This is a genomic window from Adlercreutzia murintestinalis (assembly GCF_943192905.1).
Taxonomy (GTDB): Bacteria; Actinomycetota; Coriobacteriia; order Coriobacteriales; family Eggerthellaceae; genus Adlercreutzia_A; species Adlercreutzia_A murintestinalis.
Window position 1 is genome coordinate 1 of the sequence record NZ_CALPCC010000010.1, and the last position, 55,947, is coordinate 55,947.

General features: G+C 59.4%; 57 protein-coding genes, 1 tRNA gene and 1 pseudogene (1 of these 59 only partly in view). 27 read left to right on the forward strand and 32 right to left on the reverse strand.

Annotation, left to right across the window (positions count from 1 at the left end; translation table 11 throughout):
• Nucleotides 1–179: 179 nt before the first annotated feature.
• The 5 genes from NFR19_RS04410 to NFR19_RS04430 all read right to left on the reverse strand — a co-directional run bounded on the left by NFR19_RS04410 (nt 180) and on the right by NFR19_RS04430 (nt 1,621).
• Nucleotides 180–253 (reverse strand) — tRNA-Gly (locus tag NFR19_RS04410).
• A 70-nt stretch (nt 254–323) separates the two neighbouring features.
• Nucleotides 324–827, reverse strand: coding sequence for a tyrosine-type recombinase/integrase (locus NFR19_RS04415; protein WP_251212580.1), 504 nt, complete (start codon nt 825–827; stop codon nt 324–326).
• Entirely contained in the window at nt 754–1,029 is a 276-nt protein-coding gene (locus NFR19_RS04420) for a hypothetical protein (RefSeq protein WP_251212581.1), read from the reverse strand. Before NFR19_RS04420 ends, NFR19_RS04415 begins: the two co-directional genes overlap by 74 nt.
• A 39-nt stretch (nt 1,030–1,068) precedes the next feature.
• Complete coding sequence (locus NFR19_RS04425) at nt 1,069–1,341, reverse strand: hypothetical protein (RefSeq protein WP_251212582.1); 273 nt, start codon at nt 1,339–1,341, stop codon at nt 1,069–1,071.
• Nucleotides 1,310–1,621 (reverse strand): helix-turn-helix domain-containing protein, encoded by a 312-nt coding sequence (locus NFR19_RS04430; RefSeq protein ID WP_251212583.1) that lies wholly within the window; start codon nt 1,619–1,621, stop codon nt 1,310–1,312. Before NFR19_RS04430 ends, NFR19_RS04425 begins: the two co-directional genes overlap by 32 nt.
• A 390-nt stretch (nt 1,622–2,011) precedes the next feature.
• Here NFR19_RS04430 and NFR19_RS04435 point away from each other — a divergent pair, with 390 nt between their 5' ends.
• The 3 genes from NFR19_RS04435 to NFR19_RS09005 all read left to right on the forward strand — a co-directional run bounded on the left by NFR19_RS04435 (nt 2,012) and on the right by NFR19_RS09005 (nt 4,616).
• Nucleotides 2,012–2,581, forward strand: a complete 570-nt coding sequence (locus NFR19_RS04435) for a TetR/AcrR family transcriptional regulator (protein WP_285813452.1) — start codon at nt 2,012–2,014, stop codon at nt 2,579–2,581.
• A 20-nt stretch (nt 2,582–2,601) separates the two neighbouring features.
• Nucleotides 2,602–4,068, forward strand: coding sequence for a phytoene desaturase family protein (locus NFR19_RS04440; protein WP_251212585.1), 1,467 nt, complete (start codon nt 2,602–2,604; stop codon nt 4,066–4,068).
• A 287-nt stretch (nt 4,069–4,355) separates the two neighbouring features.
• Nucleotides 4,356–4,616 (forward strand): hypothetical protein, encoded by a 261-nt coding sequence (locus NFR19_RS09005; protein ID WP_490393089.1) that lies wholly within the window; start codon nt 4,356–4,358, stop codon nt 4,614–4,616.
• A 101-nt stretch (nt 4,617–4,717) separates the two neighbouring features.
• Here the strand turns inward: NFR19_RS09005 and NFR19_RS04450 are convergent, their stop codons facing one another.
• Nucleotides 4,718–6,205, reverse strand: coding sequence for an ATP-binding cassette domain-containing protein (locus tag NFR19_RS04450; RefSeq protein WP_251212587.1), 1,488 nt, complete (start codon nt 6,203–6,205; stop codon nt 4,718–4,720).
• 420 nt (nt 6,206–6,625) lie between these two features.
• Between NFR19_RS04450 and NFR19_RS04455 the strand changes: the two genes are divergently transcribed.
• On the forward strand, nt 6,626–6,904 hold the full coding sequence (locus NFR19_RS04455) for a hypothetical protein (protein WP_251212588.1): 279 nt from the start codon (nt 6,626–6,628) through the stop codon (nt 6,902–6,904).
• Between the two features lie 27 nt (nt 6,905–6,931).
• On the opposite strand, the gene NFR19_RS04460 is transcribed toward NFR19_RS04455, so the two are convergent.
• Nucleotides 6,932–8,308 (reverse strand): MATE family efflux transporter, encoded by a 1,377-nt coding sequence (locus NFR19_RS04460; RefSeq protein WP_251212589.1) that lies wholly within the window; start codon nt 8,306–8,308, stop codon nt 6,932–6,934.
• A gap of 181 nt (nt 8,309–8,489) precedes the next feature.
• Between NFR19_RS04460 and NFR19_RS04465 the strand changes: the two genes are divergently transcribed.
• A complete protein-coding gene (locus NFR19_RS04465; RefSeq protein ID WP_251212590.1) occupies nt 8,490–8,636 on the forward strand; it encodes a hypothetical protein in 147 nt (48 codons plus the stop codon).
• 132 nt (nt 8,637–8,768) lie between these two features.
• On the opposite strand, the gene NFR19_RS04470 is transcribed toward NFR19_RS04465, so the two are convergent.
• Nucleotides 8,769–9,464 (reverse strand): flavodoxin, encoded by a 696-nt coding sequence (locus NFR19_RS04470; RefSeq protein ID WP_251212591.1) that lies wholly within the window; start codon nt 9,462–9,464, stop codon nt 8,769–8,771.
• A gap of 38 nt (nt 9,465–9,502) precedes the next feature.
• The gene (locus NFR19_RS04475) at nt 9,503–9,952 is read right to left on the reverse strand and encodes a flavodoxin family protein (protein WP_251212592.1); all 450 of its coding nucleotides are present in this window, start codon (nt 9,950–9,952) and stop codon (nt 9,503–9,505) included.
• Nucleotides 9,953–10,164: 212 nt separating this feature from the next.
• Here NFR19_RS04475 and NFR19_RS04480 point away from each other — a divergent pair, with 212 nt between their 5' ends.
• The 6 genes from NFR19_RS04480 to NFR19_RS04505 all read left to right on the forward strand — a co-directional run bounded on the left by NFR19_RS04480 (nt 10,165) and on the right by NFR19_RS04505 (nt 14,389).
• On the forward strand, nt 10,165–11,046 hold the full coding sequence (locus NFR19_RS04480) for a LysR family transcriptional regulator (protein WP_251212593.1): 882 nt from the start codon (nt 10,165–10,167) through the stop codon (nt 11,044–11,046).
• 138 nt (nt 11,047–11,184) lie between these two features.
• Nucleotides 11,185–12,027, forward strand: coding sequence for an aldo/keto reductase (locus NFR19_RS04485; protein WP_251212594.1), 843 nt, complete (start codon nt 11,185–11,187; stop codon nt 12,025–12,027).
• 48 nt (nt 12,028–12,075) lie between these two features.
• Nucleotides 12,076–13,098, forward strand: coding sequence for an alpha/beta hydrolase (locus NFR19_RS04490; protein ID WP_251212595.1), 1,023 nt, complete (start codon nt 12,076–12,078; stop codon nt 13,096–13,098).
• A 45-nt stretch (nt 13,099–13,143) separates the two neighbouring features.
• A complete protein-coding gene (locus tag NFR19_RS08965) occupies nt 13,144–13,464 on the forward strand; it encodes an iron-containing alcohol dehydrogenase (protein ID WP_251212596.1) in 321 nt (106 codons plus the stop codon).
• Between the two features lie 18 nt (nt 13,465–13,482).
• Nucleotides 13,483–13,767 carry a dehydroquinate synthase/iron-containing alcohol dehydrogenase family protein gene (locus NFR19_RS08970; RefSeq protein ID WP_251212597.1) on the forward strand — a complete coding sequence of 95 codons (285 nt, stop codon included), beginning with the start codon at nt 13,483–13,485 and terminating at the stop codon, nt 13,765–13,767.
• On the forward strand, nt 13,745–14,389 hold the full coding sequence (locus NFR19_RS04505; RefSeq protein WP_285813453.1) for an aldo/keto reductase: 645 nt from the start codon (nt 13,745–13,747) through the stop codon (nt 14,387–14,389). Before NFR19_RS08970 ends, NFR19_RS04505 begins: the two co-directional genes overlap by 23 nt.
• 55 nt (nt 14,390–14,444) lie before the next feature.
• On the opposite strand, the gene NFR19_RS04510 is transcribed toward NFR19_RS04505, so the two are convergent.
• Entirely contained in the window at nt 14,445–16,541 is a 2,097-nt protein-coding gene (locus NFR19_RS04510; RefSeq protein ID WP_251212599.1) for a YhgE/Pip domain-containing protein, read from the reverse strand.
• Nucleotides 16,542–16,649: 108 nt separating this feature from the next.
• On the opposite strand from NFR19_RS04510, the gene NFR19_RS04515 reads away from it, so the two are divergent.
• Nucleotides 16,650–17,222 carry a TetR/AcrR family transcriptional regulator gene (locus NFR19_RS04515; RefSeq protein ID WP_251212600.1) on the forward strand — a complete coding sequence of 191 codons (573 nt, stop codon included), beginning with the start codon at nt 16,650–16,652 and terminating at the stop codon, nt 17,220–17,222.
• On the opposite strand, the gene NFR19_RS04520 is transcribed toward NFR19_RS04515, so the two are convergent.
• Nucleotides 17,152–17,484, reverse strand: coding sequence for a hypothetical protein (locus tag NFR19_RS04520; protein WP_251212601.1), 333 nt, complete (start codon nt 17,482–17,484; stop codon nt 17,152–17,154). The genes NFR19_RS04515 and NFR19_RS04520 overlap by 71 nt on opposite strands.
• 355 nt (nt 17,485–17,839) lie before the next feature.
• Here NFR19_RS04520 and NFR19_RS04525 point away from each other — a divergent pair, with 355 nt between their 5' ends.
• From NFR19_RS04525 to NFR19_RS04545, 5 genes are all read left to right on the forward strand, one after another.
• Entirely contained in the window at nt 17,840–19,366 is a 1,527-nt protein-coding gene (locus NFR19_RS04525) for an RNA/DNA-binding domain-containing protein (protein WP_251212602.1), read from the forward strand.
• A gap of 42 nt (nt 19,367–19,408) precedes the next feature.
• Nucleotides 19,409–22,015, forward strand: a complete 2,607-nt coding sequence (locus NFR19_RS04530) for an AAA family ATPase (protein ID WP_251212603.1) — start codon at nt 19,409–19,411, stop codon at nt 22,013–22,015.
• 344 nt (nt 22,016–22,359) lie between these two features.
• Entirely contained in the window at nt 22,360–23,016 is a 657-nt protein-coding gene (locus NFR19_RS04535) for a TetR/AcrR family transcriptional regulator (protein WP_251212604.1), read from the forward strand.
• A 13-nt stretch (nt 23,017–23,029) separates the two neighbouring features.
• Nucleotides 23,030–24,097: an Acg family FMN-binding oxidoreductase gene (locus NFR19_RS04540; RefSeq protein WP_251212605.1), complete on the forward strand. Its 1,068-nt coding sequence runs from the start codon at nt 23,030–23,032 to the stop codon at nt 24,095–24,097.
• 36 nt (nt 24,098–24,133) lie between these two features.
• Nucleotides 24,134–24,826 (forward strand): GNAT family N-acetyltransferase, encoded by a 693-nt coding sequence (locus NFR19_RS04545; protein ID WP_251212606.1) that lies wholly within the window; start codon nt 24,134–24,136, stop codon nt 24,824–24,826.
• Between the two features lie 22 nt (nt 24,827–24,848).
• On the opposite strand, the pseudogene NFR19_RS08975 reads toward NFR19_RS04545, so the two are convergent.
• Nucleotides 24,849–24,971, reverse strand: a pseudogene (locus NFR19_RS08975) (DUF1093 domain-containing protein); the annotation flags it as partial.
• A 53-nt stretch (nt 24,972–25,024) separates the two neighbouring features.
• Complete coding sequence (locus NFR19_RS04550) at nt 25,025–25,237, reverse strand: hypothetical protein (protein ID WP_251212607.1); 213 nt, start codon at nt 25,235–25,237, stop codon at nt 25,025–25,027.
• 607 nt (nt 25,238–25,844) lie between these two features.
• Here NFR19_RS04550 and NFR19_RS04555 point away from each other — a divergent pair.
• Nucleotides 25,845–26,255, forward strand: a complete 411-nt coding sequence (locus NFR19_RS04555; protein ID WP_251212608.1) for a YbaN family protein — start codon at nt 25,845–25,847, stop codon at nt 26,253–26,255.
• 604 nt (nt 26,256–26,859) lie between these two features.
• Here NFR19_RS04555 and NFR19_RS04560 read toward each other — a convergent pair.
• A complete protein-coding gene (locus NFR19_RS04560; protein ID WP_251212609.1) occupies nt 26,860–27,279 on the reverse strand; it encodes a TOBE domain-containing protein in 420 nt (139 codons plus the stop codon).
• Nucleotides 27,280–27,519: 240 nt separating this feature from the next.
• Between NFR19_RS04560 and modA the strand changes: the two genes are divergently transcribed.
• From modA to modD, 4 genes are read left to right on the forward strand one after another with little or no spacing between them, the layout of a single operon-like run.
• On the forward strand, nt 27,520–28,314 hold the full coding sequence (gene modA, locus NFR19_RS04565) for a molybdate ABC transporter substrate-binding protein (protein ID WP_251212610.1): 795 nt from the start codon (nt 27,520–27,522) through the stop codon (nt 28,312–28,314).
• A gap of 53 nt (nt 28,315–28,367) precedes the next feature.
• On the forward strand, nt 28,368–29,297 hold the full coding sequence (locus NFR19_RS04570) for an ABC transporter permease (protein WP_251212611.1): 930 nt from the start codon (nt 28,368–28,370) through the stop codon (nt 29,295–29,297).
• On the forward strand, nt 29,287–30,042 hold the full coding sequence (locus tag NFR19_RS04575; protein WP_251212612.1) for an ABC transporter ATP-binding protein: 756 nt from the start codon (nt 29,287–29,289) through the stop codon (nt 30,040–30,042). The genes NFR19_RS04570 and NFR19_RS04575 overlap by 11 nt, the downstream gene beginning before the upstream one ends.
• Before the next feature lie 29 nt (nt 30,043–30,071).
• The gene (gene modD / locus NFR19_RS04580) at nt 30,072–30,929 is read left to right on the forward strand and encodes a ModD protein (RefSeq protein WP_251212613.1); all 858 of its coding nucleotides are present in this window, start codon (nt 30,072–30,074) and stop codon (nt 30,927–30,929) included.
• A gap of 55 nt (nt 30,930–30,984) precedes the next feature.
• Here the strand turns inward: modD and NFR19_RS04585 are convergent, their stop codons facing one another.
• The 4 genes from NFR19_RS04585 to NFR19_RS04600 all read right to left on the reverse strand — a co-directional run bounded on the left by NFR19_RS04585 (nt 30,985) and on the right by NFR19_RS04600 (nt 35,469).
• On the reverse strand, nt 30,985–31,548 hold the full coding sequence (locus NFR19_RS04585; RefSeq protein ID WP_251212614.1) for a hypothetical protein: 564 nt from the start codon (nt 31,546–31,548) through the stop codon (nt 30,985–30,987).
• 3 nt (nt 31,549–31,551) lie between these two features.
• Entirely contained in the window at nt 31,552–31,758 is a 207-nt protein-coding gene (locus tag NFR19_RS04590; protein ID WP_251212615.1) for a helix-turn-helix transcriptional regulator, read from the reverse strand.
• Nucleotides 31,759–32,047: 289 nt separating this feature from the next.
• A complete protein-coding gene (locus NFR19_RS04595; protein ID WP_251212616.1) occupies nt 32,048–33,970 on the reverse strand; it encodes an MFS transporter in 1,923 nt (640 codons plus the stop codon).
• A gap of 311 nt (nt 33,971–34,281) precedes the next feature.
• Nucleotides 34,282–35,469, reverse strand: coding sequence for an aldo/keto reductase (locus NFR19_RS04600; RefSeq protein ID WP_251212617.1), 1,188 nt, complete (start codon nt 35,467–35,469; stop codon nt 34,282–34,284).
• 90 nt (nt 35,470–35,559) lie between these two features.
• Here NFR19_RS04600 and NFR19_RS04605 point away from each other — a divergent pair, with 90 nt between their 5' ends.
• Entirely contained in the window at nt 35,560–36,243 is a 684-nt protein-coding gene (locus NFR19_RS04605; RefSeq protein ID WP_251212618.1) for a TetR/AcrR family transcriptional regulator, read from the forward strand.
• A 106-nt stretch (nt 36,244–36,349) separates the two neighbouring features.
• Nucleotides 36,350–36,919 (forward strand): GNAT family N-acetyltransferase, encoded by a 570-nt coding sequence (locus tag NFR19_RS04610; RefSeq protein ID WP_251212619.1) that lies wholly within the window; start codon nt 36,350–36,352, stop codon nt 36,917–36,919.
• 201 nt (nt 36,920–37,120) lie between these two features.
• Here NFR19_RS04610 and NFR19_RS04615 read toward each other — a convergent pair whose 3' ends face one another.
• From NFR19_RS04615 to NFR19_RS04625, 3 genes are read right to left on the reverse strand one after another with little or no spacing between them, the layout of a single operon-like run.
• Nucleotides 37,121–37,354: a hypothetical protein gene (locus NFR19_RS04615; RefSeq protein WP_251212620.1), complete on the reverse strand. Its 234-nt coding sequence runs from the start codon at nt 37,352–37,354 to the stop codon at nt 37,121–37,123.
• 1 nt (nt 37,355) lies between these two features.
• Nucleotides 37,356–39,125 carry an ABC transporter ATP-binding protein gene (locus NFR19_RS04620; RefSeq protein WP_251212621.1) on the reverse strand — a complete coding sequence of 590 codons (1,770 nt, stop codon included), beginning with the start codon at nt 39,123–39,125 and terminating at the stop codon, nt 37,356–37,358.
• Complete coding sequence (locus NFR19_RS04625; protein WP_251212622.1) at nt 39,125–41,053, reverse strand: ABC transporter ATP-binding protein; 1,929 nt, start codon at nt 41,051–41,053, stop codon at nt 39,125–39,127. The genes NFR19_RS04620 and NFR19_RS04625 overlap by 1 nt, the downstream gene beginning before the upstream one ends.
• A 319-nt stretch (nt 41,054–41,372) precedes the next feature.
• Here NFR19_RS04625 and NFR19_RS04630 point away from each other — a divergent pair, with 319 nt between their 5' ends.
• A complete protein-coding gene (locus tag NFR19_RS04630) occupies nt 41,373–42,335 on the forward strand; it encodes a helix-turn-helix transcriptional regulator (RefSeq protein WP_251212623.1) in 963 nt (320 codons plus the stop codon).
• A gap of 195 nt (nt 42,336–42,530) precedes the next feature.
• Nucleotides 42,531–43,517 carry a ferrochelatase gene (hemH, locus tag NFR19_RS04635; RefSeq protein ID WP_251212624.1) on the forward strand — a complete coding sequence of 329 codons (987 nt, stop codon included), beginning with the start codon at nt 42,531–42,533 and terminating at the stop codon, nt 43,515–43,517.
• Nucleotides 43,518–43,522: 5 nt separating this feature from the next.
• On the opposite strand, the gene NFR19_RS04640 is transcribed toward hemH, so the two are convergent.
• The 8 genes from NFR19_RS04640 to NFR19_RS04675 form a co-directional block, all read right to left on the reverse strand.
• Nucleotides 43,523–44,275, reverse strand: a complete 753-nt coding sequence (locus NFR19_RS04640; RefSeq protein ID WP_251212625.1) for a transposase — start codon at nt 44,273–44,275, stop codon at nt 43,523–43,525.
• Nucleotides 44,276–44,351: 76 nt separating this feature from the next.
• Nucleotides 44,352–46,247: a hypothetical protein gene (locus NFR19_RS04645; protein WP_251212626.1), complete on the reverse strand. Its 1,896-nt coding sequence runs from the start codon at nt 46,245–46,247 to the stop codon at nt 44,352–44,354.
• A complete protein-coding gene (locus NFR19_RS04650; protein ID WP_251212627.1) occupies nt 46,244–47,461 on the reverse strand; it encodes a hypothetical protein in 1,218 nt (405 codons plus the stop codon). The genes NFR19_RS04645 and NFR19_RS04650 overlap by 4 nt, the downstream gene beginning before the upstream one ends.
• Nucleotides 47,452–48,330: an ABC transporter ATP-binding protein gene (locus tag NFR19_RS04655; RefSeq protein WP_251212628.1), complete on the reverse strand. Its 879-nt coding sequence runs from the start codon at nt 48,328–48,330 to the stop codon at nt 47,452–47,454. The genes NFR19_RS04650 and NFR19_RS04655 overlap by 10 nt, the downstream gene beginning before the upstream one ends.
• 1 nt (nt 48,331) lies before the next feature.
• Nucleotides 48,332–49,498 carry a WD40 repeat domain-containing protein gene (locus NFR19_RS04660; RefSeq protein ID WP_251212629.1) on the reverse strand — a complete coding sequence of 389 codons (1,167 nt, stop codon included), beginning with the start codon at nt 49,496–49,498 and terminating at the stop codon, nt 48,332–48,334.
• A 3-nt stretch (nt 49,499–49,501) separates the two neighbouring features.
• On the reverse strand, nt 49,502–50,545 hold the full coding sequence (locus NFR19_RS04665) for a hypothetical protein (protein ID WP_251212630.1): 1,044 nt from the start codon (nt 50,543–50,545) through the stop codon (nt 49,502–49,504).
• A gap of 121 nt (nt 50,546–50,666) precedes the next feature.
• Nucleotides 50,667–51,956 (reverse strand): HAMP domain-containing sensor histidine kinase, encoded by a 1,290-nt coding sequence (locus tag NFR19_RS04670; protein ID WP_251212664.1) that lies wholly within the window; start codon nt 51,954–51,956, stop codon nt 50,667–50,669.
• Nucleotides 51,953–52,627: a response regulator transcription factor gene (locus NFR19_RS04675; protein ID WP_251212631.1), complete on the reverse strand. Its 675-nt coding sequence runs from the start codon at nt 52,625–52,627 to the stop codon at nt 51,953–51,955. The genes NFR19_RS04670 and NFR19_RS04675 overlap by 4 nt, the downstream gene beginning before the upstream one ends.
• Before the next feature lie 258 nt (nt 52,628–52,885).
• Between NFR19_RS04675 and NFR19_RS04680 the strand changes: the two genes are divergently transcribed.
• Nucleotides 52,886–54,250 carry an FtsX-like permease family protein gene (locus NFR19_RS04680; protein ID WP_251212632.1) on the forward strand — a complete coding sequence of 455 codons (1,365 nt, stop codon included), beginning with the start codon at nt 52,886–52,888 and terminating at the stop codon, nt 54,248–54,250.
• A gap of 126 nt (nt 54,251–54,376) precedes the next feature.
• On the opposite strand, the gene NFR19_RS04685 is transcribed toward NFR19_RS04680, so the two are convergent.
• From NFR19_RS04685 to NFR19_RS04695, 3 genes are all read right to left on the reverse strand, one after another.
• On the reverse strand, nt 54,377–54,994 hold the full coding sequence (locus tag NFR19_RS04685) for a helix-turn-helix transcriptional regulator (RefSeq protein ID WP_251212633.1): 618 nt from the start codon (nt 54,992–54,994) through the stop codon (nt 54,377–54,379).
• Between the two features lie 236 nt (nt 54,995–55,230).
• Entirely contained in the window at nt 55,231–55,689 is a 459-nt protein-coding gene (locus NFR19_RS04690) for a DUF1648 domain-containing protein (RefSeq protein ID WP_251212634.1), read from the reverse strand.
• Between the two features lie 84 nt (nt 55,690–55,773).
• Nucleotides 55,774–55,947: the 3' portion of a GNAT family N-acetyltransferase gene (locus NFR19_RS04695; protein WP_251212635.1), read on the reverse strand. Its footprint extends 348 nt past the window's final position; 174 of the gene's 522 nt are visible here — the last part of the coding sequence; its start codon lies beyond the right edge, outside the window — the gene reads right to left on this strand; its stop codon occupies nt 55,774–55,776.

Below are 55,947 nucleotides of genomic sequence, written 5' to 3' on the forward strand. Positions count from 1 at the left end.
GCGGCCCCAGAATGGAGAGAGCTTCATATGAGCGGATCGAACGCAACAGGCTGGTTCTAGGATCGTGTGAATAATTGCCCCAGACACACTTTTTGAGACCTAAGCCGCCTTCGTGCCGATATCGGGCGCGAAAAAAACGAGCGCTGCCCGTAGGGGACAGCGCTCGTTTTTTTTTTCTCTGGAGCGGGCGACGGGAATCGAACCCGCGTGGTCAGCTTGGGAAGCTGAAATTCTACCATTGAATCACGCCCGCAGTGGGGAAACATTATACTCTAACCTCCTTAAAACCCTTAGGTATTTCAGCAAATCATCACGAGCGACGCCTAGGCGGCAACTCGAAGGAAGTTCATGTAGCGCGTGCCGATCCCTATGCCCGTGTTGGGCACGTACGCGGCGTAGAGGTCGAGCGTATAGGCGGAGCTCGCATGCCCCATGAGAACGGCCACCGTCTTGATGTTCTCCCCGTTGGCGAGGTTCAAGGTGGCGAAGGTGTGGCGCAGGGCATAGGGGCGCACGCCCTCAAATCCGGCGTCGCTTGCGAACCTTGCCCAGTCGCGGTGCCACGACTGATAGGTCTGGGGAATCATCTCGGGGCCGCAGACGAGCATGCTCATGGAGGGCTTCAGGCCCTGCTCCTTCGCTGCCTCCGACTTGAATTCGATCCATGCCCGCGCGGTATCGGCTGTGTAGTCGTCCACGGGAACCGACCGGCGACCGGCATCTGACTTGGGGTAGTCCTTGATGGTCTTCCCGTCACGGTCGAGCGCGCCCGTGATGCTGATATCGGGCGGTCTTGCGGTTCTCCTCCCAGGCAGCCTGGCGCTCAAGGGCCCACTTCTCGGAGAGCTCAGGCACTTTCAGCAGGCATTCCTCCACGTCCTCCGCCGTCACCTTGCAGATGGGAACCTCACCAATTGAGGCATCGACGTACTGCAGGTAGCGTAGCTCGTTTCCGATGGTGTCTTTGCTGACCGACCCGTTGCTGTGGATCTCTATGTAGCACTCGGCGTAGCTTCCGAGCGGGGTCATGCAGCGCCCGGGCTCGCTTTTCCCGCCGCCTTGGCGCACCTACCCGCGCTCTTCGAGCCTGCGCTCAAGTTCCGCGTTCTTCTCGTTCTCGAAGGCATCGACCTGCGATTTGAGATCGTCCTTCTTGTTGAGCGCGAACACGGTCCTCGTGAGCTTCTTCTTGCCGTCGAAGTACACGCGGTACTCGTCCGGCACGCGGATGGTCAGCTCGTAGGCCGTGGTGCGCGAGTCCTTGCGCCTGCAGCGCGGGAGCCCCTTCTTCTTGCGGGCCTCGTCGATGTCATAGGGCTTGTCGCAGCGGAGCTTCTTCATGGGCATCGCCTTCCTCCTTGCGGCGATCCTTGTAGAGGTAGTTCAAGAGTCCCAGCTTCGGCACGAGCCAGCGGATGCCGATTCGGCATCCCTGCATCTCCCCGCGGCCGAGGAGCTTTCGTATCTCCTGGCTCGTGGTGCCGGTGAAGGCGGCCACGTGGTCGGGCGTCATCATGTAGGGGTAGTTCTCCAACATGAACAGGTACAGCCCGTCCGGGTCGGCCGCCTTCAGCCTTTGCTCGTCTACCTCAAGTCCGCCGATCTGTCCTTCCATTTCCATATTCCCTCCCTTCGCTTCTCTTCGCGCAGCGCGGGAGCGTTGAGCGCATGGTGCGCCGCAACACCCCGCAAGCCAACGATGCGAACGTCCCGGACGCATGGTTGACTTCCGTGCTGCTCGGTGCGTCTTGATGTATGAGCGCATTCGTCTGTCAATGTTCGCGCCGCCTGATGCTATCCCTGCTTCGTTGATTTCGGGGATGGCACCCATTTCGACCCCCTCACGTTAGGTCTGTGAACCAACTGGTTCAACGAAAGTCACCGCAGCTCGACAGATGTTCCCGTAACGAGAAGAGGGCACGCGTTTTATATTCATCTTTCATTCGGTCATGTACTTGAAATTGAATATATATTCAATGAAAATATGTTCAATATTTGAGAAAGGGTAGAGATGGGAATACGACAAGAACAGCGTGAGCGAAGGCGCTGGCTGATACTAAAGTGCGCTCTCGACCTCTTCGTGAGGCACGGATACCAGGAGACGACAATCGGACAGATTGCCGAAGCGGCGTCCATGAGCACAGGGCTCATGTTCCACTACTTCCCATCCAAAGAAGACCTATATCTAGCCTTAGCGTCTATCGGAGAGGAAGGGGCCAACGCGCCGAAGGGTCAGCAGGCGAATGATCCGATAGCTTACTTTCGGAATTTTTTGGAAGAGCTCTTCGCGCTCACCGAAGAGGAGCCTTGGATCCCTCAGATGTTCGTGCTCATGGCTCGTGCGCAGCGCGAAGGGACGCCCGAGACGGTGAGGGAAGTGGCGCTCCGCGTCGACCAGGCCGAATACTCGGCCAAGATAATCGAGTGCGGGCAAGAGGCGGGCGTCATGCGAAGCGGCGACCCGTTGGCTCTGTCCCGGACATTCTGGGCTGCGGTTCAGGGCGTCATGGAGCAGTGGGCTTCCAATCCGGAGGAGAAGCGCCCTGACCCCGAATGGCTTTTGGGGATATTGACGAAGTAGCAGACGAGCAAGGAGGAACCATGGCCGGGAGAATCGTTGTCGTAGGAGCGGGCATCGCCGGGCTTGCCGCAGCCATATACGGACGGCTTGCCGGGTATGATGTTGAGGTGTTCGAGAAGAACGCGGTGCCCGGAGGCGAATGCACGGGATGGGATCGCAGGGGCCACCATATCGACAACTGCATCCACTGGCTCACGGGGAGCAAGCCTGGAAGCGCTTTGAACGACGTCTGGCGCACCGTGGGCGCGCTGGGTGCCGACACGGTGTTTGTGCCGGGCGATAAGTTCTTCACGGCTCGACTTGGCGGTCGCGAGGCCACGCTATGGCACGACCTGGACCGCACCGAACGCGAGTTGTCAGCGCTCTCACCTGCAGATAAGGTCGAGATCAAGCGGCTCATACAGGCGGTGCGTTTGGCGAGATGCTGTGAGATTCCCGCCGACAAGCCTTTGGATCTGATGGGGCCGATCGACTATCTGAAGATGGGCATACGCATGAAGGATATGCCGAAGGTCATGAAGGCGTACGGCGATGTGAGTTTGGGCGAGCTGGCAGAGCGATTCACAGATCCGCTTCTGCGAATGCTCGTCAACTCATACATGCCCGCGGACTACGCCGCCTACGCATTCATCGTCTCTTACGCCACCATGGCCTCTGGCAACGGGAAGGTGCCGCGAGGCGGCTCCCGCGCTCTGACGCTGCGCATGGCTGCGAGATTGGAGGAACTGGGCGGGCGGATTCACCTGTCAGAGCCGATAAAGAGAATATGGCAACACGAAGGCCGCGCGGCGGGCGTCATCCTCCAAGACGGCACGAAAGTGGCATCTGACTATGTGGTGTATGCCGCTGATATGAGTCTTCTGTTCGGAGGCCTTATCAAAAGGGAACTCATGCCTGAGGGGTGGGCCAAAGCATATGAGGATCGAAGCAGCTATCCAGTGATGAGCGGACTCCAGGCGGCCTTCTCCGTCCTTGAGGGGTCGGTGCCGTCGGGCACTACCTTGTTCGCATGCGCCCCGTTCAGAGTGGGACCGAGAGAGGCGTCCTGCCTGAGCGTGCACTGCTATGACTATGAACCCGCATGGGCTCCCGAGGGCAGAGCCGTGGCGCAGATCAATCTCACCCAAAGCGATGCCGACTGGGAGTGGTGGAAGTCCCTCGACAAGGACGATTACCGGGCATCCAAGGAGAAAGCCGCCGCCATCTTCGCCGAACGACTGGTTGACGAGTTTCCAGAGGCGGCGAACGGACTCGAGTTGCTGGACGCGTGGACGCCGCTGACCTACGAGCGCTTCTGCGGTGCCTACCGGGGAAGCTACATGGGGTTCAAGGCTATGCCCAAAGCAAAGTCACCGTCCTGCAAAGGCGTCATTGAGGGCCTTCCGGGGCTCTACCTTGCTGGCCAATGGATGACAAGCCCGGGAGGTCTTCCTATAGCGGTCACGTCAGGGAAGTTCGCCATTCAACGAATCCAAAGATCGGAATAGCTGATAAGCGACGGCTTCTTCCGGTAAAGCTTTTTCGTATAAAGCTTCCGCAACGCGTCAAGACCTCAGATTTTGCGATTGTCCCTGAAAACGGGACAGCCATTCCGTTATTGAGACGGAGCTATAGGCAGCACACCCGCGCACTGATAGGTTAGTAGCCGTTATGTCGGAAGCGTCCGGCAGTCGCTTGGCTGCCGGACATGTCAGATAAATCGCAGGCGCAATATCGTTTGAACCACGCAAAGCTGATAGCCATACGAATCGAGGAGGCCCGCTTCGAGCGGGGCATGAGCGTCGCCGAGCTCGGGCGACGAGCCTCCATCGACCGCAAGCGGCTCTGGTACATCCTTGACGGGCAGCGCCAGATGAGGGCGGACCAGTTCGTCCGCCTTTGCGTCGTCCTCGACATGGGCCTGCGCAGCTTCCTCACCGCCGAACTGGTGGAGGAGATAAGCCGAAAGAAGCAAGCTCCCAGTATCCCCGCGCGTTGTGCGCAGCCATCCTCGCTCCCACAGCCATATCAGATTGAGAGCAGTTTGATTCGGTAGGAGCGCGGCGACGCTCATACCGCGCTCATTCCTCGCAACCTCAAATTGCGATGCGATATATCCATCCATATCCCGCAATGGGCAACCCCGCTAGGAGTTTCTTAGATAGCAGTCAGCATCGAGGCATTTCCGGCCCTCTTCGTTTTCCATCGTCGGTCGGCCACTGCGTCTCTCAGCGTTGCATCATGGGTCACGAGGACAATAGCACCGGGAAAAGAATCGAGCATATCCTGGAGGGCTTTTATGGACCCCATATCGAGATGATTCGTCGGCTCATCGAGGACAAGCAATTCTGGCTCTTCCAGAAGCTGCTCTGCGAGGAGAAGCTTGCGCAGTTCTCCTGGACTGATGTCATCGCCATCGAGCAGTCGCTCAGGCGCGGAGTTGAGACGCCCCACAATGGAGAGGATTTTTCCGATGAGGGCTCTATCGAGCGTTCCTAGCAACTTTAGGGCAGCGTCTCGTTGTGCTGCGTTGATATCTTGGGGTAGATAGGCGGATCTCACCGTATCGGGAACGTGATTCAAAAGGTGTCGCACGAAAACGCTCTTGCCGCTGCCATTGTCGCCGACGATAGCGATATGGTCTTCGGGGGAGACCCAAAGCTCGGGGATGGTCAGCTCGAAGTCGCCAGCATGTATGATGGCGGCTTCGACGTGAGCGACGCATCGGGAGCGCGAGAGGGCTCCGTAATCGCCCAAACGTCCGTCGTAGCGCTTCGACACGATGACATTCGAAAGCTTGTCTTGTGCTCGGGCGAGCCTCTTTTCCATGTTCGCTGATTGCTTTGCAGCCACGCCGTCCTTTCCGCTCACGATGGCACGGCCGATTTTCTCGCGTCCGTCGCTATCGCCTTTGGCGAGCCTTTTCCCGCTGCGGCGGCTGCCCGTTTTCGCGGCTTCGTTCCTCCTCCGGTTCGATTCCCCTTGCAAGCGTTCAACCTCGCGCTTCGCATCAACGCGAGCCCTCTGCGCTGCCATCCGCTCAATTCCAGCAGCATGTTCTGCTGCGGTGTAGCTGCCGGGGCGCATGACAGGTCTGCCTTCCTCGAATATAAGACACTGAGAAGCAAGGCAATCGAGAAGCGCTCGGTCATGCGAAACGAGGATGCCGACCCCATTGAAAGCCGCGAGCGCTTCCGCGACCGATCTTCGTGTCCGCTCATCGAGATCGTTGGTGGGCTCATCGACTACGAGCACGTCAGGTGCGCTCGAAAGGGCGCAGGCTATCTGCACGCGTTTGCGCTGGCCACCTGAAAGCGTGTCGTATTCGTAGAGCCAACCCTCCTCAATGCCGAGGACGCTTCTAAGGTTTCGCGCATCACGGCTCCAGTCGGCAGCAAAGTCGTAGAGGGACTCGGGTGCAATGGAGGAATCCTGGGCGCAGTAGGCGCAGAAGAGCCTCGGCGATACGGTTCCAGAGTTCGGGATGAGCTCTCGGGCGGCGATCTTCGCGATGGTTGTCTTTCCACAACCATTATCGCCGACAACGCCGCTCCAGCCTTGAGGGAAGGTAACGGTGATATCGTCAATGACGGCGAGAGAAGCGCCGGGATAAGCGTAAGAGATATGAGTGAGATTCAGTTGCATGGCGGCATCCTTTTCGGAAAGCCGCGCTGTTCAAGACGAGCGGTTGAATGGATACATTGAATGACACAGCAACGCAGCACCTCGACAGCGCGACGGGAAAGTCGGTTCTGTAGGGTGCCCAAAGGGCGTCGCTATTCCTTCATTCACCAATCCTCTCTCGGGGCGTCGCTTGCCAAAGGCTTCGCCGGGACAACATGGATGGATTATACCACGCTGTGCAAGGCATCACCAAAAGGCCCTCCGACCCGGTGGGTCGGAGGGCTCGCCCATCCCTCTTCCAGGATGTCGTAACCTCGAAGGCTGAGATACCTCGATGCGACCCCATGCGGGAAGCGGAGGCGGCCAGAAGAGTATCGGAGCGTTGGCACGAGCGAAAGAGAGGCGAAGGGGAAGCCCGCCGACTTTTCGGGGTCGACGGGCATGATAGGGATGGATGTGCTGTCATTCGCGGAATGGTTGCGAAGAGCGCAGGCGTTCGACCGTGGCCTTGTCGATGAAACAGCCGAGCCCGAGATTGAAGAACGCGCACAGCTTGATGAACTCGTCCACTCGCATCTCGCGCTGCCCGTGCAGGACGTATCACAGCCGCTTTCCGTCAATGCCGATGCGACGAGCAAACTCGGCCACAGCGATGCCTTGTTCCTGCCGTTTCGACTCTATGAGGTGGACGGCTTTTCGGCTATCGACTACAAGCATTGAGCAAGATTCATACAGCAAAAGACGACACTACCTGGGCAGGTTCCTTCGCGTCCATAGCTGGAGGTAGATGAAGCCGATGGTTGCGGGCAGCACCGGTGCCGTCGCTTGCGCTGCATAGATCCCGACAAAGCCTAAGCCCAGAGGAGCGGACAGGAGCCAAGCTAGTCCTGCCCTCATGGCAAGGGCGTCGATGAGGGAGTTCGCCAGGGCCAGCTTCGGCGCGCCCGAGGCCAGGGCGAACGAGTCGAGGGCGTACATCGCCGCGTAGAAGATCCCGTTCACGCTGCAGGTGATGCGAAGGTAGAGGACCGCTGCGTCGATGAGTTCCCGGTTCGAATCCCCGAAGAGCGAAACGAGCCATCCCGCGCCCAGCTGCACGGCGACCTGGATGCTCACGGTGACGGCGATGGCCATGAGGCAGCCTGCCTTGGCGAACGCGACCGCCCGCTCCGGCTTCCCGGCCCCGATGTTCTGTGAGACCGCGGCGGAGACGGCCTGGCCGACGCCCCAGCAGGGCAGCCCTGCGACGGTGCTTATCTTGAGGCCGACTCCGGAGGCGGCGGCGATGGTCGGGCCGTAGGAGTTGAGCCATGCGGTCACGAGGACGTAGGAGAGGTTGATGACGGCCTGCTGCACGGCCATGGGGACGCCCACGCGGAGGATATCCCGTGCGGCTGCGACCGCTTCTCTTCGCTCTCGGGCATCGCTCGTGGAGCGGAGCACGCTCCGGGCGGAGGCGTACCTGTGCTGCGCGAGCCACAGGGCGAAGACCGCTCCGGCGCCTTGGGCGGTCACGGTGGCGATGGCGGCGCCGACCACGCCGAGGCCGGCGCCCGCGATGAGGATGAGGTCAAGGATTACGTTTGCTGCGGCAGAGAAGGCCATGATGGCGAGAGGGTCGGTAGAGTTCCCCTGCGCCCGCAGGAACGCGCATGCCGCGTTGAGCAGAAAGAGGCCGACCGTGCCCAGAGAGACGACCTCGAGATACGCGACCGTCTGGGCGAGCGAGGCGCCGGGGACGCCCATGAGGGTGAAAATGGGCTTTGCGAACGCGCAGCCTACCAGCGTTAACGCCGCAGCTCCCAGGAGGGCTACTCCGAGGGACGCGGCGAAGGCGCGGCGCTGGCCTTGCTCATCGTGAGCGCCCACGCGGTTGCCCACCGCGACGGTGCATCCCGACATGAGCCCTATGGCTATCGAGCTGATGATGAAGACGATGGCGGAGGCGTTGCTGACCGCGACGAGCCCTGCCTCGCCGACGACGTTGCCAACAATGCCCATATCGACGAACTGGTAGATGTATTGGAGAAGGTTTGCCGCGATGAGCGGGGCGGAAAACGCCGCTAGGCGCTTCGGGGCGCTTCCCTCCAGAAGGGATGACGTGTGATCTGCAGATGCTGACATGGAAAGCCTTTCGATGGGGTGAGAACAAAAAAGAACGGACGCATGCCCGTTCCCGTGCCCATCGTTCATCTGCGCAAGCCGATGCAACCCGTAGCGGGTTGCGGGGCCGACGATGTATCAGGCTTCGCTCCGGTCAGCGTCTCGTCTATGTGCTTCCGGAGCCGCCCCAATGCAGAGCTTCATGGCTGTTCCTGTCGATGTGATTGCTCGAACATATGGATTATCCCATCGAGCGCATGGGCTGGCAAGGAGCCGTCGCGAGACCGATGATGCGGGCGAGCCCTATCCGCTTCTGGAATTGGAACTCATGCAATCGTGGCCAAAATGACGAAAACCCTCGCAGGAGGGTTTTCGATCAGATTCTTCGGAATGGGTGATGGGAATCGACCCCTGTATCAGAAGAAATAAGCATTTCGCTGCGACAGCGCAAAGCATTCCCGCTGTTCCCGCTTTTTCACCCTTAAGAAAGAGCCAGTGAATTCACCCATTCGCTGACGTCTGCGGCGCTGGCGCTGCCTGAGAACCTCATGCCTTCGAGCCACGTGCCGCCGTTTGCCATCTGCTCCAAAAGATCGGCGCTCTGCCCCAGGCCGGACGAGGTGGACGTGCAGAAGGGGATGACCATTTTGCCGTCAAAGTTGTTGCCGGAGACGAACCCGTCGACCGGCCAAGCCGCGATACCCCACCAGATCGGGTATCCGATGAAGACGGTGTCGTAGCCATCCCAGCCATCGGGAGTGACTTGGGTCAGCTCGATGTCGCGAGCGCTCTCATTCTCATGCTCTATGTTGACGCGGCTGCCCTCCTGGTTCCAGTTGAGATCTTCGGAGGTATAGGGTTTGGCGGGGGTGATGGCGAACGTGTCGGCACCCAAGTCCGATGCGATCTGCTGCGCCACATGCTCGGTGTTGCCAGAGGCGGAGAAGTAGGCGACGAGCACGTTGCCTTGAGCTATAGGAGCGGGGCTTGCGGGAGCACTGGAGCTCTCAGAGGACGACGCGGAAGATGCCGCCTGCGAGCCGGACGATGACTGCTCCTGCGAGGAGGGCTGCTGCTGCCCCGCGCAGCCAACAAGCGCCAGACCCGCAAGGGCTAGGGCGACGACGATGCCCATGAGGGCGAACTTCCCTGTTCTTTTCGATGTTGATGCGTTCATTGCGATTCCTTTCTTCCTTAAATAACCGAACAGTCGAGCTAGATGCTTGCTGCAAGCGAGCGCGCCTCGCCTTCGTTGGTGGCCATGCCCATGTACTCCATGCCGTACAGGCTGGCGAAGCGGTTCATGGTGAACTCGCCCCGATGGAGCATTTCCTCTGTGGGGGCAGCCCCCTGGAACAGGAAGAAGAGCCGCTTACCCGCCATGCTCCCTTCCTCCACCGGCCCGTAGAAGCGGTCGAGCATGTTGCGCAGCATGCCGCTTAGGTCATGCCAGTAGACCGGCGATCCGATGACGATGGTGTCGGCCGCCCTGAACTGCGCCAGCAGCCCATCGAACTCGTCGTTGGCGAAGTGCTGCCCGTAGTCGTAGATCTTGTGATCGGCCAACTCGTAGGTCACGTAGTCGTGCCCGGCAAGGAGCGCGTGGGCCAGACGTGCCGTGTTGCCCTCCTTCTCGGGGCTTCCGTTGATGAACAGGATGCCCATTGCCTTTACCGTCCTTATACGTTTCCAATTACACGGGTTTCGTGTCCATACAAAGATTATGGGTGCGCAAGGCCCATGGCAGAAGTTCCGATTGGGGAGATAGTATGAACCTTAGGGTTCAAACTGCACCGATGGGAGGATGCGTGCGCCCTCTTGTCGGCAAACACCGATACGATCAGGACGATGAATGCGAATCGAGGCGGGAGGTGCCTTTGTACAACCATCAGCTGGACACGTTCGTGAAGGTCGCGGAACTCGGCAGCTTCTCCAAGGCGGCGGACGACCTCTACATCTCTCCGACCGCCGTCATCAAGCAGATGAATATCTTGGAGTCGAACCTCGGGGTGACGCTCTTCAACCGCACGCACCGGGGGCTTACGCTCACGCGCGCGGGAGAGTCGCTTCTCGCAGACGTCCGTCATATCATCCAGTACTGCAACGAGGCGGCCGAGCGGGCGCGCCTTGCCGATGCCGCTGGGAAGAGCACCATCCGCGTGGGCTCCTCTCCCATGACGCCGAGCTCCTTTCTGGTGGAACTTTGGCCCAAGGTGCGAAAGCGCTGCCCCGGAGCCTCCTTCAAGCTTGTCACCTTCGAGAACACCCCCGAGAACGCCCGGCGAATCCTCGCGAACCTCGGCGAGGACATCGACATCGTGGCGGGGGCCTTCGATGATGCGTTCCTAAAAAGCCGCAAGTGCGCGGGGCTTCTGCTCGACCACATGCCGCTTCGCGTCGCGGTGCCCACCTCGCACCCGCTCGCCTGCCGCGACGAGCTGACCACCCACGACCTCAAGGGCCAGGAGATATTTCTCATCCAGCGCGGCTGGAACGAGGAGACCGACCGGCTGCAGGACTTCATAAACGACGAGCTGGACGAGGCGACGGTCGAGGAGTTCCCGTTTCTGTGCCTCGATGTGTTCAACCGCTGCGAGGAGGAGGGCAAACTGCTCGTCTCCATCGACGCCTGGGAGAGCGTGCATCCCCTCTTGAGCCTCAAGCCCGTCGAGTGGGACTTCGCGCTTCCGTTCGGCATCCTCCACTCGCCCGACCCTTCAGAGCAGGTCAGGGCCGTGCTCGACGCCATCGCTGAATAACATGCTCGAACCGGCTCAGACACAGTTTCAACCCCTGGGTTATAAGCCCATCACGAACTAAGACTTCTGCTTCCGCGGATGCGGCCCTATCGTTGGATTGACGAAAGGAAAACCGACTCCGACAAGGAAGTGGAAATCGTGGAATACATCACCTTGAACAACGGCGTGAAGATGCCCCAGCTCGGCTTCGGCGTCTTCCAGATCCCGGATGGCAAGGACACCGAGGACGCGGTGGCAACCGCCCTTGAGGTGGGCTACCGCTCCATCGACGCGGCGGCCGCCTACGGAAACGAGCGCGCGGTGGGGGCCGCCATCGCCAAGAGCGGCATCCCCCGCGACGAGCTCTTCATCACCACGAAGCTCTGGGTGAGCGACGTGTCCTATGAGGGCGCCAAGCGAGGGTTCGCCGAGTCGATGGAGAAGCTCGGGCTGGACTACCTCGACCTCTACCTGATACATCAGCCCATAAGCGACATCTTCGGCGCGTGGCGCGCCATGGAGGAGCTTTACAAGGAGGGTGTCATCCGCGCCATCGGAGTTGCGAACTTCTACCCCGACATGCTGGCGAACCTCATAACCTTCTCCGAGGTGGAGCCCGCCGTGAACCAGGTGGAGGCGAACGTCTACTTCCAGCAGTGGGCGGCTCAGGCCTACATGGAGAAGAAGGGCGTTGCCTTCGAGGGCTGGGCGCCGTTCGCCGAGGGCAAGAACGATCTGTTCCACAACCCCGAGCTTAAGACCATCGCCGATGCGCACGGCAAGAGCATCGCCCAGGTGGTGCTGCGCTGGCTTCTGCAGCGCGGGATCGTCTGCATCCCCAAGTCGGTGAAGCGCGAGCGCATGGAGCAGAACTTCGACGTGTTCGACTTCGAGCTCACCCAAGAGGACATGGACCTCATCAAGACCCTCGACACGGGCGAATCGCAGTTCTTCGATCACCGCACTCCCGAGGCCGTAGAGATGCTTGCCGGACTGCACTAAGGAATCATCGATCGATGCCAAGAGGAACATTAAGGGAAAGGATTCATTATGACTGAATCATCATTCGTAGAGCGCGAGTTCACTCCATTCAACGACAACGCCTTCGGGCTGGTGTACGAAGGAGCCCTGACCGAGAACGCCGACGGCGCCGTCAACATCGACGCTATCCGCTACCCCTACCGCGACTTCACCGCAGTGGCGAACGTCTACACGCCCGCAGGCTACGAGTCGGCCAAGTCCTATCCCGCCGTGGTGGTGGCGCATCCCAACGGCGGCGTGAAGGAGCAGGTGGCCGGTAACTACGCCCAGAAGCTCGCCGAGGCCGGGTACATCGCGCTCGCCTTCGACGCGGCGTACCAGGGCGAGAGCGGAGGCGAGCCCCGCATGACGGACTGGCCGGAGAACCGCGTGGAGGACATCCACCGCGCGACCGACATCCTGCTGCAATACCCCGGCGTGGACGCCTCCCGCGTGGCGGCGCTCGGCATCTGCGGAGGCGGCGGCTACACCTTCAAGGCCGCCCAGACCGACAAGCGCTTCAAGGCCGTTGCCACGCTCTCCCTGTTCAACTCCGGAGAGGTGCGCCGCGAGGGCTTCCGAGGGAGCCAGGTCGACACCATCCAGGAGAGGCTGGCCGCTGCCGCAAAGGCGCGCCAGGACGAGACTGACGGAAAGGTCGCAGCGCTTACGCCCAACATGTGCGAGACCGCAACGCCCGAGCAGGCCGACACCATGCCCTACGACCTGTACCGCGAGGGCTATTACTACTACGGCCGGGACTGCGCACACCCCGGCAGCACCTTCAGCTACACGGTGTCCAGCCTGATGGAGCTTGCCGCCTGGGACGCGCGCGAGGGAGCGCAGCTTATAGACGTCCCGCTCCTCATGATGATGGGCTCGCACGCTGACACGGGCTACATGACCATCGACTGCTTCGAGCGCGCCGTGAACGCACCCGTCCGCGAGCTCTTCGAGATCCCCGGCGCCACGCACATCCAGACCTACTGGAAGCCCGAGTACGTCTCCCAGGCCGCGGGCAAGCTCGTCGAGTTCTTCGGCAAGCACGTGTAGCGGATGCGTGGCGGAGGAAGGCGGAGATAGAAAGGACGAAGCGAGTTGAAGGGCTTCGTTTTCAGTAACCCCGTAAGAGCAGTGTTCGGATCCAGCTGCCTAGACGAGCTCGGGGCGTTCGTGGAGGGAAAGCGCGCCATGCTCGTCAGCGGGGCCGCATCCGCCAAGGCAAGCGGCAGCTACGATGCGGTTGCCGCCGTGCTCAAGGAGCATGCCGCATCGCATCGCGACTACGACGGCATCAAGGTGTGCACCTACGACGCCATACGAAAGGGAACCGCCCTTGCCGTCGGAAACGATGTCGAATGCGTCATTGGGCTGGGCGGCGCGGCCTGCATGGACACAGCGAAGGCCATCGCGTTTTGAGCGAGACACGCAGATGACATGGACGCCTACCTCACGCACGAGCTGGAGCAGAGAAACGACGAGAAGCTGCCGCTCGCGCTGATCCCCACCTACCTCTCCACCGGCTCGGAGGCCAACGGGGCGAGCGACATCATGGGCTATGCGGGCGGCATCAAGGGCGTCTACGCCGACCTCGCCCTGCTCTATGCGCCCTTCACCTACTCGCTCGATGCGAAGGCAACTACGTACGGCCTGATGGTCATGCTGGCGCAGACCGGCTACCGCTACTTCACGGATCGCAATCCCATATCGCGCGGTCTATGACGCGGGCTACACGTTCTTCGACACGGCGGAGTGCTATGTGGGTACGCGTCCCGACGGCACGCTGTCGCATAACGAGGATCTGGTGGGAAAGGCATTCGAGGGCATGCGCGACGAGGTGGTGATCGCCACCAAGTTCGGCGTTACCCATGCGCCCGACAAGACGCTCATCCTCGACAGCGCTCCTGACACGATACGCGCGTCCGTCGAAGGGAGCCTGAAGCGGCTGCGCACCGACTACATAGACCTCTACTACCAGCACCGCATCGATCCGAAGGTGGAGCCCGAAGATGTGGCGGAGGCGATGGCGGAGCTCATCGGCGCAGGCAAGATTCGCGCCTGGGGGATATCGGAAGCCAACGAGGAGTACCTGCGCCGCGCCCATGCGGTATGCCCCGTCTCCGCCGTGCAGAACCGCTTCTCAATGATGGTGCGCTGGCACGAGGGGCTCTTCCCCGTGCTCGAAGAGCTCGGCATCCCCATCCCCGGGTCGCGCAAGGTCGAGCGGCTGCGGCAGAACGCGCGTGCTTCCGAGCTCTCGCTGACCGCAGGAGAGATGCAGGCGATCAATGCCGAGCTGGCAAAGTCAGACCTGCTCGTGTTCGGAGGCCACAAGGCACGCTGAGCGACTGAGGCGATATAGAGGGATACCCGCAGGTGGCCATTCTCCCCGTCCTATGTCATTGCGCGTGCTGAGGATCGGCGTGGGCGAGCGTGAGAGCCTTGAGGGTGGCCTCGTCGCGCTCCCGCTTCATCTTCAAGGCAAGAGGATAGAGGATAAGGGAGGCAAGCACGGAGGCCAGCGCGAACAGCATCAGGGCGATTTCGTCCGAAAGGACGGCGCTCAGATCCGTACCGCTCATGCACGCGCGAACGCCGTCGATGGCGTAGGTGAATGGAAGAAACGGGGGCACGTCGGAGGCAAATCCTTCGCCCAGCACCGCCGGGAACGTGCCCGAGCAGCATACCACCTGCACGATAAGGACGACGATGGCCAGGGCCTTCCCGGGAATGTCGAAAAGGCTGAACAGCTGGAGAATGCAGAAGAAAGAGAAGCCGACGCAGGCGAGGAACAGCAGGAACTGTCCGGTGCCGGCATTCGGAACGCCAGACAGCATAGCCCCGACGGCCGCCGCCACCACGTTGAGCGCCACGAGCACGAGATACAGGGGCCACCGCCCGAACACCGCGGCGAAGCGGCCCGCGTACTCCATGTTCTTCGAGGGGAAGGGGTCGAAGATGAAGAAGAGCAGAAGCGACCCGAGCCAGAGGCAGAGCGTGAGGAACAGGGGCGCGAAGCCGTAGCCGAAGGCGTCGAGATCGCCATAGGTATCCCTCTCCATCTCGACGGGAGCGACGATGTAGTCTCCGTACTCCGTCGACGTGGCTGTCAGTGATTCTTCGAGCGCTGCATGCCCTTCGGAGAGCCCCTCCTGCAGGCTGGCAACTCCTTCACCCAGCTCCGCTGTCCCGCTGTTGAGCTCGCTCACCCCGGAGCTGAGAGAGGATGCGCCGTCGGCTAAGGCCGAAGCGCCCTCTTGCAGCTGGTGCGCGCCCTCAGTGGTGCTCCGCACCGCACTGCTGGCCAACCCAATGCCGTTAGTCACACTATGGGCACCGAAGATGAGCGTGCCGGGGGTCTCGCTATCGCCCAGCGCCTCTTCCGCCTGGGTCAAGCCCTCCTCAATAGACCCCATTGCGCCGGCTATAGTGCTGCCGTCGCCGGAGTCGCCGCTGCCGCCCAGCGCGGCACTCGCGCGACCGATTCCCCTTGAAAGGGCGTGGCTCTCAGCTGCGGGCAGCAGGTTCGCCTCGATGGCGGCCATGGCAGCTTCGGCGGGAATCGCTCCGGCCTTCCACCCGGCAACGATCTCGGCGATGCCGCTTTCCAGGTTCCTGGCCGCATCTTCGGCATCGGTCAGGCCGGAATTCACGGTCTGAATTCCGACGGCAACAGCCGAAGAGGCTTCCCTCGCCGCTCTAATACCCTCCTTGAGCTCCTTTGCGCCCGCTTCCACCGAGGAAGCCGCGCCTGACAGGGTGGCGCTGCCGCTCCCGTTCAGTTTCTGATCCAACTCGTCCACGCCGCTGGCCAGCTCGCCGAGACCCTCGGTCAGCTCGCCGGTGCCGCGTCCTAGCTCACCGGCCCCGTCGGAAAGCGCAGATATCCCCTCGGCCAGTTCAGAGGTGCCGTCCTTCAGCTGGGTCGTCCCGTCGACGGCATCGGAGAATCCCTCCTCCGCATCGTAGAGCCCCTCGGCCAGTGCCTCCCCATACTGTGCGCCGATCTTCTCATTGACCGTCTCGTGCAGTGCCGTCTCCATCTTCGACGAGAGGGTCGAGAGCATGAAGTTCTTCCTCATATTGCTGAAGAAGGTGATGCGAGCGGTTTCCGGCGAGGAGGTCTGACCCGCCGCTACGCGCTCGCTGAAGTCGGCGGGAACCACCACGGCCATGTAGTATTCGCTGTTCTCGATCCCTGACTCGACGAGCTCCGGCCCTTCAGTCGTCCAAAGTGCGGAGTCGTCTTCTTGGATGGCCTCGACCAACTCGTCGCCGTAGTTTTTCCATGCGTCATCGACGGGTGCCCCTTCGTCCAGGTTTACCACTGCGACGGGGAGCTCCTTCATCTTCTCGTAGGGGTCCATGAACACGTTGACGTACAGAAGGCCGAACAGCGCCACAATGAGCGGCACCGCCACGAGACCGATGTACGTCAGGGGGTTTCTGCGGGCGGTGGCGAATGCGTCTCGCAGGACAGGGACAACGGAACTCAAGTCTGCTTTCCTCCAGTTTTTAAGTCAGGTATGATTGAGAAAATCATACAAATGTAAGAAAACTTAATCTATAGACACATCTCCGATGTGTATGGATTTGGAGGAACCATGGGGAAAAAGGGCGATGAGACGAGGAACGCCCTGGCCGACGCCCTGCTGACGATTCTCCTCGAAGACGGCCGCGGCGCCATAACGGTGAAGCTGGTCTCGGAAAGGGCTGGGGTGGACCGACAGACCTTCTACTACCACTTCAGGGGGATGGAGGAGCTCGTTGGCTACCTTTCCGAAAGGGAGGCGAGCGAGTTGGCTGCGCAAATCGACCACGATGCGTCCTTCGATGAGTTCGTAGACAGGTTCGTCGACCAGATATCTGCGAGGAAGCGGGTTTTCAGGGCGCTGCTCGACCGGTTCGGACGGCCAACGCTGAGGGTGCTGCTACACGAGAGGGCGACCGGACTTCTGCGAATCTACGCGCACCGGGAGCTCGTCGATGTCGAAAGGCAGATCGGACCCCGGTGCCGCGACGAGGCGGTGGAGTATTGCGTCCGCGCGTCGGCATCGGTGCTCGAGGCGTGGATCACGGGCGAGCTGGACATGGACGGAGAACGCCTCAAAAGCTTTCTCGCCAGATCGTTCCGACAGCAGATGATCGGGGTGCGTGAGATAAAGGGCCAGGCCTAATGTCTCGCTGACCAAAGTTCGGTATGGTGCGCATGAGGATGAACTGGTCGAGCGCCTTGCCCCGCGGCTCCCTGAAGCCCTCCCAGGCATCGTCCAGTTCGCACTCGTAGGCCGCCTCGTAGGCCTCGTGTGCCCATTGGCGCAGCTTCGTCTGGCCGTTCACCTCGATGCTCCGCACGAGCCCCGAGACGTCGCCCAGCTCCTTGCGGTTCTGGTAGCTGCTCTCGACGCACTGCGCGAGCGGGATCTTGGTCGTTTCCATCTTTCAGGCCTCCTTTAGTCTTGTCGGCTCGCCCCCTTTGGGCTCGCCTTGTGGCACGTGTCCCGCACAGCGGCGACGCACGCGCAAGGGAGGAAAGCGAAACCCGGAGGGCTTCGAGTTTTCGAGAGGACATGGGAAGGGGCGCATCCGCCTGAAAAGTTTTCGCGGCCCTTGCGCGTGCGCCGGTGCCGTGCGAACGTGCGGGCTCAAGGCGACCGGGGGGGGCAGGCGCGGAAAGGGGGTCTGATGGCGCGGCCAAGTTCCCGCCAATGCGTCGATGTTCCGCTTTAGGGAACGCACGGTATCGGGACGGTGCGCCGGATTGTAGAATGGAGTGAACCAGAAAGGTCGCTGCATGGATCTAACCAAGTTTGAAACATACAAGGAGAACAACCGCCTCGAAGCCAAAGCCGCGCAAGGTGGCCTGCCGAGGAGCATCTGGGAGACGATCTCTGCTTTCGCCAACACTGAGGGCGGAGTCATCGTGCTCGGAGCCAAGGAACGCAAGGACGGTACCTTGGAAGTGGTGGGGCTGGATGATGCCGATAAGATGCTCGACGATTTTTGGAATGCCGCACACAGCACAGACAAGCTGTCCTGCTGTGTCATGTCCGACAAGGATGCCAACATCGAGAGCGTCGATGGCAAAGAGCTGATCGTCGTAGAGGTTCCCCGCGCCGACAGGCACTTGAGGCCGATTTATATGAACGGCAATCCCGTCACGGGCACGCACCGGCGCGATCATAAGGGCGATTATCGTTGCGCAACTAACGAGATACAGGCGATGTACCGTGATGCTTCGGACGAGTCCATCGACACCCGCATACACGAGAACCTGACGGTGGACGACCTATTTGCGGAAACCATCGGTTCGTATCGCAGAAGCTATGAGCTGCACCACAGTGGGCACGCCTGGGCAGACCTGCCCGACGAGGAGTTCCTTTGTCGGATAGGTGCCGCAAAGGCTGGCAGCGATGGAAAGGTTCATCCGACGAGCGCGGGTCTGCTCATGTTCGGGGAAGAGTGGCGCATCATGGCAGAGTTCCCGCACTATTTCCTGGATTACCGTCAGGAGCTCGGAACAGACGAGAGATGGCAGGGCAGGATCACCTCGCAGGATGACAGCTGGTCGGGCAATGTCTTCGACTTCTACCGGCGCGTCTTCAACAACATGAAACAGGCTATCAACGTGCCCTTCAGGCTCGATGAGAACAGCGAGCGCATCGACGAGACGGAGGCGCATGACGCTCTGCGCGAGGCTCTTGCGAACTGCCTCACGAACGCGGATTACAACGAGCGTCGCGGTGTCGTCTTCCTGTGGAAGGAGGACGGCCTGCACTTTGCGAACCCCGGCGGCTTCCGTGTCGGACTGAAAGATGCCTACATCGGCGGCAACTCCGATCCGCGCAACGAGACCATGATGAAGATGTTCACGCTCATCAGTGTCGGTGAGCGTGCCGGAGGCGGCATTCCCGACATGGTGAAGAAGTGGACTTCCGCAGGTTATGGAAGACCAGTGCTTACCGAGCAAGTGAACCCCGAGCGATCGAGCATTTTCCTGCCGCTGGAATCAGAAGAAGATCCTGATCACTATGAGCAGAATCAAGGCACGAGCTCGACCTCCCTGACGCATGGTGACATGTCGGCCTTGCTTTCGATTCCAAATGCTCAATTGAGCGATAACGAACGCATCGCTTTCAGGTTGGCAATCGAGGAAGGTCGCGTCACCACAGCGATGTTGTCCAAAAATGCCGAAATATCAAAGCTTACTGCCAATCGTGTTCTAAAGCATCTGGCCGACATGGAGGTTTTGGTTTGGCGAGGGAGAAACAAGACTGATCCCTCTCAGTATTATGAGATATCTGAAAAACTGCTCGGTTAAGAGTAGTTAAGAGCAGTTAAGAGCTTTTCTTAGAGGTGCTATGTGGATCAAAAGCAGAGGACAATAGGCGAACAGATAACGGACTGGCTTAGTCGGCAACCAAAATGGTTCTCATTTGCGTTGCATGTTGCAGTTGTGGATGAAGCGACGAACCAAATCATTGAGTCAATTACCCAAAAAGCGTGCCAGGAGAACGGTTTGGAAGTGTCTTTTGGCGAGAATGGTCCACTACTAAAAGAGTTTACCGAGGAAGACTTGCTATCGCTTGAGTCTTCCGAAAGAACAATCGTCTTGGATTCGGTAACAGCTAATAAGGGAGTAAACGCCCTGACAGACGACGCTGAATTAAAACTAGAGCACAATGGAATAACTGTCGTATATGGAGAGAACGGTTCGGGAAAATCAGGATTCAGCCGTCTAATTAGGAACTCGTGCACTTCTCGCGCTGGTGCCGCTGAAGTTCTGCCAAATGTATTCAAAACAACTGGATCTTCGGTTGCGACTTATAAGGTTTTGATAAACGGAGAACCTTTGATATATAAATGGACATCAGGCGAAGTTGGTTTTCCGCAGTACCCTGAGATCATGTTCTTCGATTCTGCGTGCGCATTGCAAGAAGTCGCAGGAAAGCCAAACGAAGTACTCTATGTTCCTCCAATACTATCTATTTTTGAACGTTTGTCCTCCATTGTTTCAAGTGTGGCAGAGACAATCAAAGACTACAGTGGCGATTTTCGCATCAACATATCAGTGGCCTCTGCGCCTGATTACGCCAAGGAGTCGTCTCAACTTGCGATGCTCATAAATTGCTCTGACGAGAACAAGGCTAAAGAACAACTTAAAAAGGTCGCACTTTCCGATGAAGAAGCCACGCGGCTTGAGCAATTGCCAATTCAGATGAAGAGTGATCCAGGTACGGAACTCCCGGTTGTTGAAAGAAAAATAAAGCAGTTGAGCGAATTACGGGGGAAGCTCCTGGAGCTGTATAAACACTGTGATCTTAATTTTTGTACCGCGCTTGACGCAGCACGCAACGAGAGCGAGAAAGCACAATCCGCAGTTCTTGCTGCACAAAAGCTTATATCTGAACCATCCTCTCTTGAAGGTGTTGGCAGCGAAGAATGGAAGGCCTTGTGGTGGGCTGCGAAAGCATATTCCGAGGGCCATGCCTACAAAGGGGACTCCTTTCCCTATACTGGCGATGATGCAAGATGTCCACTCTGTCAGCAAGAATTACTCCCAGATACGAAAGTGCGCCTCGGAGGATTTGAGAGATTCATGAGCGGTGCTGCTGAAACTGCGAAATGCAAGAAAGACGCCAATCTGAAAAAACTCTTGGACGGGCTTGTTTCAAGTGCTCAATCCGTTATCAACGAAAAAGGCAGTATCGCCATCATAGAGAACAATACGATTCGGGATGAGATGGATGAGCTTATTGCAGCGCTCCAGCAATTTGATTTTTCTACGCAAGACAAGATCTCTTTAACCCAGTTATGCGAGTCAACCAAGAGCGCAGGGTTCTCTGTCAGAAAGGAATTGGACGCGTTACAAGAAAAAGTCGGCGCCTTGAAAGAAAAGCTTAAACCGGGATTCCTCGAACAGCTGAATTCCGAGTATTTAATGCTGCAAACACGTCGTTGGCTCGCGGATAACGCTGAGCTGATACTGGACGATGTGCGCACGAGATATACGATGGCTTTGTTGGACAAAGCGAAAAAGCAATGCAGCACACGAGGAATTAGCTCTTTGGTTTCTGAGCTATCAAAGTCGGAAATAGTTGAGAAAATGTCTGCTAGTTTTCGGCAAGAATTGGATCGCCTTCACGCCAATGCTCTTCCAGTGGTTTTTGGCGCTAAGACCCAGGCCGGACGCGAAGTGCAGGAAATCGTTCTTAAAGAGACCGTTCTGAAGGCGAAAACTGCTTCGGTGCTAAGCGAGGGAGAACGCAAGATAATTGCCATTGCGGGGTTCTTCGCTCAGGTAGATGTAATCCAGCATCCATCAACTATTGTCTTAGATGACCCCATGACTTCATTAGATCACAGATGGAGAGAAGCTGTAGCTAAACGAATTGTTGATGAGGCGGCATTGAGACCCGTAGTCGTTTTCACGCATGATCCTGTTTTTTGTAGCTATCTCACGAGACTGTCCGATGAAGCATCTCTTAACTGTGAATATCGAACTGTTCGGCGAAAGGGATCATTGGCCGGAATCGTATCGAATGAGCTGGATTGGAGCGCGTGCAAGAACAGAGACAGAATCAAAGGGTTACGCGCAGAATCTCAGCGTATAAGGGCGAACATAAAAGCTGATCTATATCAGGACGATGCGGTTCAAGATAGAGACATTCAGGCGTGCTACAGCAGGTTGCGCGCGGCATGGGAGCGTGCTGTTGAGGAGGTTCTGCTGAATGGTGTTATCGAAAGGATGAAGCCGCAAGTTCATACCCAGCAGCTCCGGCATATTCCGGACATTAATAACGATGATGTAAAGACAGTTACTGCCGCAATGACACGATGCTCGGCAATTATCGAGGCTCATGACGATCCGCTAACGGCGTTGCCGAATTCACCAACTATTGATGAATTGGAAGCGGATATCTCTGTCCTGGAAACCTGGACGCGCGAAATAAGCAAACGTCGAAACTAAGCCTGCTTCAGGGCCACCGTTCCATAGCGAAGGATCGGATGATGGTAGCCCCTAGGAATGTCAGATGAGAGGCATCCATCTCAGTTGTCACCCTGTGGGAACTGTACGTCAATTACCCAAACGGCAGACGCCCCTCGGTCCGGTAATTGACGTACTTATTCGATTAGGACGACATACCTATTAGAGCGCGAAGACAACATAGCTTTGTCGAGTGTTGCCGAGAAAAGAAGTTGGCATTTTATGAACGGGTGTCCTTAAATCAGGAACATGCCACCATCAAATCCCTTGCTTTTACATGAGCTCTCCTTATAATTGAACTCACAGTTCAATTATAAGGAGAGCTCATGGCAAGAAGGAAAAAAGAGGCACCATCAGTCCATAGAGCAAATATCGCCCGGGCAGCCGAAATGCTGTTCGAGAGAAAAGGCATTGAGAAAACTACAGTAGACGAGATCGCCGAGGTTGCTAACTACGGCAAGGCTACGCTTTACGTTTACTTCGCAAACAAGGATGAAATCTTTTTCTATGTTGTGCATCAGCATATGCTTGAGCTGCTAACAAAGCTGAACGGCATTATCGAAGCGGAGACCTCTACGGTTGCTCACTGGTACGAGACTTATCTGGAGATATGCTTCGCCATCCACAATTGCTGCAAGGACTCACCCTTGTACTTCGATGCCATGATAGACGAGATTGATGTTGCGGTTGATGACCCCGATCTCCCTATGACATATCGAGAAATCTATGCGACTGGTGAAGAGCTTGAAAAAGTCGCGACGATCATGATGGATCGAGGAGTCGAATTGGGGCTCATAAAAGACTCGCTGAGCTATTCGGAAACCGCAATGTATTTCTGGGGTGCAATCACCGGCATTGTGCGCATGTACGAGCGGAAAAGTTCCTACTACAACCAGATTGGACTAGCCGAATCATTCCTGCCCAGGGCCTTTTTGGGCTTGGTAAACGGATACCTCGTTGAATCGGGGGCCGAATATGCGTAGGAAACTCATCGCTATGGGGGTCATTGCGCTATCAATCGTAATAGGAGGCTGCGTCATTATGCTGATGCTTGGAAGTCCGCTCAGGCTCAATCCGAGAACAAACTTGGACGGTGTTGACCAAGAAACGAGCGAAATTCTCTACCTGGGCTCCCTTGCCCCCAACAGCCACAACTCTCAACCCTGGAAAGTCACACTTCACGAGCGAAGCGGGATAGTGGATATACAGCTCGACGATGCTAGGCCCCTCTTGGCATCCGATCCAGATCGGCGTGAGTCGTACATCACGCTAGGGTGCTACATCCAAACGCTGCAAGAGGCATTCGAAGCGTACGGACGCAACGCCGACGTAGAAGTACATGCGGACGGTTCAGCTACTCTGACCTTTGAAAAGTGGAGGACGGGCGGCATAGATACAGCAAAAGTCAGCATATTGAAGAAGCGGCATACAGACAAACGCATTTTCAGCAAAGAGCCGATTCATTGCGAATGTTTGCAAGGTCTCGGCGAGAGCACCATTTGCTATCCAGAATCGACAGAAGGATACCGAGCAATAGCGGATGCGACTCTTTCCGCAGTGGCTATGCAGGCTGACGACTTGGCTTTCCGTGAAGAGCTGGCACAATGGATGCGCTACTCGGATGACGAGGTCAGGGAAACCGGAGACGGGATTACGGCAGAGATGCTTGGACTCGGCCGCATAATGAAGGTTCTATATTACCTGACCACAAATCGCGAAAGCGCCGAAGGCGATGCGTTCGCGCGGCAGGGCATCGAGACAGCAGAAAACCAGGTTCGCAACTGCGGTGCGTTTCTGGCGATAACGGGCGGAGACTCTCCTGAAGAGCTCATTGACGTTGGCCGGGAAACGATCAGGGTATGGCTAGCTTGCACCAGATTGAATATCTCCGTTCAACCCATGAGCGCGGCATTAGAGGTCAATGAGACGCGAGCGCAATTAGAGTCTGAGCTTGGAAGGGATCTCCCGGTTCAGATGATCCTACGCATTGGATACGTGAAGGATTACGGGGAGAACATGGGAGTGAGACGCGATTTAGACGAATACATTGAGATCGTGGGCTGACACGGATTGCTAGATTTAGTAATCGGTATCTCTTGGATGCTCGATCTTTCGGTTGGGGATTTAGCACAGCCTTATGGAGATGTATTCCCAAATTGGGAATACATCTTCCCTATTCAGTCGGATATGGATGCACGCGCTTCGACCTTGTCTAGCCTGATGTGGTGCTCGAGCGAACGTGCGGGCTCAAGGCGACTAGGAACGTTCCTGCACCTGACAGCTTGCCGGAGGCTGTTCCAGAGGTTCGTGGACGGCCCGGACGAAGGACACTATGTTCCCGACGCGATTGAGCAAGTCGAATCGCTGGCAATAGCTCAAGACGACAACGGAATGACCCTTTGCTTCGCCGGTGTTCAAGGTGACGTACTCGCAATGCTCTTCCTTGCTCCCGATCAGCGGGGCAACGGCGTTGGCCGCAAGCTTCTGGCCTACGCCGAAGAACAGCTGGGCGCGCGCAAGCTCGAGATCAACGAACAGAACCCGCAAGCCCGCGGCTTCTATGAACGCTGCGGTTGGCAAATGGTCGGCCGTCGCGAGACCGATGATGCGGGCGAGCCCTATCCGCTTCTGGAATTGGAACTCATGCAATCGTGGCCAAAATGGCGAAAACCCTCGCAGGAGGGTTTTCGATCAGATTCTTTGGAGTGGGTGATGGGAATCGGCCCCTGTGCCAATACCAATAGTTATGCCCCATGCGCTTCTGCACCTCAGACGGGAGCCCATCGAAGCTGACCTCTTTCCAGCCGACCACGCCTCGGATCGGCTCCACGGTCAGCTCCAGATAGGCGTCTTCTTTCAGTTGCCGCTCTGTTCCGAAAGAGATGTCCCGCGCATCGCCTTGGACGTTGTGGCAGGGGAGCGTATAGAGCAGGCTCATGCCCCCTGTTGGGTCTATCACGCCTCCCTTCGACTCCAGCTCTTCTACTCTCTCTATGCCTGGTCCAGCTTGGAAAAGTCGACCGTCTCCTTCTTCAGCGATATCTTGCCCACTTCGTACCCATAGCCCGGAAGCTCTTTCTTGTATTGGAGGAACGAGTGGTCTATGGGGATTCCTGCGATATCGCGTATTTGATCGAAAGTGAGCGTGAGCTCATCTTCGCCGGTCTTTTGTATGTATTCCCACAAGGGGTCGAATTTGCTCATTCGTCACATCCTTTCATCCTTGGTGCGCGATCGGCTCGTGCTGCTCGGTTGCCGCTGTGTGTCGAGCCGTATTGCCGGTTGCCCATACGCGTCGGGTCGCGTTATCGGCTTCAAGCATAGACCCGCAGAAAGGCGTCGATGTCTAGAATCCATAACCGTAGCCTCTTCGCAAACGAGCTGGCCAGCATTATTGCAAGCGAGGCGACACCTGCGAGGGCGACAGGGGACGGGACGATGACGGGATGACAGGGGACGGGGATAATGTCATCAAATCTGCGCACGCGCGAGAGCAGCTACAAGCGCTATCCCATGACTGGCATCGATGGGGGCGTGCTGGCCCTGGTCGGCGGTCTCCTAAGCTAGCGTCCGCGGCGTCCCTGCATGCGCCTCCCGGCGCATTATCGAATCATGGGCTATGGGAACCGCTCCCTTGGCTTAGGCCGCGTTATCGGCTCATTTTCGCAACGAAAAGGCTACCGAAGCCTGCCGCACTGACGCCGTCCGGTAAAATGCCCGTGCGGCGCCCTTCGAGCAAGCGCAGCCGCGGCATGATGGGAATCGCTCCACCGCGAGGAGCTTCAGGAATGGGCAAGAGGAGGTCGGGGCCATGAGGCGGCTGGCAAGGTCCTTGCAGATCGCAGGCGCATGGGCTTCGTTCGCGATGGGTTGCATCGGAGTTGTTGTCCCGGTGCTTCCCACCACTCCGTTCCTGCTGCTTGCCGCGTTCCTCTTCGCGAGATCCTCCCCTCGCATGCACGCATGGCTGTGCTCCACGAAGGTGCATCAGCGCTACGTCGCCGCATTCAGGCAAGCCGGGGGCATCCCCCTGTCCACGAAGGTCCGGTTGGTCGGCGTCTCGTACGCCATGATGGGCGCCAGCGCGCTGGTCGTCCAGAAGCCGCTGGTGTGGGCGGTTCTGGGATGCGTGGCCGTCTTCCTTCTTTACCTGATGGCCGTCCGCATCCCGACCATTAAGCAGGAAAGCGTCGACCAGGTCAGGGCGGAAGACGCGGCCTGAGGGGGCCGCCCTTTGGGTGACAGTATTCCCGTTCGGTGTCATCCGGGACGGGGATACCGTGACCCAAGGCTGCTGCCCTCGCCTCCTTCGCCGCGTTGATGTCATGGGCACATCATGGCACGGCGAAGGATGCCTGGTCGCGGCACCGTGGAACGACAAGCGAACTGTCATCACACCGAAGGCGGCCTGTCAGCTGCAACATGCGAGTCAAGAGAGCCCCCCTGAAGGAAATAGGGGCGGGACAATATCGCCAACGCCGCTGCCTCCGTTCCGAGTCATGGCGTTCCAGCTCGCCTGTCCGCCGCCCTCGTCGGGGCCGTCGCCTGCATACGTATGTTGCAAGCTCCGCCAGCTGGAATCTTTTGAGGGCGGGCGTTTATAAAGCGAGAAAATAAGGCAGAGTGCACCGATACAGCCCTAAAGGGAGTGATTAGGTCGTATCGGTGCGAGAGAAGAAAGGAGCAAGGGGAGGGATCCTTGCCTAGAGCACTTTCATAATAGCAAGGTATTATTCTTTATTAAGGATAATGCAAGAAAGTCATTCGAAGAAAAAGGCATGCCGAACAGCATGCCTTCGTACCCTTTCGCGCTAAAGCGCGGTTAGCTACTCCACACCGACCATGACCTCGGTCGCTTTGACGATAGCGACCGCATCGTTGCCCTTTGCCAGCCCCAGTTGCTCGATAGCCTCGTTGGTGATCGAGCCTTTCATCTTGCAGCCGCAGGGGAGCTCGATGGCCACATGGCCGTTCACGGCACCCTTCTCGATGTCCACAACCTTGCCCTTGACCTGATTGCGGGCGGATATGTTGGGGATGATGTCTGTTGCGAACATGACCGAGCTGGCCTTAACGATCGCGGAGGCCTCTTTGCCGACTTCAAGACCGAGGTCGCGTATCGCCTCCATGGTTATGTCCGCCTTGATCTTGGTGTCGTGCACGTCGATGGTCACGACGCCGTTTACGGCACCTTCTTGAATGTTGCTGACCGTTCCTTTGAGTTGGTTGCGTGCTGAAATCTTCATGGCATCCCTTTCTATTCGGACTCTATGGCTTCCATGACGTGTCTTGATCGCAAGCATTGCCTGGCCGTTGCTGGTTCGCATCTTCTCGGATTGACCGACCGTCACATACTGTATTATATTGAATAGAGAATATTCTCGTATGAGAATATATAAACATGTCAGCAACGAACTGGAAAAGAGGTTGGGGAAGTCATGAAGCAATCCATGCACAATATCCGAGCAAGGCGCATTGCAGCAGCCGTGGCTGTTGGGATGGCGTTGATGGTGGTGCTCTTGGCGGGCTGCTCTTCGCCGGACAACACGGCCCCGGCAAGCTCGTCTTCGGCGAACTCGTCTGCCCAGTCCCACGCCGCTTCGCTCGATGGCCAGCATCTCGATATCTATTGTGGCGCGGGAATGACAGACCCCTTCGCCGAGATAGCTGATCTGTTCGAAAGCGAAACCGGATGCGAGATGAGCGTGACCTATGCCAATGCTGCCCAGATCCAGACGCAGATCAACACGACAGGGGCCGGCGACTTCTTCATCGCGGGGTCGAAGGAGGAGCTCAAGCCGGTCGAGACGGCTATCGCGTCCAGCGAGGACCTCGTCAAGCATATTCCCGTGCTTGCCGTGCCCGCCTCAAACCCGCAGAACATCACCGGGCTTGCGAGCCTCGCTAACGCAAAGCGCGTGCTCGTGGGCGACCCCGAGTCCACGCCCATCGGCAAGATAGCCATGAATGCGCTTACCAATGCAGGCCTTTGGGAGAGCCTCATGGCGTCGGGGGTCATCACGACTACGACTACGGCGCCTCAAATCGCGACGGCCCTTGGCAACGGCGAGGGAGATGTCGGCATCGTGTGGAAGGAGAACGTGAGCGACGACAATGTGGTCATCGTGGACACGAAGGACCTCGACTCCATGGTGAAGGTGATTCCCGCAGCTCAGCTTGAGAGCGCCCAGGACATCGATGCCGCGAATGCGTTCAAGGAGTTCTTGCAGACCGATGCCGTGTGGGACATTTGGGCGTCGTATGGCTATGAGCGCGCCTGATGCCGACCCATCTGCGTTGAGCGAAGGGAAAGCCTGAGCCCAAGGCCCGATGAATGAAGACGGATAACGTTCGACAAAAGCATGGTTGCCGACGGGACGCCTTCTCGGTGCTGACCATCGCGATCGCCACCGTGGCCTTCCTGTTCATTGGAAGCGCCATAGTGGCGATCCTTGCAGGAGGAGTGGCGCATTTCCATGAGGTGGCGGCCTCCGCTGAAGTGCTGTTCTCGCTTCGCCTGAGCATCGTCACATCCACCATTTCGACCGCCGTCTGCCTTGCTCTTGCATTGCCGACGGCCTATGCGCTCTCGCGCACGAACATGCCTTTCAAGCGGCTGGCCGGCATCTTGATGGAGCTTACGCTCTCGCTTCCGTACATCCTTCTCGGGTTCGCATTGCTGCTCATCTTCTCGTCTCCTTTCGGGAAAACGCTCAGGGACATCGGGCTTGCCGTGGTCTTTCAGCCGGCGGGTATCGTGTTCGCACAGCTCATCGTGAACCTCCCGTTCGCCATCCGCATGATGCGGACCGCTCTCGACGGGATAAGCCCTCGCATGGAGTTCGTCGCGAAGACGCTTGGGGCGTCTTCGGGGCAGGTATTCCACAGCATAATCCTGCCAATCTCGCGGAATTCGGTCATATCGTGCGCCGTGCTCACCTGGGCTCGTGGCATGGGCGAGTTCGGCGCCACCCTCATGCTCGTAGGGGTCACCCGCATGAAGACAGAAACGCTTCCGGGAAGCATTTACCTGAGCATATCGACGGGCAATAACGACGTCGCCATGGCCACAGCTATGATCATGCTCATCGTCTCGGCCATAACGCTGGTCGTTGCGAACGCACTCAATCGCCCTGTCGGCGCCGCAAGAGTCGACGACACGAAAGGAGCGAGAAGGCGTAGGCGCCGACGCGACGCCTCGACGTCCGTTCCGGAATCGGGTGTTGCTCAGGTGCCCTTTGAGGAGGAATCGTATGGCCGGTAGCATCGACATACGCGACCTTGAGGTTCATCGTGGAGCGTTTACGCTACGTGTTCCAGAGCTTCATGTCGTCCCACACGAGATGTTCGCCATCCTTGGCGCCACGGGATCGGGAAAAACCGTGCTCCTCGAAACTATCGCCGGAGCTTATCCGCATGCTGCAGGTGAGATTCTCCTGGGCGGGAGACCTGAAGATGAGTTGCCCATACAGGAGCGGCAGCTTGGCATTCTCTACCAGGACTACGCTCTCTTTCCCCATATGAGCGTGCGCGAGAACGTGAGCTATGGGCTCAAAGTGCGTCGCGTGCCTGAAGAAGAGCTGCATGAACGCACCAATGAACTGCTCGACAGCTTCGGAATTGGCGATATAGCGGATCGCTACCCCGGCATCATCAGCGGCGGGGAGGCCCAACGGGCCGCTTTGGCGCGGGCGCTCATATTAAGGCCCGAGGTGCTCTTGCTCGACGAGCCGTTCTCGGCCCTCGATCCCGCGACGAAGAAGAGAATGTACGCGGTTTTAAGGAACGTGCATGAGCGATTCGGGTGCACCATCGTATTCGTCACGCACGATTTCCAGGAGGCGTCCGCGTTGGCCGATCGGGTCGCCATCTTGCTTGATGGCAGCCTGCGCGTCGTGAGGGAGTCGCAGCACTTGTTTTGCGAGGAGGGCCTGGACGAGGACGTTAAAGCGTTTCTCGATATCTCGCCCGCTCCAGTCGAAGTAACGTCGAAATATCGAATCCAATGAACAATAGAGTCAGCCGAAGGAGGAGCATCGTGGTCATTTTTCCGGGGACGCGGATCGATCAGCTCATCAGTGAGGACATCCCTTATATAGACTTGACCAGCATCGCGCTCGGCATCGGAGACACGCCAGGGCGCATGTCTTACTTCACTCGCGAGAAATGCACCCTTGCGGGGGTTGCCGTGGCGCGGCAGGTCATGGCGCATCTCGACTGCACGGTTGCCTCATCGAGGAGCGACGGAGACGAGCTTGAGGCAGGCGAGACGATCATGGAAGTTCATGGCGATGCTTCGGCGCTGCATGCCGCCTGGAAGGTATGCTTGAACCTGTTCGATCACCTGTCGGCGGTGGCTACGAAGACGCGGTCCATGGTGGATGCTGCGCATGCCGTAAATCCTCGCTGCGAGATTCTCACCACGCGTAAGAGTCTGCTAGGAGCGAAGGACCTGCTCACCGAAGCCGTCATGGTCGGTGGCGCGTTTCCGCACAGGCTGGGGCTTTCGGAGACCGTGCTTGTCTTCGAGCATCATATCGCGTTCTTTGGAGGCTTCGACGACTTCCTCCGGCGGATTCCGGCCATCAAGGCGCGCTGCGTCGAGAAGAAGCTGTTTGTGGAGGCAGAGGCCGATCGAGCTGCAGCGCTTGCGCGGGCAGGGGTCGATGGCATCCAGCTCGACAAAGTGGCCCCTGACGAGCTGGGGGGCCTCGTCAGAGAGCTCAAGGGCTTGAATCCGGGCGTGACCCTGATAGCTGCCGGAGGCGTGAACCCCCAGAACGTCGGGGCCTATGCTGCAACGGGTGTGGACGGCCTTGCCACCACGAGCCCCTTTACGGCAAAGCCCATCGATATGAGCGTACGCATAGAAGCGGCGGAAGAGGAATCGATGTGATCTAGGCGGCGCCCCCGGGTTGTCCGCCGCTTCATCCGTTGCGGCGGGGAAGGCTTCAGTCTTCGAGTTCGCGCTCGATCTCGTGGCGGCGCTTGATTGCCGAGGAGAAGAGGCCGGCATAGACGACAAGGCCGATCACGAACCCCAGACCTCCCAGGAACGCGCCGATGGCGATGTCAGGGAGCCACATCACGTTTTCGAACCCGACGATTTGCATCTCTGCGAGCACGCGCATGACGAAGGAGAGCACGCCGATGGAAGCGCCACACGCCAAGGCCACAAAGCAGACGAAGTCCCAGGGAATGCGGTCCACGTTGGCAAAGCGCTGGTAGCTGCCCGTCGACCCTGACCTCGCCTGAATCGCCGTCATGGCGGTGCCCGAGACGAGGATCGCGATGGCGAGCAGCAGGCTCGATGGAACCAGTCGGTCCCTCAGCGCCGTGTAGATGGGATCGTCCAGCACCGAAGAGACCTGCTGGAGCATTATCTGGTAATAGAGCACCAGCAAGGTGCCAACGATAAGAATCCCATATCCGACCTTGACGGCCTTGTTCTCCTTGGCCTCCAGGTATTCATCTTTCGGCCCCATGTATTCTCGCCACTTTCTGATGAGCCCCATGACCTATCCTTCCTCCCAGAACAGTTCGTCTAGCGTCTTGCCCAGCGTCTTGCAGATGGCGGTGCACAGGCGCAGGCTCGGGTTGTACGTTCCTGCTTCGATGAGACCGATCGTCTGCCGAGTGGCACCGACCGCATCGGCGAGCTGCTGCTGCGAGAGCCCCGCGTCCTTGCGCGCTTTCTTCATGCGGACGTTCTTCCAGTCTTCCAAGCTGTGTCCTTCGACCTCTGAGAATGTAAGGTATATCTTGCAATGTAAATTGCATATTGCATTTTTGAGACGTCAAGGAGACAGCTTGCCGACATATCGAAGCGGATGCTTGCTGGCACCATAGATCTGGCAAGGAGACAGGGGGCAGAAAGGCGGCCATGCTCACAACAGTCAAGGAGCATCGATGGTCAGTCGTTGAGCATGGATTCAGGGGCCCGGTCGTTGAGCATGGGCCCAGAGAAGCATCGACGTCCCGCCTTCCTGGAAGAAGACGGGACATCGATGCTCGTCAGCGGTGAGACTCTTGCCCCAAATACTCCTTGACGGCAAAGCCCGTGATGTTGGAGCGATTGATGATGCCCACCATGCGTCCTTCCGCAAGCACGGGGGCCTTCTTGAGATGGTTGTCGGCCAGTACCTTCGCTACGACGCCCATGTCGTCAGATACGTCCACGTAGATAACGCGCCTCGCGGCGATGTCGCGGATGGGCGATTGCATCACCTCGTTCAGCGTATGGGTGAAGTCGTCGTTTTCGCGCTCAACGAGGAACGACCACGCTGTCTTGAACGCGGGCACCTGGTCGGCGAGGCTGCGCATGACGTCCCCGTCCGACAGAAAGCCCACCACGGTTCCCGTCTTGCTCACCACCGGTGCTCCGGAGATGCCTTTCTCGAAGAACAGCTTAAGCGCCTCCGCCACGCGCGCCGTCTCGGAGAGGGTGTACACGTCGGCCTTCATGATGGAGGCAAGCGAGGGCTCGTTGGAGGGCGTCGCTTCGGTCGCCGAAGCCGCCGAAGCCGGCGTTCCCTCCTTCGCCATGCGGCCGATGACGAGCGCGCAGACGAAGCCCACGGCTCCGACCGCCCCCACGAGCACGCCGGTGGCGGCCATCGCCTGGGTAGCCGCTGCCGCAAATTCGACGCCGGCTGCCAAAGAGCCCGCGGTGACCGCGACGTAGATGCCGGTGAACACCGACGAGCCAACGCAGCCGGCAATCTGGAAGCCCGTGGACATGATGGTGACGCCGTGAGGGTTCTGCTCATAGGTGAGCTTCGAGAGCGCGAAGCTCTGCACGGGGCCGATCACGAGAGCCGAGCCGCAAATGACCGGAATATATACGAGGGCGAGCACCACCGCATTGGCTGTGGCTATGAGCAGGCCCGTGAGCACCGAGAATACCGCTATGCAGGCGAAGCCGAGCGGCAGCAGGACGCCGGGACCGTGCTTGTCGTAGATGCGCCCAGCCAGAGGCGACACGGCGCAGGAGCAAAGGATGGCCGGGAACAGGATCAGCGACGCGATAAGCGGAGGCGTTCCCAGCACCGACTGCATGAAGGTCGGTACGATGATGTTCATGGCAAAAATGGTGAGAAGCGACAGCATGTTCGCCACCACGCCTAGAGCGAAGGGGCGCACGCGCAGCGGCTCCAAGTTGATGAGCGGCTCTTCGAGCGTGCCTTGGCGTCGTACGAACAGCACCAGCGAAGCGATGCCAAGTATCGCAGCCGTTCCCGCCACGAAGATGCTGCCCGAAAACGCAGTGGACACACCGTAGAGGATGCCAACGAGCGCAATGCCGATGAGCGCCACCGATGCAGCATCCAGCCGCGGGCGCGTGAGACGGGCGATGTCGCGAAGTATTACTGCGCCGAGAAGGAAGCAGAGCGCCGACAGCCCCGCGAAGACCCAAAGCAGCATGTGCCAGTCGGCTACGGCCAGAATGGCGCCTGCCAAGATGACACTCGAGGACGGGCCCAAGGTGGTCATGGCCCCCATAATGCCCATGTAGGCGCCAAGCTTCTCGCGTGGCGCCACCTCCAACGTGATGTTCATGCCGATAGGGATGAGCATGCCCGTGCCGAGCGCCTGCACGATGCGCCCGACCAGAAGAACAGGAAAGCTCTGGGCTAGACCGCCTATGACCGACCCTACTACGAGAAGCGCCGTCGTCGCGCAGAACAGTGGGCGTGTGGGAAACGAGCGGTAGGCGAACGCAGATACTGGAACCATGACGGCCGCCCCCAGCATGTAGGCCGTGGCAAGCCACTGCACCGTCGACACGTCAACGCCAAGGCCCTCCATGATGGGCGAGAACCCTACGTTGAGGAATGTCTCGTTGAATGTGGCCAGGAATGCCGCAAAAGCCGCAACAGCTAAGATGGTGGTAGGTTTTCTGGTTTGCGTTGGAACGCCATTTGTGCCCGGTTGCACAATCTCCTCGCTTTCTGCAGCGCAGAAGATGGCCGGATCGTAACCTGTGGCAAGAAGAAAGCGCCTGATGGTGAAACCCGACCACGAGAGCTTCCTCTGTACCGTGATCAGATTTACGCGCCATCAAGCGCCACATGTGTCGTTTGCAGTTCTTATTCAATTGGCGAGAAGCATATCACGAAAAAGCCTCCGTGCTGATTTTTCGAATCTGTAAACGGCAGCAACACAGGGCAACACAGGGGACAGGTTAGTGTGTTGGCGCCCGAACACACTAACCTGTCCCCTGTGTTGTCCCTGTGCTATACACGACGTTAGCGGCTCATCATCTTTACGCCAAGCCTGACCAGCGCTGGAAGGCCGGGGATCTGAAGGCGCCGCTTCACCGATGTCAGCTCGTCTGGGATGCGGATATGCTGGGGGCACTTCTCTATACAGGCGCCGCACTTGACGCAATCGCTTGCGAAGCGGGCCTCGCCGACCATGGCCCCCGATGCCGTGATGTACTGGTGCATGCCTTGGTACCAGCCGTGGGCGAAGGACGTGTTGTAGGCGGCGAAGCACATGGGGATGTTCACCCCTTTCGGGCAAGGCAAGCAGTATCCGCACCCCGTGCAGGGGACCTTGTAGCTTCGCGCGATATGCTCACGCGCGAGCTCCACCGCCACCACCTCGGCACCCTGAAGCGATCCGGGAAGCGCCGTGTCGGCCGTCTCGATGTTCTGCAGCAACTGCTCCTGCGTGCTCATTCCCGACAGCACCACGGTCACCTCGGGATGATCCCATACCCAACGAAGAGCCAGCCTTGCCGGGTCGTCGCTGATGCCGGCATCGGAAAGGGCGGAGCGTGCCTCCTTCGGCAGGTCGCCTGCCAGCTTGCCTCCGAGGAGGGGCTCCATGACTATGACGGGCAGGCCGCGCTCCGCGGCTGCCATGAGGCCCGCCGTGCCCGCTTGGTAGTCCTCGTTCATGTAGTTGTACTGGATCTGGCAGAAGTCCCAGTCGAAGGAGTCGAGCAGCACGAGGAAATCGGCCTTGGGGCCGTGGTATGAGAAGCCAATACGGCAGATGCGCCCCACCTCTTTCTGTCTGTTGACCCATTGCTCGAATCCCAAAGAGGCGAGACGGCTCCATGCCTCCGCGCTCGTCACGTTGTGGACGAGGTAGTAGTCGATATGGTCGGTGCGCAGCCTCTCGAGGGAGCGCTCTAGGTACTTGTCGAAGTCGGCGGTTACTTCGCAGTGCGCAACCGGCAGCTTGGTGGCGACATGGACGCGCTCCCTCAGGCCGGGATTGCGAGTGAATATCTCGCCGAGGGCTGCTTCGTTCCCGTTGTACATGTAGGCCGTATCGAGGTAGTTGACGCCCCGATCGATGGCCTCGACGATAAGCCGTTCGGACGCGTCGACGTCGATGCGTCCGCCGCTGGTAGGAAACCTCATGCAACCGAAGCCCAGCGCCGATAGCTCTTTTCCGCTCCTCGAATCCGTTCTGAATTGCATTGTCAGGACCCCTTGCCTAGAATTAGTTGCACGATGTAACTAGAATATAAGTTGCGCTATGCAACTTGTCAAGGCGACGATGGGGTCAACGTGACCGGAAAAGATCAGACGTATCAGCGCGCGCGGACGCAGGAGCAGAAAGGCCAGCGGCTCGATGACATCCTGGATGCGACGAAGTCCATCCTGGACGAGGGCTCGTACCATGACGTCACGCTGAGCGCCATAGCCGATCGGGTCGGTTACTCGCGCGCTAACCTGTCGCACTACGTCGGTTCGAAGGAAGAGATCCTCCTGCTCTTGTACGTCCGGTCGCTGCGCGAAATCCTGGAAGACCTGAGGGGGATCGATCCGAGGGTTTTGGACGCGTCCTCTAGGGAGGGCCTCGAAGCCGCCTCGGCCATGCTGACATCGGTGCTCTCATCGCATCGGGACTTCGGAAGGCTCGGCGCGCTTCTGCCGAGCATCATAGAGACCAACGTGGGCCAGGAGCGCCTCGTCACGTGCAAGCGCGAGATAGTCGCCATGATGGCCGAGGGATCGAGCCTGCTCGTCGAACGCGGCCTGTTCGACGACGCGGACGTTTCGGCGAGGTTCCTCTTGGACTTGTCGAATTACGTTTCCGGCCTTTATCCGGCGACCCATCCGCTTCCCATCCAGCGCGCCGCATGCGAGAAGACGGGGTATCCGACGCCGTCCTACGAGGAGTCGCTGCGCCATTTTCTGACCGTGCAGCTTATCGGCTACAAGGCAGCGTTGGGACGGGGTGATTCGTGAGCTGCGATGCGACCATGCATGGCGCCTTTGGTCCCGACAGCGCCATGGCGCCCGTGTCCGAGAAGGCCGGGGAGCGGCCGGAAGCCACCGAGAGAGGCGATGCGCTATGACGCCGACGCTGGAGACGAAACGCCTCGTGCTGCGACCCTGGCAAGACAAAGACGCCGAAGAGCTGTTCCGATACGCGCGTGACCCGCGTATCGGGCCTATTGCCGGATGGCCGCCCCACGAAAGCGTCGAGGACAGCCGCCAGATCATCCGCGATGTGCTCTCCGTGCCGGAAACCTATGCCGTGGTGTTGAAGGAGACGGGCCTGCCTGTGGGAAGCATCGGCTTACTCTTTGGAGATGCGGCCAATGCCGACGTGGCCGACGACGAGGCTGAGGTGGGCTATTGGATCGGCACGCCTTTCTGGGGGCGAGGCCTCATTCCCGAGGCTGTCCGCGAGCTCGAGCGCCACGCTTTCGGGGATCTGGGCCTGCGAGGGCTTTGGTGCGGCTGCTACGACGGCAACCACAACTCCGCACGGGTGCAGGAGAAGTGCGGCTTCGCGTTCCATCATACGAGAGAGAACGTGCCCTGCGCGCTCATGGGCGACGTGCGCACCGAGCACTTCACCTACCTGACGAAAGAGCGCTGGAAGGCCCTGGAAAAAACGCACATTCGCGAGATGTGATCGAGCGAGCGCCCTCTTCCGAGCGACTGTCTGCACAAGGGCCTGCTCGTTTCGGAAGGGCATGAGGGCGGGATTCCGCGCAGCATCCTCGGGGAAGGCTCGAAGTCGGCGACGCTGCCGAAGGCTTCGGCAGCCAAGGATGGCGAAGCACGACGGGGCGATGACATTGGGGGCATCCCGGACATCGCCCTGTCGCCGCCGCTACGCTTTCTTCACGGAGGCCAGTACCATCGCTGCCGCCACGATCAAGACGAGCATATCCGTCAGAGCGCAGGCAAGCCAAACCCCTTGGATTCCCGTCCCGGTCATCATCGGCACGAGCAGAACCATCGGCACGAAGAGCACAAGCGGACGCGCCATGGTGAGCACGGCCGCCTTGCCTCTATCGCCGATGGATTGCAGCAAGAAGGTTTTCCGGTCTGTCTTTCCTGTCATGTCAGACCACTGTCCTTTGTACAGTGCCACCTGCTAGCGACCAGTCGGCGCTTTCGGATTGGAGCCTTACCATGCGGGCGAACAGGCCATCCCTCTCCAACAGCTCGGCCGGGGACCCTTGTTCCACGACACGACCCTCGTCGAGCACTACGATCTTGTCCGCGTTCATCACTGTGCGCATGCGGTGCGCGATGACGATGACGGTCTTGCCCGCGAGCAGATTCGAGAGCGCCTCCTGCACTTGGGACTCGTTCTCCACGTCGAGCGATGCGGTCGCCTCGTCAAGCAAAACGATGGGCGAGTCCTTCAGCAGTGCCCGGGCAATCGATATGCGTTGGCGCTCGCCGCCCGAGAGCTTGCTGCCGTTCTCTCCGATCATGGTGTCGTAGCCCTGCGGCAGCTTGCGCACGAAGTCGTCGCACATGGCGGCTTTCGCGGCTGCCAGAACCTCATCGTCCGTCGCGTCGCGGCGGCCGAGGCGGATGTTGCCCATCACCGTGTCATCGAAGAGCAGCACGTCTTGGAAGACCACGGAGTAATCCTTCAGAAGCGCCTCCGGGTCGATGGTGGACGCATCGACGCCGCCCACGAGGACGCGACCACCGTCGGTGTCCCAAAAACGCGCAGCCAATCTGGTGAGGGTCGACTTTCCCGACCCGGAAGGACCTACAAGCGCGGTCACCTGGCCCTCCTTCGCGACAAAGGAAACGCCTTGCACGACAGGTTCGTCGTCATCACCGTAAGAGAAGGTCACGCCCTCGAACGCCACGTCGTGCCCCTGAGGCAGGAAGCTCTCGCTTCCCGTGGCAGCAATCTCGTTATAGAACGCCTTCATGCGAGGAGCGGCGACCTCGGTGGCCATGAACAGCTCGGCGAGCATGAGCGTCGACTGATCGAAAGGTGCGTAGATGCGCGATGTCACGAGCAGAAAACCGAACATCACCATGAATCCGATGGAGCCGTCGGCGAGCATGAGTGAACCTGCAAGGATGGTCGTGGCGATGCCGAGGCGCATGATCGCCTGGGTTGACTGAACGGGGATGCCTGACGCGACCTCCGATTTGAACATCTTCTTCTCGAGGTCGTCGATGTAGCCGTCGGCCTGCTTGAGATGTGCCGGCACTTGATTGGTGGCCCGAATCTCGCGAACGCACTCCAGCATCTCCTGCGTGTTCTCCGTCATGGCGATTGCGCAAGCACGTGTCCTGTGCAGGAGCGGGGCGGTGAAGCGGCGTGACCAGAACAGGATGGCGAAAGCCACCGGCACCGACCAGAGGGCCGCTATCGCCAGCTGCCAGTTGAACGCCAGAAGGCATACGGCGATGATCGCTGTCGAGACGTAGGTGCCGTACAGGTACGGCAGCACATGCGAGTAGACGTGCTCCATCGTAGAGGCGTCGGTCATGATGGTCTCCGTCAGGTCTGCCAGATCGCGCTTCCCGAAGAACGACAGCGGCAGCTCTCTCAAACGCTCGCCCAATCCGATGCGTTGCTTGCCGCTCTCGCGATAGGTCTTGCCGTAGGTGTAGTCGTACTGGAACCAGTGGGCCACCCAGAGCGCGATGGCGAAAACGACGAGTCCTATCGCATACGGAGCCATGTCGGGAAGCGCTTTTCCATCTGTCAGGGCCGAGATGAGCTGTTCCATCAACATGAAGAAGAACCCTATGCCGAACATGGCGATGAGATTGACGATAACGGTCCAGAAGGCACCGAGGCGAATGTTTTTGGCGCCTTCCGCGGTGAGCGCGTATTTCTCTCTCATTCCCATTATCGAGCGCCTCCTTCCGACGCGAACGATTCGCATGCTGCCGCGACCTGCTCCTCGTCCGGAGTCTCGGACTTGATGCGCCAGAGGGCCGCACGCTGGTATTCTTCCCACATGCGGGCATAAAGGCCGCCGAGCGCCAGCAACTCGTCGTGCGTGCCCTGCTCTACGACGCGCCCGTCTTCGATGACCACGATCTTGTCTGCCCCCACCACAGTGGAGAGCCGGTGCGCGATCATCAGCACAGTGCGGTCCTTGGCAAGCTCGGAGAAGCCCTTCTGTATGAGCGCTTCGTTCTCCGGGTCGGCGAATGCGGTCGCTTCGTCGAGCACCACGATGGGAGCCTGCTTGCAGATCGCGCGGGCGAGCGCGATGCGCTGCTTCTCCCCGCCGGAGAGGTGGACGTCGGCCGTTCCCACCACGGTGTCTGCGCCTTGCGGCAGCTTCGCGAGAATGTCATCGCATTGGGCGGCGGCGAGAGCCGCCAGCACGTCTTCGCGCGCGGCGTCGGGCCGGGCTGACGCCACGTTCTCGTAGATGGACTTCTTGAACAGGCGGTTGTCCTGGAACACGAAGGCGACGCTCTTCATGAGCTCGGTCGTATCGAACGCGCGCACGTCCACGCCGCCGATGCGCACCGCGCCGACGCTGACGTCCCAGAAGCGCGGCACCAGGCTCGCCGCCGTGGTCTTGCCTCCTCCGCTGGGTCCCACCAGGGCCACCGTGGTCCCCTCGGGAACCTCGAAGCTCACGTCCGTCAGGGCATCGTGTTCGGCGCCCTCGTAGCGGAAGCCGACATGGTCGAAGGCGATGTCGTGGGCATGCGGCGTCTCGGGGTGCGTCGGCTCCGAGAGTGTCGGCGAGCCGAGGATGTCGTGCGTCCTCTTCGCGGCATCGGCCGAGATCTCGATTTCCTCCATCACGAACATGAGGCGCGTGGTGGCCGTGGCGATGATGGCGGAGAATATGGCGTAGAACGCGAAGTTCGCCATGAAGCCTGCGAACGCGACGGTGCCTGCCGCCTGAGCCTCAGGCGCGAGGAAGACGACCACCGGCACGAGGAAGATGGCGATGCCCGTGATGGCGGTGAGCGATGTCACCTGCGGCTTGGCGCACACCTTCACCGTGTAGTACTCGGCCATTTCCGAGTACTCCTTGATGGCATCATGGAACGCCTTGAACGAGAAGACGGTCTGCTGGAAGACCTTCACGACGGGAATGCCGCGCACGTATTCCGTCCCGGCCTTCGCCATGTTCACTTGCGCCTGCATGTAGCGCTGCATGAAGTGCGCGTTATTTCCGCCCATCATGGAGAACATGCATGCAAGGGATAGGATGGCGGCCAGAAGGCACGCGAGCCCCATGCGCCAGTCGAAGACGAACAAGGTGACGACGAGGCCCAGCACCATGGCGATTGACCCTGCGGTATCGGGCGTCTTATGCGCGATGAGGCCTTCGGTGGATCCGGCGCAGCCGTCGATGATGCGACGCAGCGCGCCTGAGGCGTGCGTGTCGAAGTAGCCGAGTTGCACCTTCATGAGATGCTCCAGGCATGCCTTGCGCAGGTTGCTCGCCGTGTGGAACGCGCACGCATGGGTGCAGAGCAGCGCGCAGAAGTAGAGCACGAGGCTGGCCACAGCCATGAAGAACGCGAACCATCCATATAGTGCCAGGTTCTCCGCAGCTGTCCAGTCGGGGGCCACGGCGATGAGGTCGCGTGCGACGAGCCAAATGCAGATATACGGGCCGAATGTGAGCAGCATGGCCGCAGCCGATAGGCCGCAGCCGAGATAGAGCAACCAGCGCTTGCGGCCTGCAAACCCAAGAAGATAGCCGAGTCCTAGCCTGCGCGATGGCGTGCTTTCGCCAACGGGCGGAGGCGTGGATGCCTCCGAAGATGGTCCCAGTGATGATTGCGCTTCCGAATTCAAAGCTCCTCCTTACTATCGAGGCGGCGACGGTTTGTGGGGGTATTTTCCAACCGGCACAAGTGACAGAGGGAAACGGCGAACGACTGGCGAAACGATGCGAACGAACAAGGAACCGCACTTTCGTTCGCCGCTTGCGGTAACGACAGCGAGCGAGATGGAATAAGTTTGCCATGGCTAACATTTCGAGCTATCATGGATGCCGTCACGCAGGCGCCTGCGCGCAGCACGGAAGATTGCAAGGGAAGCATCGCGGGCATAAGCCTCGCCTCGAACGTGTTCGGCGCATCTTTCGCATGCATCGCCCAGGGAAGGAGACCTCATGGTTGCAGACGTAGCCGAGAAGATGCAGACGTTCTTCGTCCCTCAGATGGAGCAGCTCGGGCTTAAGGAGAAAGAGTCGCGACATGGCTCGTTCAGCACCGTCGAAGCGGATTGGGGCCAGGGCGTGCTCTGGGCTCACAGCCTAGGGAATAATTGCTTGTTCACGTTCCACGACGTGCGCCTGAACGAGGACGTGACGCTGATCGAGCAATCGAGTGACTACGTTTGCATCGCCTCCATGACGAGCCATTCTGCGAAGATGTGCCCGGTCGACAAGACCTACTTCAAAGAGCACAACACCGTCTCCTTCGAGCAAGAAGGTCAGCCGAGGGTTGCTTACGAGTTGAAAGCCGGAGAGAGGCATCGCTCGTTCACCTTTTGCCTGTCTCCAGACTTCTTCGACGAATTGGAGGAGGTTACGGACGCCGAAAAGGAGGATCTCCTTCAGTTCCTTGCCACCCAAGAGGTCAATACCCATGCTCCGGAAATCGTGCGGGCCTTGGAGAGCCTTGGCCCGGAATGGGCGCACAAGTCAGGGGGCGACCGGTTCTGTCGCGCAAAGCTCAACGAGATACTCGCCGTGTCCCTTTGCGAAGCGCACGATCGAGGCGGCATGCCACATGCGGGCAACGACGACGATCGTCGCCTTGCCCGCGAGGCGCAGATCATCATAGACGGCCACTATAAGGAAGCTCTCACGCTCCAATCCATAGCAAAGCAGCTGTACGTGGGGAAGACGCGCTTGTGCGGGGTATTCAAGAAAGAGTACAGCTGTTGCGTGGCAGAGTACCTGCGCGACAAGCGCATTGCCAAGGCAAAAGAGCTTCTTTCCGGCACCGGAGTTAGTGTCGGGGAGGTTGGACGCGCCGTCGGCTATCTGCATCAGAGCAGCTTCACCGAGGCGTTCAGGCGCGAATGCGGCACCACGCCGACGCAGTGGCGCAACTGCCCGCTGCGATGATGGTCAGATGCTGTCTAATGCGCCTCGGCCCATAGTCGCTCCTTTGGGACAGCGTTCGCCCTTCTTCGCCGGTCGTTTTCCTGTCACCGCTCCTGCGTCGCCACGCGTCGCCGTTGTTTGCGGCAGCTCCCAGGCAGTTCCTATAATGAAGAAGGACGTGCATTAACAGATCCGATGTGACAGCGAAGAGGGCGCATGGGGAAGACGGGAATCTTGCTGCTGAATACGGGAAGCCCCGAGGCTCCGACCTCGGACGCGGTGCGTTCCTATCTGGCCGAGTTCCTCACCGATCCGCGGATCTGCCCCATGAACCCGCGCATCTGGAGCTTTCTGCTCAACCGATTCATCCTCCCGAAAAGGTCGACGGCCTCCGCCGCCAAGTATGCAGCCATCTGGACGGAGGCGGGATCCCCGCTTGACGTGACCATGCGCTCACTTGCGGGTAGGCTGGAGGCGTCGCTTCGCTTTGCCGACGAGGACGTGGCGGTGGCCCGCGCCATGAGCTACGGGAAGCCTTCGGTGGGCGAGGCGCTGCGCGGCTTGGTCGACCGGGGATGCGGCCGCATCGTCGCGATCCCGCTCTATCCGCAAAGCGCTTTCAGCACGACGGGTGCCGTGCACGACAAGCTGGACGAGGCGCTTGCGGCGCTGGATCACGCGCCCGAGGTCGCATTCGTTGATGATTACTACGAGGAAGGCGCCTACATCGACGCCGTGGCGGAATCGATAAGGGCTGCCGGGTTCGGCCAAGGAACGTCGGACAGGCTGCTCTTCGCCTTCCACTCCATCCCCATCTCGGACATCAAAGGTGGCGATGCCTATCCCGAGCAGACTCTCTGGACCGCCCAGGCTGTCGCTACCAAGCTTGGCCTGTCGGATGCTGAATGGCGGGTCGGGTACCAGAGCCGCTTCGACAAGAGCCGATCGTGGCTCGGGCCTTCCGTGAATGCCGTGCTGGAAGGGTTTCCCGAAAGCTATTCGGACCTGTTCGTGGTCGCCCCCAACTTTTCGGTCGACTGCCTTGAGACGCTCTACGACATCGATATCGTCCTGCGCCGCAGATATGAGGGCGCGGGCCGGAGACTCCGTTACGTTGCATGTCTCAACGACTCGGACAGCCATGTAGGGCTTTTAAATGAGCTTGTCGTAGCACAGGGGATCGTAGCACAGGGGACAGGTTAGTGTGTTCAAGCGCTCATTCTTCTTACGATCCCAACGGAAAGACCGGTAAGACGACTTGTCTGCCGAATCGAAAGCCCGGCTTCAAGAAGCAAGGGTACGGCTTCGGACTGCTCCTCTTGCGACAATGCCATGAAATCCTCAACCGAGGAGCATCCGGTAATGTCGAAGATGATCTTCTTTGCATCGTCATCAATGAAGTGCCGCCTTCCGTTCTCCGAAACCTCAAGACATTCATCCTCGTTTGAAGCCTCGGTGAAGCGTATCAGCTCTTCGATGCTGATAATCTGATTCACATAATCTGTATCAGTGATCCCCTCGCCGATAAGATAGTCGCGATAGCTGCTATATGGAAATTCTTCCGGATGAGCACATGCGCATGCTTTAACGGGGTTCATGTGAATGTAGCGCAATACGGTCAGAAGGTATGAGTCGTCTTCAACCGGCTCGCTTTTGAAGCGCTCTTGAAAGAGGTGCCCGATCCTGTCGTATTTTGTGTTGTACCAAGTGGCGTATCTGGTGGCGATTCGCTGGATGGTGCTAGAAATGCCCCCTTCCCCCTCTTTGATTAAAAGGTGGACATGGTTGCCCATGAGACAATAGGCAAGAAGTTTGCAGCCACTGGCCATACGGCTATGTGCGAGTTCGTACAGGAATCTCAAACGATCATCGGCGCTATTAAAGATGAGTTGCCGATCAACTCCGCGCAAAATAACATGATAAATGCCGCTTGCTGACATCTTCCGTGCGGTTCTTGGCAAAAGAATCCTCCCGTGCCGTCTGGGTAATATGGGCTGTCATGCTAGCACACTAACCTGTCCCCTGTGTTCTAGCACACTAACCTGTCCCCTGTGTTATGCCCTGTGTTAGGCGGTTGACGTAGCGAAGGCCATCCTTGGTGAGGCGGAAGCTGCGGGCGATGATGTCGTCCACGGGGGCGGCTTTCCGGGTTTGGGTGTCGTAGGCTTGAAGTCGTGAGTCGCCGTCGATGAAGTAGATGGCGCTGCCGTCGAAGGCGATGTTGCCGCTGGCAGGGATGGCGAGCGTCTGCGTCGACCGCGTGGCCCGGTCCATCTCGACAATTTCGTCGTTCGCCACGAAGAAGATGCTGCGGTCATTCAGGAAGAAGCCGCGGCAATCTGGTAGAAACGCCCACGTGTCGCCGACGGTGTAGTCGATTCCCAGCAAAGATCGGTCGCTGTCGGCGATCTGCTCGAAGATAACCTGGCGCTCCAGCGTGTCCGCATCAAGGCGCACAATGCTGAACTGGGTGAACGTGCTGCCGTAATTGCCGACCCGGTCGACATGCTGTCGGGTGCGAGAGGTTAGATAGTATACGCACGGGCCGGCTACGTAGACTCCCTTCACGAGCTCTTCGTCCGAAAAGGCACCGAAAAGAGGCGACGCCTCCACGGTCATCGCGGTAGCCCCCTCACGTTCCATAACGTAGGTTCGGGTCTCTTCGTCGAACGTTACGACAATGCCGTCACCCTCCAAGCTCTGGGCATCAGAGTTGTAGACCACGGTCTCAGTCGTCCCAGAAGAGCACCCGGTGACAGGCAGCAGAAGCGCAACGGCGAGCAAAAGCGCGACCGCCGACCTGGCTCTTCTGCCGCGGCGGGGCCTTCTCGCCAGAAGCCAGCAGTTCGTGCTGCAGCGCACGGCCCAGTACAGCGCAAACGTCACGATCGCCACCGAGATCACCGCCACCAGCGCGAATTCCCAAGGGGAAACCTCAACGAACAGGGCGATGGAATCCCCGCCGTCGCCCTGCGCAAAGCGACTGCCTTCTAAGAACCCCGTCGCAAGCAAGAACGCCAGGGGAAGGGGAAGGCGGAAGACGAATTGCTCCGGCATGCCCATAAGAGGTATAAGGGTGACGGCAGCGCCGATGAGCGCCGTCAGAGCATGCTTTCTTGCCAACAGCGACACGAAAAGCAGCAAAGAGGCGAGCATCGCCGCGCCGAAGCAGCGAAGGCCGGCGGCCGCAACGAACGCCTCGGCAAGAGAGAGGCTCTTCGTGCTGGCGCCGAACAGCGAAATGCTCTGCAGCGGATAGTCCCCATGGGGTAGGCCGTATTTCGCCGAGAAGAATGCAAGCTGGGCGAGGGAAAGCGCCGCACAGAGGGCGACGACAGAGCCGACGACGATGAGTTCTTTACTCCGTGCGCTCGCGCGGCCTTGAGGAGTCGTGCGCAGCAGCGCATCCATCTGGCAAGCACATTCCGAGCAAAAGGCCGTGGCGGCCAGGTACAAGATGGCCAGCAGCACCGGGAAATCCAGCGTCTGGGCACCAAGCAGCCCCGCCCAGCCGTTCGTCTCAAGGAAGTAACGGTTGGGTGTGTTCTCCGATATATAGAGATACTGCTGGTAGGCGACGTCGAATCCCCGCTCGTGAGCCAGCGTCTCATCGGATCGGGCGGTCGCGCGCTCGTAGTCCTCGGCGGAGATGATCCCGTCGTAGTAGCCTTCCCGTGCTTCGGCGCGGGCGGCCTTCGCCTCTGTGATGGCTTCGCTCCTTTCTTGAAGCCACACCTCTTTCTGACCATCCAAGGCCCCGTCAAGCGTTTCCAGACACCAGACGTAATCGCCCCGGTTCTCTTCCATGGCGACATTCTGGGGCCGATCGGTCGCTGCCAGCCAAGCCACGCTGGTCACCAGGGCTGCTAACAGGCAGGCCAAACCCCGCTGCACGATCATGAGCTTCTTCCACTCGTAGGCGAGCACCCTCATCGAGCCCTCCGTATCGGACAGAGGGCATTTCGCGGCGAGAGCATGTAGATGGCCACCGCAGCGATGAGCCCCACGACCAAGGAGAAGGCAAGCGCAGCCTGCCAGGACAGCACGGGAAAGCCTCCGATGTCCAGAAATTCCGTCTGGGCCAGAAGGGGGCGGCCCGCCAGCAGCGAGTAGGGATCGAGCGCCTTCGCCCACACAAGATGGGAATAGGCCACGCTCGCGCCGCCGACGACGAGCGCGGCGGTGAGCGCGAGGTTGGCGACAAGGGGAGCCAGGGCGTTTCCGCACCGCAGCGACACCGCAAGCCAGAGCATGCCCAAAGCCCAGAGCCCCGCGCCTCGCAGCGCTGCCGCCAGGACCGCGAACTGAAAAACGCTAAGGCCGACCGGCGCCTCTGCAAAGCTGGGGATGGCATACACCGGCTGCCCTAGGCCCTCGAAGGTGCCGAAGGCCGCTACGAAGCCCGCCAAGTCTAGCAGCGAGAACCACGCGGTCACCAGCAGCAAAAACCCGCTGACCGCCACCAATTTTGCGAGAATGGTGCGACTGCCGCCGTTGGGGTTCGTGAGCAGCAGCCGGTCCATCTGGGTTTCCCGTTCCGTTGTGAAGGTGCCGGTGACGCCGTAGAGCCCCAGAAGCAGCACGAGAACGAGGGAGAAGTCGTAATTCAGGTAATAGTTGGCCATCTCTGTGTAGGCGAAGGCGGGCACCGTGCGGCCGGCGTAGATCTGGTATATGGCAGCGCTTTCCCGCTGTTGGTACAAGGCGTCGGCCTGGGCTGCAACTGCGGCGTTCTGGCGCGCCTTCTCCGCCACTGATGCGGCGCGCTCGCTATATTCGTAGCAATACTGCATGGGATCGACGAAGTACTTCTCCAGAAGATTCCTGTCGCTGTAGAGGTTTCCCGTCAGGGAGTCGGCATCATCGGTGGCGGTGTTGGCGGTCATGTCCGCCGTGGCTTGGGCTAAGGGCTGCCATGTCGCCAACAGCTGCTGCACCTTTTCGGGCGTGATGGGGCCTCGGTACTGATCGTAGAGGCTCCAGTGAACGGTGCGCCAGCTGCGCTCGTCGCCTCCGTCGGACAGAAACGAATAAGCGTTCCATTCGCTGTAGATTTTGACCAGATTAACAGCGCTGAACAGGGCGAAGAGCACAAGGATCGAGCGCCGGCAGAAAAGCTTGACGAATTCGCAGCGGATCAGTCGCATGGCGCATCGCCGTCCCGGCAGAAGTATAGAAACACGTCTTCCAGGTTCGGCCGAATCGGGTAGGCCCCTTGGCAAGGGCGCTCGTCGCTGACAATACGGAGCGAAAAGAGTGAACCGTCCTGCTTCATGTTGCCGATGCGCCAGCGCTCGGCTAGCCGCCGGGATTCCTCCATGTCCACCGTGGCCTCCCACACCTTGCCCGCGATGCTCTGCTCCAGCGCGGCCGGTGTTCCCTGCATGAGCAGCTTGCCGTGTCTCAGCAGCAGAATCTCCGTGGCGATGCACTCCACATCGGAGACGATGTGGGTGGCTAGAAGGATGGTGCGTCCAGGGGCGAAGCGGGAGATGAGATTGCGGAAGCGAATGCGCTCGCCCGGATCCAGGCCGGCGGTGGGCTCGTCCAGCACCAAAACTTTCGGATCGGACAGCATAGCCTGGGCAATGCCGAGCCTTTGGCGCATGCCTCCCGAAAGGGCGCCGATCTTCTTGTCCCACGCGTCGGCCAGATTCACGGTGGCCAGCAATTCCACCGCCCGGGTTCGCGCCCGTTCGGCGCTCAGGTTTTTCAGCGCTCCCATGTAGAGAAGGAAATCCCCCACGGTGAAGTCGCGATAGAAGATCGGATATTGGGGCATGTAGCCCAAGTCGGCCAGAAACTCACTGCCCTGCGCCCCGATGTCGCGCCCGTTCGCCCTCACCGTGCCGCCATCGGCGCGCAAGATGCCCACGAGAATGCTGATGAGCGTCGTCTTCCCGGCTCCGTTTTCGCCTAGCAGCCCGAAAACGCCCTCGCCCAGCGTGGCACTGAAGTCTTTCAGCGCGTATTTGCCCTTGTAGCGCTTCGCTACGTTGTCGAATTGGATTTCCATGCTAGTTCCCGAAACTAAACGTAGATACCGCCGTGTCGATTTCCCCTATGCCGCAACCCAAAAGCACGACGGCGGCCTGCGCATCGTCCACGATGCTCACTTGAGGAATCCGCCATGTATAACGAGGATCATCCACGTCGATGGTCTCGGTGGCCAGAAGCTCGCCGGAATCGACGGCATAGACCCGCACGGTAACCGCGCTGCCCAGTTCGGCGGTGGCGACATATTTGCCCTGCTCGGAAACGTAGATGCCGTCCCCTCCCTCGTCGTTTGAGGAAAAGGAGAGTCGATGCGCGGCGCCGCTTGCTATATCGACCCAAGAAAGACTTCCATCGACATGCGAGATCGCGGGAGGAAAGAACAGCCTGCCGTCGGCCTGCAGCGTTTCTTCGACGCCCTTTACATCCAGCCAGTCAAGCTCGAGTCCGCCGCCATCGATGTCTACCGTTCCCCACATTGACGCACTTTCCTCGCCATCGGCGCCTTGCTCGGGAAAGCCGTCTCCGGCAAAGGCCACATGGTCGCCATCGGGCGTGAAAACGACGCCGCTCAGCGAGGCCGCATTGATGCCTGAGCTACCGGTGCCCTGGGCGATGTCGAGCAACATGGTAAGTCGCGCGGTCGGGCGGTCGTAAAGGTAGAGGGCGCTAAGGCCTGCGATAGCCAGCTGGCTCCCATCGCTCGACACCGCAACGCAGTTGGGGCTGGCCACATAGTCGTCGGGCAGAAGCTGCTCCAGCTCGAGGGATTCCTTCAGATTCAACCTGTTGTCGTAGATACGAACGATCGCCCCCGTGTCGCTCATGGCCGTAAGGGCGATGCCGCCCTCGAACGGCGCTGCGGCGAAGTCCTGCGACGGCGCCGGGCAGTGGGCCAACACCGTGCCGGAGGAGGTATCGTAGAGAGACAGCTCGTCGGCACAGACGAGCAGCGTGCCCGCTTGGGCATAGGAGCAACCCGTCAGCTTTCCTTGGAAAAGGGCGCTGTCGAACGTGAAGACGCTCGAACCTTGGCCGGGGTCCTTGACCTCTGCGGCATCGGTGGCTGGTATTGGGGCGACCGGCGTTTCTGGCATCGCCCCTTCGAGGCCGCTCGTTGGCGCTTGAGGACTGCAAGCCCCGAAGGGGAACAGCGACAGGGCAATCGCGGCGCAAAGGGCTTTCCTCATGATTCAGGCCTCCTTGAAGAGCAGTATCGAGTTGGTTTTGTAAAAGGGCGTGTCCGCGTTTTCGGTAGGCACTGCTATACAGTAGAGCGTGTTGAACTTTCCGAGCAGAGACGGGCCGATGACGGCCTCCACCACGGTCACGCCCCCTTGGCTCAGCGTTGCGGTGCACGACCCTTCTCCATTCATTGCCACCGGCTGGTGGTCGAGGAAGAAGGCGATGCTGTAGTGCGCGCCGGGAGTGCCGCACAAGGTGAAGCGCACCGGCACCGGCTCGACAACGGGGAGGTTGTCGAACACCGTGCCGCCGCCGAGCGTGAAGGTGTAGTAGACCCCGTCATCCAGCGTGTCCAAGGTCACATCCGGCCATCCCGCCTGAGCCAGGTCGTTTTCCACGTACTGAGCCGTGGCCTTCTCCTCGTGCACGTTGCAGGATGAGAAGGCATCCACCGGACTCGGTGCTGCGGCTTTCGCGGGCGCGTCGGCGTCGAAGCGCATCTCCAAGCTGAGGGGAAGCGCATTGTGGTACCACCCGTAGCTGGACGTGCCTTCCATATCCGGCTGGAAGTCGGGGTTCGTGATGCTGACGATGGTTAGGCTCAGCGTTTCGCCTGCCTTTCCGCGCACCGGATCGAACAGGAAGGCGAGCTCTTGGTCTTCCGCCGCATCGAACGTGTGGCAGTAGGCGTAGTCGGACGACGGGTCGTCGGTGCGGTAGGGCTGGGGATTCCCATCCAGGAAGAGGAGGAAGCCCACGCTGTCCAAGTCGCCGGTGACGGAGAATCGATAGTCCAGGCGAAACTCGCCGCCATCGTAGGGGAGCGGCTCTCTTTCGCCGTCGTCGGATAGGGGCGGATTCGCGGCCTCGTGGCTGAGCATGGCCATGATGTTCGCATCCTCCTGCGCCTCCTTAAACGGATTCGCCGCATCGTTCGGCGCGGCCGCAGGGGTGTCTTCTGGAATGTCGTAGCCGGTGCAGGCGGACGCGGACAGAAGGGTTGCCCCGAGCAGCGCGGCCAGCGACGCGGCCAAGGCGGGTTTCATTCGCATACAGGACCTCCTTTGCGCCTTTCGCCCAAGCCTAGGGCGCAAAAGTCAAAAATCGGTCAAGCTGCGAGAGCTCGGCGATGTCGGTGCGCGCTGCCGAAGGTCGGCGGCGACGGCCTCTGCTTCAGCCGTCCGCGCTGCCCCTCCGAAGGTCTTCGATTGCAATCAGGACCTTTGCGCGGGCGCCGCCATCGCTGTTCGACAGTTCCAGGGATCCCCCCAGCTTTCGGCAGAACACTCTGCTCGTGGCCAATCCCAGCCCCAAGTGGCCGTCGGAGGCATCTTCGGAGAGGAGCAGGGCGTCCTTCCTCCGAAGCACCGCTTTCGGAAAACCAGGGCCGTCATCGGTCACGGTGGCCGCCAGCAGCTCCCCCTCTTGGTGGAACTCGAGCGTGATGGTGGAACGGGCATAGCGAAGGGCGTTGCCCACGAGGTTCTCCAGAACGCGGTACAGAAGCTCGCCATCGAAGACGGCCGTGCACTCCGGCACAGAAACGCGATGGGTCAACCGCACGGAACCGTCGCGACACAGTGCGGCCAGGGAATCGCCGAGGTCCTCCAGAAACTCACGGAGGCGTTCCTCTTTGGGGCGAACCTCCAGATCTTCGATGGCTCCCACCTCGCGCACGACCTCGGTGTAGCGCCCCATGCGCTCGGCAGCGGCCCTCAGGTTGCCAAGCGCCCGGTCGAGCTCTTCGTCGGTCAGAAGGCCAGCCTTGCGACCTTCTTGCAGGTACTCCACGTAGCCTCCGACGATGGCAATCGGGTTGCGCAGATCGTGAGCCACCGACGCCTGAAGGGCCCGGCGCTGCTCCAGCATGTCCCACAGGAGGCGGTTGTTGTCGACGAGGGCCTGGCGCATGTCCTCGAAGGCGGTGCAGAGTTGGCCAAGCTCGTCAGTGGATTCGCAGTGCACCTGAAAGTCGAGGTCCTGGCGTTTGACGTGGGCGGTCGCGTCGGCGAGCGCGCGGATGGGCGGTTCCAGCTTCTTCCGATAGAACCACTGGCCCGCCAGGGCGATGCCGAGGAGGGCGAACAGGAGAGGCAGCCCGACCATGGCCGCCTGCGAGGCACGATAGGCGGCCTTCTCCCTGGCCGTGAGCATCGAGAAGCTCGACTCTATGCGGTCGACGGCATAGCTCGCTGTTTGGCCGGGGGCGTCTTCCGAGCCTTCCGGGACAAGATGGCCGAGCGGTTCCGGCTGGCCGCCGAGCTCAATGCGCTGGGTCGATTCCGAGACGCTGCCGTCGGGTGCAGTGGTTTTCTGGGTGAGCCATACCTCGTCGGAATCCGGCAGGATGGATTTCTGCAGCTGGTAACAGCCGAAGATCGCAAGGCCGCTGGCGAGGGACACGGCGAGCATGGTCACCGCCACGGCGCGGGCGAACTCCTTCTTAAGCGACCCCTTCTTCATGCCTTCCACCGGTATCCCATTCCCCAGACCGTTTCGATGGGTTCGTTGCCGCAGGCCTCCGAGAGCTTCTGGCGGATTTTGCGCACGTGTTCTTTGACGACGCTGGCGTCTCCTTGGCCGTCGATGCCCCATACTGCCGCGTAGATGCGCTCGCGGTCGAAGACCTGGTTGGGGTGCGACATCAGGAAATCAAGGATATCGAACTCGCGCTTCGAGAAGGTTATTTCCCGACCGTTTGCGAATGCCTTCCGATTGGACCGGTTGATGAGAATGCCCTGCGCTGCCACCACCTCCGATGCCGGGCGCTCGCGGGCCTCCCGGCGAAGGTGTGCTTCGATGCGCGCTGTCAGCTCTCGCAAGCTGAAGGGCTTCGTAATGTAGTCGTCCCCGCCGGCGGTCAAGCCGTCGACCTTGTCTTGTTCGGCGATGCGCGCCGTGAGAAACAAGATGGGGCACCCTACGTGGTCCCTGATGGCTCGGCACAGCTGCAGCCCGTCCGTTCCCGGCATGCCGATATCCAGCAAGACAAGATCGGGCTTCATGCCCAGTTTCGCCAGAGCCTCATCCGCATCGTTCGCCTTGTAAACCAAGTACCCATGCTGGGTCAGGTGCGCGTCCAACAGGTCGGTGAGCATAGGTTCGTCGTCGACCACGAGAATCTTGTGGGTCATGCTGTTGCCTCCAATCCTATGAACCATAAGACGGGAAAGTCAAGAATCCGTCAAGTTCGCTGACTCCACCTGAAAGGTGATGCGACGATGATCTGCATCATTTGCATTTGGGGCAAATGATGATGTTATCCCTGTCCTGCGTTCTGTGTCATATTAGGCGGGAAACCTTGCAAAAACGTTAGGCGCGCGTAAGGCGAATCGATGGCAGGAGGGCAGCTCGTTCCTTAAGTTGGTTCCAGTCCCAGATTGGAGCCGCCAATGATATTGAAGCTAGCCGTGCGTAATGTGCTACGCTCGGCGCATGACTACTCGGTATACTTCGCCACGCTGGCCTTCGCGGCCTGCCTGCTGTACTCCTTCACGGCTTCGGGCGACTACCTCCTGTCACTCGACCTGACCGCCGACCAGCGTGGCATATACGAGTCTGCCTCGATGATCACCCAGGCGTTCTCGGTGTTCTCGGCGCTCGTCTTCGCGTTCCTGGTGACCTACGCCAACCGCTTCATTCTGCGTCGCCGCTCCAGGGAGTTCGCCACCTATGGGATCATGGGGATGGAGCCGGCGACCATGGCGCGCATCCTGGTTTACGAGGGATGCGTCGCCGCCGTGGTCGCGCTTGCGGTTGGAATGCTCGTCGGGGTGCTCGCCTCTCCTCTCTTCGGGGCGGTCGCTGCCTTCGTCTTCGACGCCCCCTGGCAGCTCCTGTTCGTGTTCTCGGCCGATGCCGCCCTCTGGACCGCAGAATGCTTCGCCGGCCTCATGGTGCTCGCCCTTGCTCTGGAGGTCCGAAGCTTGCGCAAGCACTCGCTGCTCGAGTTGTTAGATGCTGACAGTACGCCCGAGCAGCCGAAGGGGACCGCTCGGCTTTCTGTGGGCTTCCAGACGCTGCTGGCAGTGGTCCTGCTCGCCGTTGTTTGGGGTTCGTGCCTGTTCCAGCCAGTGCAGTTCATCGTGTGGATCCTGCCCATGGGCGTCGCTGCTGTGCTGGCTACCGGAATGCTCTTCCGGGTCTGGGCCATCAGGCGCCCGGAACGGGCGCGCCGCCGCCCCGATCGGCTTTTAGTGGGCTTGCGCCTTTTTGATCTGCGCCAGTTGCAGGCTCGCATGTCCCTCAGTGCGAACGCGATGGCATGCACCTGCGTCCTCATTGCCGTGGCGGTCTGCATGATGGTCGCGGGCCTTGCGTTCAGCGTCGGCATGCGAGATGGATTCGGGCAGCTGAGCAGCCATACGCTGGCCCCCATCGGCTACGTCGGCATCTTCTATGGGATCACGTTTCTGGTTGCGGCCGCCGCTGTGCTGGCTTTGCAGCAGCTTGCGGGTGCGGCTGACGACCGGCAGGCCTACCGCATGCTCGGAAACCTGGGCTGCGACGCGGCCATGATGCGGAGAAGCATTCGATCCCAAGTTGGCACCTGCTTTGCGCTGCCGATGGCCTTCGCGCTCGTCCACGACGTCTTCGGCCTGGCCCTGGTGGCGTTTTTGGCCTATACGCTGGGCAGCGCTCAGTTTCCTGTCATCGTGGCGGGGGTCGTGGGGGTCACGGTCGCGCTGCTGGGCGTGTACTATCTCATCACCTGCCGGGAGTGCGGCCGCATGCTCCTGCCGCAAGAGAGCGAGTGAGCCGCGTGAGTCAAGGGAACTGTCCCTTTGACTCCCAAGAGAGCGAGTGAGCTGCGTGAGTCAAGGGAACTGTCCCCCTGACTCACGCGTTCCCAAACAGCAGGACGCTCGTTTACGCACCATCAGCTAGCGCAGCGCGTTGACGATGAGCGTGAGGACGAATGCGATGATCAACCCGATTCCTGCACCGCAGATGAGCTTCGTAAGGTTGGACATCCATGGATTGCGTCGCGAAAGGGCTTCGCTGTCCTCGGGTATATCCTCCCCGTCCATGAACGCGCTGATTTCGCGGTATGTCACGAGGTCATGGCTCTTCTTTATCCGCTCGATTCTCACCGAGAGCACGAGCGAGGGAATCCAGAAGGCAACCATGGCGGCTATTCCCGCAAGAGAGCCCGTCGACATATATGGTATAGGCGCGGGATCCTTCCAGACAGCGTTAAGCCCGACCATGCAGGCAATGCCCATGAGTATGAGCATGACCGATCCAACGGCCATCCTCTCCATCACCACCGCATCCTTGCTGACCATCTCTTTCATCGAAACCACGTCTCCTTTCACGAGTTCGTCTATGGAGACGCCGAAGAGCCGGCTGAGCAGCATGAGGCTTTGCACGTCGGGGTAGGTCTTGCCGTTTTCCCAGCTGGACATGGTTTGCCGCGACACGAAGATCGCGTGCGCGACATCTTCCTGGGATAAACCCAGCCGCTTCCGATTCGCCTTCAAGTGTTCGGGCAGTTCCATCGACGCCCCCTTTCCGAGACGAGGTTCCCATTCGACATGCGACGATACCACCAAGATGGCTTTACATCGCTGATTTGAAGGTCACCAGAGATGTCAAAAGGTCCTTACATAAGTCCCTGAACTGGGCACATGGAAATAATATTCGCTCCCTTTCGCCCTTCTTAGGATTCCTAGCCACGCAAGATGCAGAATGCCTAGACGCAGGAAAGCCAGATATTTCAATTATCATTGAGAGCCTAAGACGATGCCTGGATTACCTGTTGTAGCCAGAAAGCAATTATTCCCATCCAGACGAGAACCATGAAGATAGCAGTTCCGCAGAGAAACGGGCGTGTCGCCTTACGGCTAATGCCATGAACAAAGCCAAGGTCGTATAGCTTGTTGCTGAATACATAGCTAAGTGCAAGCAATACGTTGCAGCCACTCATTATGAGCGAGATGGGAAACATTTCCCATGGTGTGCCATAGCGGTCGATTTCACCGTGCGCATTCCAGTGCATGGGGATTTCGACATTCGGCTGAAATTGCGCAATGGCGATGAGGGAAGCGCCCACGGGCATCGCTACGACGACAATCCAGAAAAGGATTATGAGAAGCTTTTTTAGGGACATCGTGTGCGGCCTTCGCTTGAGGATGCCGCCATTATAGTACAGGTGGAAACGAGGACAGAAGCGGCAAAAGGTTGAGATCGTCATCGGTATCGTGGCTTCAAGAACGAGCACGCTTCCGAAGCAAAACCATGCTGAAATTGCTGTGCGCTGAAATTCATATCGGATAATTCAGTCCACATCAGAAAGGCTCATATATAAAAGCGGATAAGGATTCCCCTGTTCGTCAAGGTCTGTCCGTTTGTAAACGTGAAAGCCCATGTGTTCATAAAATCCCCTTGCCAGCGGGTTCTGTTCATTAACTGCCAGCCGCTCTACGGCATAATTTTCAATCCCATATTGGAT

Excerpts from the sequence above, each read along its gene's own strand:
- NFR19_RS04560 (WP_251212609.1), bottom strand. The coding sequence starts at position 27,279 with ATGAAGATTTCAGCACGCAACCAACTCAAAGGAACGGTCAGCAACATT.
- NFR19_RS04670 (WP_251212664.1), bottom strand. The coding sequence starts at position 51,956 with ATGAAGAAGGGGTCGCTTAAGAAGGAGTTCGCCCGCGCCGTGGCGGTG.
- NFR19_RS04665 (WP_251212630.1), bottom strand. The coding sequence starts at position 50,545 with ATGCGAATGAAACCCGCCTTGGCCGCGTCGCTGGCCGCGCTGCTCGGG.
- NFR19_RS04610 (WP_251212619.1), top strand. The coding sequence starts at position 36,350 with ATGACGCCGACGCTGGAGACGAAACGCCTCGTGCTGCGACCCTGGCAA.
- NFR19_RS04535 (WP_251212604.1), top strand. The coding sequence starts at position 22,360 with ATGGCAAGAAGGAAAAAAGAGGCACCATCAGTCCATAGAGCAAATATC.
- NFR19_RS08970 (WP_251212597.1), top strand. The coding sequence starts at position 13,483 with ATGGACGCCTACCTCACGCACGAGCTGGAGCAGAGAAACGACGAGAAG.
- NFR19_RS04550 (WP_251212607.1), bottom strand. The coding sequence starts at position 25,237 with ATGAGCAAATTCGACCCCTTGTGGGAATACATACAAAAGACCGGCGAA.
- NFR19_RS09005 (WP_490393089.1), top strand. The coding sequence starts at position 4,356 with ATGAGCGTCGCCGAGCTCGGGCGACGAGCCTCCATCGACCGCAAGCGG.
- NFR19_RS04570 (WP_251212611.1), top strand. The coding sequence starts at position 28,368 with ATGAAGACGGATAACGTTCGACAAAAGCATGGTTGCCGACGGGACGCC.
- NFR19_RS04420 (WP_251212581.1), bottom strand. The coding sequence starts at position 1,029 with ATGACCCCGCTCGGAAGCTACGCCGAGTGCTACATAGAGATCCACAGC.
- NFR19_RS04460 (WP_251212589.1), bottom strand. The coding sequence starts at position 8,308 with ATGTCAGCATCTGCAGATCACACGTCATCCCTTCTGGAGGGAAGCGCC.
- NFR19_RS04630 (WP_251212623.1), top strand. The coding sequence starts at position 41,373 with ATGGTTGCAGACGTAGCCGAGAAGATGCAGACGTTCTTCGTCCCTCAG.
- NFR19_RS04490 (WP_251212595.1), top strand. The coding sequence starts at position 12,076 with ATGACTGAATCATCATTCGTAGAGCGCGAGTTCACTCCATTCAACGAC.
- NFR19_RS04435 (WP_285813452.1), top strand. The coding sequence starts at position 2,012 with ATGGGAATACGACAAGAACAGCGTGAGCGAAGGCGCTGGCTGATACTA.
- NFR19_RS04525 (WP_251212602.1), top strand. The coding sequence starts at position 17,840 with ATGGATCTAACCAAGTTTGAAACATACAAGGAGAACAACCGCCTCGAA.
- NFR19_RS04555 (WP_251212608.1), top strand. The coding sequence starts at position 25,845 with ATGAGGCGGCTGGCAAGGTCCTTGCAGATCGCAGGCGCATGGGCTTCG.
- NFR19_RS04645 (WP_251212626.1), bottom strand. The coding sequence starts at position 46,247 with ATGAGGGTGCTCGCCTACGAGTGGAAGAAGCTCATGATCGTGCAGCGG.
- NFR19_RS04620 (WP_251212621.1), bottom strand. The coding sequence starts at position 39,125 with ATGGGAATGAGAGAGAAATACGCGCTCACCGCGGAAGGCGCCAAAAAC.
- NFR19_RS04545 (WP_251212606.1), top strand. The coding sequence starts at position 24,134 with ATGCTCGATCTTTCGGTTGGGGATTTAGCACAGCCTTATGGAGATGTA.
- NFR19_RS04425 (WP_251212582.1), bottom strand. The coding sequence starts at position 1,341 with ATGAAGAAGCTCCGCTGCGACAAGCCCTATGACATCGACGAGGCCCGC.
- NFR19_RS04475 (WP_251212592.1), bottom strand. The coding sequence starts at position 9,952 with ATGGGCATCCTGTTCATCAACGGAAGCCCCGAGAAGGAGGGCAACACG.
- NFR19_RS04540 (WP_251212605.1), top strand. The coding sequence starts at position 23,030 with ATGGGGGTCATTGCGCTATCAATCGTAATAGGAGGCTGCGTCATTATG.
- NFR19_RS04675 (WP_251212631.1), bottom strand. The coding sequence starts at position 52,627 with ATGACCCACAAGATTCTCGTGGTCGACGACGAACCTATGCTCACCGAC.
- NFR19_RS04455 (WP_251212588.1), top strand. The coding sequence starts at position 6,626 with ATGATAGGGATGGATGTGCTGTCATTCGCGGAATGGTTGCGAAGAGCG.
- NFR19_RS04465 (WP_251212590.1), top strand. The coding sequence starts at position 8,490 with ATGGCTGTTCCTGTCGATGTGATTGCTCGAACATATGGATTATCCCAT.
- NFR19_RS04660 (WP_251212629.1), bottom strand. The coding sequence starts at position 49,498 with ATGAGGAAAGCCCTTTGCGCCGCGATTGCCCTGTCGCTGTTCCCCTTC.
- NFR19_RS04600 (WP_251212617.1), bottom strand. The coding sequence starts at position 35,469 with ATGCAATTCAGAACGGATTCGAGGAGCGGAAAAGAGCTATCGGCGCTG.
- NFR19_RS04450 (WP_251212587.1), bottom strand. The coding sequence starts at position 6,205 with ATGCAACTGAATCTCACTCATATCTCTTACGCTTATCCCGGCGCTTCT.
- NFR19_RS04680 (WP_251212632.1), top strand. The coding sequence starts at position 52,886 with ATGATATTGAAGCTAGCCGTGCGTAATGTGCTACGCTCGGCGCATGAC.
- NFR19_RS04575 (WP_251212612.1), top strand. The coding sequence starts at position 29,287 with ATGGCCGGTAGCATCGACATACGCGACCTTGAGGTTCATCGTGGAGCG.
- NFR19_RS04685 (WP_251212633.1), bottom strand. The coding sequence starts at position 54,994 with ATGGAACTGCCCGAACACTTGAAGGCGAATCGGAAGCGGCTGGGTTTA.
- NFR19_RS04430 (WP_251212583.1), bottom strand. The coding sequence starts at position 1,621 with ATGGAAATGGAAGGACAGATCGGCGGACTTGAGGTAGACGAGCAAAGG.
- hemH (WP_251212624.1), top strand. The coding sequence starts at position 42,531 with ATGGGGAAGACGGGAATCTTGCTGCTGAATACGGGAAGCCCCGAGGCT.
- NFR19_RS04585 (WP_251212614.1), bottom strand. The coding sequence starts at position 31,548 with ATGGGGCTCATCAGAAAGTGGCGAGAATACATGGGGCCGAAAGATGAA.
- NFR19_RS04520 (WP_251212601.1), bottom strand. The coding sequence starts at position 17,484 with ATGGAAACGACCAAGATCCCGCTCGCGCAGTGCGTCGAGAGCAGCTAC.
- NFR19_RS04515 (WP_251212600.1), top strand. The coding sequence starts at position 16,650 with ATGGGGAAAAAGGGCGATGAGACGAGGAACGCCCTGGCCGACGCCCTG.
- NFR19_RS04690 (WP_251212634.1), bottom strand. The coding sequence starts at position 55,689 with ATGACGATCTCAACCTTTTGCCGCTTCTGTCCTCGTTTCCACCTGTAC.
- NFR19_RS04655 (WP_251212628.1), bottom strand. The coding sequence starts at position 48,330 with ATGGAAATCCAATTCGACAACGTAGCGAAGCGCTACAAGGGCAAATAC.
- NFR19_RS04650 (WP_251212627.1), bottom strand. The coding sequence starts at position 47,461 with ATGCGACTGATCCGCTGCGAATTCGTCAAGCTTTTCTGCCGGCGCTCG.
- NFR19_RS04440 (WP_251212585.1), top strand. The coding sequence starts at position 2,602 with ATGGCCGGGAGAATCGTTGTCGTAGGAGCGGGCATCGCCGGGCTTGCC.
- NFR19_RS04470 (WP_251212591.1), bottom strand. The coding sequence starts at position 9,464 with ATGAACGCATCAACATCGAAAAGAACAGGGAAGTTCGCCCTCATGGGC.
- NFR19_RS04615 (WP_251212620.1), bottom strand. The coding sequence starts at position 37,354 with ATGACAGGAAAGACAGACCGGAAAACCTTCTTGCTGCAATCCATCGGC.